The sequence below is a fragment of the Burkholderia sp. AU19243 genome, assembly GCF_018148075.1.
Lineage (GTDB): Bacteria > Pseudomonadota > Gammaproteobacteria > Burkholderiales > Burkholderiaceae > Burkholderia > Burkholderia latens_A.
This window is the reverse complement of record NZ_JAGSTV010000016.1, coordinates 56,441-114,111: the sequence shown is the minus strand read 5'-3', so window position 1 is coordinate 114,111 and position 57,671 is coordinate 56,441. Positions and strand designations below refer to the sequence as shown.

The window sequence follows — 57,671 nt, the reverse complement described above, 5'->3', positions numbered from 1 at the left end:
CCATATTGGAGTACCTGTATTGCCCGATCAAACGATTTAATCTGAGCGATCGTGTGATTAAAATTCACGCGAACAACGAATGGCCCGACGACTTCCCCCGCTTAATTCGCTGCGCGCGTTCGAAGCCGCGGCGCGGCTCGGCAGTTTCACGCTCGCCGCCGACGAGCTGTGTGTGACCCATGGAGCGATCAGCCGGCATGTGCAGCAACTCGAGGCCTGGCTTGGCCGACCGCTGTTCGAACGGCACAACCGGCGCGTCGACCTGACCGATGCCGGCCGCGCGTACCTTGCCGAGGTCGGCGCTTCGTTCGACCGCATCGCGCTGGCCACCGCGCAGCATTTCGGTCAGGGGCAGCAGCGGGTGCTGCGGGTGAGCGCCCCCGCGACGTTTTCGCTGCGCTGGCTTGTGCCGAAGCTATCGTCGTTCCAGGTCGCGCATCCGGCCATCGAGGTCCGTCTGTCGACGTCCAACGAGCCGATCGACAAGCTGCGCGACAAGGTTGATTTGATCGTGCGTGGCGGCCCGCTGGCCATCGACGGATATGTTGCGGAAGAATTCCTGTCCGAGGTCCGGCTGCCCGTGTGCTCGCCGAAACTGCTCGAGGGTCGACCGTTACATACGCCAGCCGATCTTGCGGATTTCACGCTGTTGCACGCGGCAACCTATCCCGGCATGTGGCCGGAATGGCTAGCGGCAGCCGGATACTCGAACCTGGTGCCGCGCCACTCGCTCACGCTGGAACACTTCTATCTGACACTGCAGGGCGCGCTCGATGGCCTCGGCGTGGCAATGGGGCCGATTGCGCTCGTCGCGGACGACATTGCCGAGGGCCGCCTGATGCAGCCGTTCAGCGAACCGGCATTGCCGCCGTGGCGCTATTTCACTTATGTGGCAGCCGCTCGCGCCGGCGATGAAGCGGTGCGGGCATTCAAGGACTGGCTGAAAGCGACAGGGAATGCAGGGGGAACGAACGGGCGGCGTTGACCATGTCGGCAGCCGCGAGAACGTTTGGGGCGGTTGGGCGCGGCCACGTTCGCGCTGATTGCGCATGTTTCGCGGCGGATCACCAGCGCAGTGTCACCGCGCTCTTTTGCACTCCATAGCAATAGCGCGAGGAGATCCGCATAGGCCGGACTTCAATTTTGCCTACCGAGAACGGGCCGGTTTCATCGCATTTCGCTCGTGCCGTGCAACTGCCCAGTTGAACGCATGACGCGAATGCGCTCGGCAGTCGCCGACCGAATCGACATGTCGTCCAGGAGCATGATGATTGAGGAATGAAAACCGAGCGGCACTGAGGGGAAACGTCGGCGAAGACATGCGCACATGCTTTTGCCGCACAAATGACAAACCCCGGCACAAGGCCGGGGCTTGTCAAACCACGGGCGAGCTTATTGGCTTGCGCCAGCGGCTTCGCCCGCCTTCTTCTCAGCGTTCTGCAGGTTCTGCGGATAGTTCGGGTCATTGGCCGACGGTTTGTAGCCAGCGTCTTCGAGCTTCTTCAGTTCGGCGTTGTTTTTCGCACGCGCTGCCTTGTGTTCGGCCTTGCGTTTTGCCCGTGCTGCCTTGCGTGCTTCACGCTTCGCGGCTTTCGCATCCTGGGCAGCCGGTGCGCTGGCATCGGTCTGCGCGAACACAGGAGCCGCCGAGCCGAAGAGGAAAGCAGCTGCCGTAGCAGCCAGCGTGAGTTTTCTGATCTGGATTCGCATTGCTGAACTCTCTTGTCTGATTGATCACGGAGTGAAAGGACATCGAGATACCGCCCCTGCTCCCAATCGCTCCTCATGTCGCGATTAGAGCCTTTGCATCATAACCGCGTTGCAAAAAATGTGGGGTCATCGTGCAAACATTCGCGGGAATACGCACACCGGGACCACTCGGCATTGACGTCCGACCCGCGCGGCGCAATCTCACTTCTCGCGATGGAACACGATGAGACAGCTTGCGCATCGACACTCCGACACATCGGTCGCAGCAACCGTTCGGCGAACGCGATCGTTCCGGACGGCGGACGCGCGTCCTGCATGACGATGAGATTCGTTTCGGTGCTTCTGCACCGAAATGACGCCAGTGGATGCGTCGTTTTGAGCGCCGCTCGAGCAGCGCCACCGTCGTTCGATGAGCCGGTGAGCAAGCGGAATATCAAACGTGTCTGAAATGTCGTCCGGCGCTCCTGCTCGAACCGCCGCGTTTCCCATAAACGACCACGATTGCCGTCGTGCCGCAGGCGGCTCGATCACACATACACCTTGAGCGGGCACCGCGCCAAGGACGGGGTAACCAGACGCCATACGCGAGGCTACCTGTTCGGCACTTTTCTTCGAACGTCCGCGCGTCGACGACTTCTTGGAAAGGTGAACGCTTCAGCAGCCGGCCGTCACGGATGCACGGTCGCGCCGGCGCATCACCAATCGCGCCGAATCGAACGACGAGTTCGCGCCGTGCATCACAGTCCGGCGTTTTGACGCGCTTTGACACAGGGCCCGGGCCGGGTCGGGCCCGCCCGCTACGCGTAGCGCTCACAGTTTTTCATGTCGTGCTCACGGACGTTTGACTGTGACCTACAAGAGCTGTGCGTCACCTCGTCGGTGAGGATTTACAGGACACGTCGACGACCTGGTGGTGAGAGTGTTCGGGAGCCCGGTATGGGCCGACCATGTGCGGGGCTCACAATGGGGCCCGGCTCACGGTCGGGGCGATGCTGAATTTGTCGAAGTCACCTCAGCAGACACAGCCGATGGATTACAACGCGGCGTCGGCTCACCAAAGGTAGAAGAATGTGTGGTCCGATCGAGAGGTAGAGAGGAGGCAGCTGTCGCTCTACGTCTCCGCACTGATGAGAAACCCCGCAAGGGGGCTATTCGCGATAACGGAAGACTTATCTCCAGATACGTCGCGATCGGCGCGCAAGGGACTGCCGCCCGCTGAATTTCAGCGATTTCTTGCTGTTGAGGTCGACGCCTGCAAAAACCGCCTGCCAGATTGGGCGTGTCGCTTGGCGCGGAGAGCGTCCACCCGGTACGTCGTTCCTGCCGTTTTGCGATCCCATAGATGGGAACCTAACTGCTGGAACTGGCGATTTCGTCCCATAAGTTTCTACGTTTGGTCCCTTGTGAGTGGGTACTTACCCCCAGGGAAAGCCTTGCCAGGCTTGAAACGGCGATTGTTTCGCCCACATGGGGGGTGACCTGTGGGCCTGAAGCCATCAGAGCTGCAAGTCCAGCCCACGTGCGGACGGCTTGGGTAGCGGTTTATGGGGGAGTTTTTCTGCGCAAGCACACGTGTGTTTACATCTTTGGTAAACCACGTTTACTTCTTTAACTACTTTTAGACGGCTCGAAGCCTTGTCAGGCAAGGCTTTGACGGGCGTTCGGTACCCATTTATGGTGGCACAGGCGGAAGAGTATGGGGCTTCAGGTCTGTGGATTTGGGGAATCGGGTACCGCGTTGTGGGAAACAGGGGTTGTGGATATGGGGCACGCGTAGCCTGTTATGGGATTTCCGCTTCAACATGGTTCAGGTAGCCGTTTGTGGGACCCGTTATTGGTAGCCATTTATGGGGCCGCGCCACTGCGTCTCCTGCTGCTTTGCTGCTTCACAGGCTATGTGAGGTAGCTGGTTATGGGGGCGCTTTGAGGTAGCCGTTTATGGTAGTCCAATGTGGGCTGGGCACCACCCTTTACATGGCCGGATGAACGCACTCTCCCATAAACAGGAACGATGAGGCGGAAAGGTTACCTTCTATGGGGATTTCTGACGGTAGCCGTTCATGGGAGCCGTTTTACCTGCCCTGCAGGATGTGCCGACAAAACGCGCGGCCAGCGGATTCCACAGGTATCCATCCATGGGAAACATGCAAGGTACCCCGTTATGGGAGAAATGCAGATCGTGTTGCACGGCACCACCGGAGTGTGCAGCGCATGCGAATCCCGACGGATTTCGCCCCATGGATGGGTACCTAAGGGCCGGCAAATGTCATGCCGGGTTTGGCTGTCGCAGGGGGAAAGGTACCAGGATTTGGGAGCGTTTTTTCGTGGAAAGGTATATGCGTATGGGGCGTCCTGTGGGTCGAAAAATTGGAACTTTCCTTTTCGCAACATGGTGTTAGAAACGATAGTGCAAGTAATACTGGAGAACAACACGTTGCTCGTCCGCCGGAAAAGGTATAAAGTCCGCCATCAATAAGGTCACCTTCTCCGGACAACACGATGCCGCGCAAGCCCGCAATCAAAGGCTCCGACAAGCAGGTTTCGCTGTTTCAGACACCCGAGCCTCCCGATCTGCTGCGCAAGGCGGTCCAGGCCATTCATATCGCTCCGAAGTCCGGAAAGATTGGTCTGCAGCAGCGCAAGATGTTCAGCTCGCTGATCAAGAACGCTCTTCGTCAAGAAGCGTTCGAGCCCGGCCGCACGAGTTTCTCGATTTCGATCGCCGCGCTATCGCACGAGAGCGGGTTGAACAGCAACAACACAAAGTACGTGAAGGACACGGTCAACTCGCTGATCAGTACCGTCGTCAATTGGGACTACCTGGCCGCCGATCGCTCGACGGTGTGGAAGGCGTCCGGCCTGCTCGCCGGCGCCGAGCTCGAGCAATCGGTGCTGAAATACAGCTTCTCCGACCAGATTCGCAGCGAGCTGCTCAATCCGGAGATCTACGCGCTGATCGATATGCGGATCGCGCGCGAGTTCCGCCGTTCGCACTCGCTGGCGTTGTGGGAAAACACCGTGCGCTACGAGGGAATCGGTATCACCGCGAAGATCCCGCTGCCGAAATTTCGAGACCTGATTCTTGGTCAGGACAAGGCATCGCAGTCGTACAAGGAATACAAGCTCTTCAAGAGCAAGGTTCTCGTGCCGTGCATTCAAGAGGTGAACGAAGTTTCCGACCACACGCTCGAGCTGATTGAACACAAGTCAGGTCGCAGCGTGGAGGCCGTCCAGTTCAAGGTGACACGCAAGCAGAGCGCGGATACGGTCGAGGAAGGCGACGTCAAGAATGAAGCGCTGATCGACGAAGTTGCCAAGTTCGGGATTCCGCGCTCGGAAGCCCGCCGGCTGATCACGCAGTACGGCGTGCAGCGCATCAAGGCTGCGATCGCTTATACGCTGAATCGGACTACGAAGAAGAATGCAGCGCCAGTCGACAACGTGGCCGCGTATTTCCGCAAGGCGTTGACGCACGGCTACACGCTGGCCGATGGGCAGGGAACCGACACGGCCGCGCCGGCGAAGGAATCGGCACAGAGCAAGCAGGAGCAGATTCGCGACAAATACCTGGCCGCGAAGGTCGACGAAGCGGGGGCGTACTTCCGAGAGCTGGAGATCGACGACCAGACCAAGCTGATCGAGCGCTACAACGAGACGGTGGCCGGGTCGAAGGACCTGACGCTGTCGCCGAAGAAGAAGGCAAGCAAGCTCGCGCAAACCAGCTTCTTCCGATGGCTGGCGCTCGACACCTGGGGCGAGCCGACTTCGGACGACTTGCTGGAATTCCTGCTGAAAAGCAGCCTCGCGACGAGCTGATCGGATCGGTCAAGGCCTCGGTGCCTTGCATGCACCGTGCAACCGAATGCATCTGGTTGCACGATGCCATGCTGGTGCGAGGCCTTTGCCTTGGGCCGTTACTTTTGCGCGACGGCCGCCAGTTCCGCCACGTACGCGTCGATCACGGCCTTGAGCCGGTCGGCGAGTGCCTCCTGCTGGGACGCGTCCACGCCCTTCAGCTGAAGATCCAGACGCCCGTCCGGATAGGTTTTCAATTGACCGATCGCGCGCGATTCCAGCGCAAAATCATGACGAACGCTGTAACGCGTGCGCCCCGACTTTTTGCTGCCGTCGCTCTGCGCGCGCAGGAAGTTCTCAAGGTCGCGCACCGACTTTTTCCGATCGATCACTGCCGTGAGCAGCCGGTCGGCAGCCGGCTCGCCCATGCGTTCGAAGATGAGCTTCAGAAAGTATGCAGCCTGCAGGCCGACCACGTCGTTCGCGCTGGCCATTCGTTCGAGCAGCGTGTTCGGCAGCGCGTTCAGCGACAGCGTCTTGCTGATCGATGCCTTGTCCTTGCCGATCTTTTCCGCAAGCGTGTTCTGGTCGGGAAAGACCTTTTCGTCGAGAAGGCGCTTCCACGCGACCGCATCGTCGAAGATGGTCTGGCGTTCGTGGTCGTGGTTCGCGCGATAGGCGATCGTATAGAGCTGCTCGGGCGTATGGTCAGTACGAAACGTTGCGTTGATCGTCTCGTCGCCGTTGATGCTGGTCGCACGAAGGCGGCGCTGTCCGTCGATCACGACGAGCTTGCCCGGAAATTCAGGGAGCCGCGTCACCTTGATCGGCTCGATCTGCCCTTCCCGCTTCAGTGTCAGCGCGAGCTCGTGCAGGCTCGATTCCGAGTAGAACACGCGCGGATTGAACGGATTCGGGATGCAGTCCTTCACCGCGACTTTTTGCGGTGCGCCAAGCTCCAGCGCGTCGGCGGACGTGGTCGCGGCGACGGGTGCCGTGGCTTCGACGGCGGCGGGCGATGCCGGCGCCGGATCGGGCAGGCGCGTTTCCAGTGCCGCGTTTTCCTGCGCGAGCCCACGCAGCAGGCCGGCTGCAAGATGCAGGTTGCCGGTGGGCTTCTTCTCTTTCGATGTGTCTTTAGCCATGTGCGGCTCCGGTAGCGCGTGTCGACGCGATGTATTGGGCCATTTCGGTGACCAGCCTCTCGATCTCCGCGCGCGCTTCCTTCAATCCCTTCAGGTAGCGGTTGTGGTGATGGATTGTGGTGCCGAGGGCGAACGTCTGGCGGTAGACCTCGCGTTGTGCGATCTGACTGTCGAGCAGATGCTCCCCTATTTCTTCAGCTTTTAGAATTTTTAAAATTTCTTCACGCATTTTAGTTTTTCCATTGACGCTGTTCAGCATCAGTGCGGAAGACAAATTGGGGTTACGGACCGCGCGCATCGACTCGATCATCCGGATCATCGCGACGGTGCTGTACAGGTCGGCCGGCGACGGTGACAGCGGTACGAGGCAGAAATCTGCGACTTCGAGCACGGACGCGATGCGCGGGTCTTCGAGGTTGCCCGGACAATCGACGACGATTACGTCGAAGTTCGCATCCTGTTTCTTGATTTCGCCGCCGATCCCCCGCCCGGCGGGGGCGAGCGACAGGACAGTCATCGGGAGCGTATTTTCTCCGCTCGTGACCCATCTCACCGAAGTGCCTTGAGGGTCGGCATCGATCAATGCGACTTTGTTGCCGCCTGCCTCGAACGCAGCGGCGATATTGACGGAGATGGTCGTCTTTCCCGTGCCACCTTTTTGATTGCTCACCGCGATCTTGAAAGCCATTAAGTTCTCCACGGAGTTTTACGTAATATATGTAGTTATTGTCAAAAAGTCCAGATAAGCGTTATAGAAAAATTGGAATTTCCCCTAGATGTCGTTGTCACGTGACAAGTCGGCCGGATAGGAGAGTGGCCAGAATAGGGAAAGTGAAAACAATAAATTGACTGGAGAAATTATTTGAACGAGGCGATTATGGGCTTGGGGCTTTCACATGGACGCAACAGATGAGAGCACCGCCGCCTGACTCAACTATCCAACTACTTCGCCCGTCCAGGACTAACAAAGCGCCGGCTTGCAAACGTGGTGTTGTCACGTGACAAACGTAATGGCCACCCATCCGGGTTGCCAATCTATGGCTGGAGCGTTCGGATTCGACTGCCGCGAGGGGCCTTGAGCGATCTCTAGATCATCGACACGACGCCAGCGTTCTCCATATGCCCGTACGCTGGCTTTCGTACTCCTCGAGCGCGACGGCACCGGTTGTCACGTAACAACCCGCCCGTTGGCTTTGCTGCTGTACCGGAGCAACTACGCGGTGGGCCCGTCGAGTGACCGGGAGTAATTGGTGTTAGGCGAGTCGTGGGAGCGCGCACGGGTTGTCACGTGACAACTCATGAGGTTCATATAGGAATACTGAATCCCATACACGGATTCGGGGAGGCAAGGGAGCGGCTGCGTATCAATGGCAGGGTTGGAGGAGGAGCGATCTTGCGGCGACTTCTGGCTCCCTGGTCAACGACGATTAGCGGGCAACCGAGCACGGCATGCAGGGTCGCATATAGCATTTTGATATGGCCCTAATATATCACGGCGCGGCCTCAATGGAGGTGACGAGCAACGGAGAGGGTGCGCTACACCGGGAGGTTCCTACTTCAAAGGGTCGTTCGGCCACCTGTTTTGTATGCTGTTTGCAACCGGAGTCGGATAGTCGCTTTTAATAACTACTCGGAACGCTGGACCGACGGCGCCAAGATGATCGCGGGGTCGTGAAACATTTCTCTAAAAGCACTCCGATTCGTAAACCCTTGTCACGCAAGCGGTTGCGCGATTTTGTTCATGTTGTTTCACGAAAAATCGGCGTGGTCAGTGCGCGAAATGGGGGCGAATGGACCTTGAGCGACCGCGCGCGCTGCATGGCCCAAGGCCGTCACATTTACGTATCAAACAAAACGTAATACGTAGTTTTAAATACATATCGCCACGGCGACGCTCTAATTGATATGTTTGCCGGCGTTACTTCCCTTCGTAAGAAGGTTCGATCAGCGCCGTGATATGAAGCGCCTCGACCCTCGGTTGTCACGTGACAACAAGGCTAACGGCGCTTAGCCGTGCGCTCGCTTGAAACGAAGCGCGAAGAATCGAACCCGGCGTACAACGGAACAAGGACTACTGGGCTGGAGCGGCAGCCGCTGAGAATCCGGGCTGAGCGTTCACCGATGGGCTGACGAGTCCGGGATGCGCATAGCGCGCGTAGAACAATGAAGCGCCCGCATGCCATCGCGGTCAGATCCGTATCCTCACCAAGGCCGGTTGTCACTGGCCAATGCCGGGCAGCCAATGCATTCCGATTACCTCACGGCGTCCTCTGCGGCACGAGGTTCTGGGACGAAGAACCAAATCCTCCGCGCCGCAACTTCTCAATCGAAAATCGCGGCGCATACAAACCGATCACTCCACCTTACTGGCTGGTGCCCGTCGCACAAAGTCGCCACCGTCGCGCTTTCGCCGCTAGCGCCTTCGTTTGTGCGTCTGCCTTTCGCCACCACCGCTCCCCGCGGTGCGGCGCATTCAAATCGAGCTGTTCTCCCATCCTCGGCGTGGACAATGCGATGCCACGTGCCATCGCCAACGCCGTCACACGTTCGAATGGCTCTTCCCAGCGATGCATCGCGAGATCGAACGTGCCGTTGTGAATCGGCACCAGTGTGCGGCCGCGCAGATCGACATGTGCCTGAACTGTTTCCTCCGGCTGCATGTGCACGTACGGCCATTGCGGGTCATATGCGCCTGTTTCGATCAGCGTCACATCGAATGGCCCCAGACGCTCGCCGATTGTCTTGAAGCCGTCGAAGTAACCTGTGTCCCCGCTGAAGAAAATGCGCAGGGCGTCATCCGCGATCACCCACGAGGCCCACAACGTGCTGTTTCCGTCAAACAAGCTGCGCCCCGAGAAGTGCTGCGCGGGCGTTGCAGTCAGCAGGAGCCCGTCGACGTCAATGTTTTGCCACCAGTCGAGCTGGCGAACCTTCTTCCCGTCGATGCCCCATTCGATCAGTCGGTCGCCGACCCCGAGCGGCGTGATGAAGAGCTCCGTGGTGGCTGCCAATGCCACGACCGTGTCGCGATCGAGATGATCGTAGTGGTCGTGCGACAGGATCACCGCGCGTAACGGCGGCAGATTCTCGAGCGAAATCGGCGGTGCGTGAAAACGTTTGGGGCCGATGTGCCGAAATGGCGACGCGCGTTCGGCAAATACGGGATCGGTCAGCCAGAACGCGCCGCGCAGTTTCATCAGCAACGTCGAATGACCGAGCCGGTAAAGACTGCGATCGGGGGCCGCGTCGAGTTGCGCGCGGCTCATCGAATCGATCGGTAGTGGCCCCGTCGGAACCGTGTCGCGCGGCTTGTTAACCAGCATGTTCCAGGCGATGCCAAGCGTCTTGCCAAGCCCTTCGGCCGGCTGCGGGGCGACGTTGCTGAAACGCTCGCCGTTGTGCTGCTGCGACGTGCCGGACAGCGCGCGACCGCGCCTCGCAGCAGCGAACCCAAGCATGCGGTGAAGGAAAACGAGAGGCGAAGCCATGGGGACCCATCCGAAAGTAAAAGTACACCGACCAGTGTAGTAGTTTATCCGTGGGAAATGTAAACTCATCGGTGTAAAATTTTCGAATGAACACCAGTACCACTCCGGCGCGTTTGACCGATCGAAAGCGCGCGGCAATTATCGATGCGGCGATCGAGGAATTTCTCGCTGCCGGTTACGACGCAACCAGCATGGATCGAATTGCCGCGCGGGCACGCGTGTCGAAACGCACGGTCTACAACCATTTCCCGGGCAAGGAAGCGCTATTCGCGGCGATCCTGCATCAGCTGTGGGACGCAACCTTCACCGCCGGCGCACCGGGTTACCAGGCCGACATGCCGTTGCGCGATCAATTACTGGCATTGCTGGGCCGGAAATTACGCCTGCTGAGCGATGAAGCGTTCGTCGCGCTCGCCCGAGTCGCGATCGGCGCGGCCATCCACTCGCCGGAACGCGCGCGCGATATGGTCGAACGCATGGGCGAGCGCGAAGAAGACGTGACGGTCTGGATTCGCGCGGCCGCGGCGGCTGGCAGGCTGACCGCGCCTGATCCCGTGTTCGCCGCGCATCAACTGCACGGCATGGTGAAGGCCTTCGCGTTCTGGCCGCAGGTGACGATGGGCCAGCCGCCGCTCGGTTCACAGGAACAGCGGAAGGTCGCGGAAGCGGCCGCCGACATGTTTCTTGCGTATTACGCGCAGCGCGACGATGTCGATGCGTCGGGTGAGGAACGCAACTGAGCGTGCCAGCCGAATTGGAAGCGGCTCCGCTTCGCTCCGCGCCTCGTCCGTCACATCGAGCAAAATGCCACTCGGCGACAGGCAAATCCTCGCCACTCGCGGACGGTCGGCGTAGCGTATCCGGCCGAGCGGAGGTGCGTGGTGGCCGACCATGAAACGAAAAGCGAGCGAACACCGATGAAAACGCTGTTGATCGTCTATCACACGATGACCGGCGGTACGCAGCAAATGGCCGAGGCAGCGGCAATTGCGGCGCGTGAGCAACCTGGCATCGACGTCAGATTGCAGCGTGCGGATGCGACGAACGCCGACGACGTGCTCGCCGCGGACGGGTACCTGTTCGCGACGCCGGAGAATCTGGCCGCGATGTCGGGGATCATGAAGGATTTTTTCGATCGCTGTTACTACGCGGCGCTCGATCGCGTGAACGGCAGGCCGTATGCGGCGATGATCTGCGCGGGCAGCGATGGGCAGAACGCGTTGCGTCAGATCGATCGGATCGCGGCGGGCTGGCGGCTCAGGAACGTCGCGCGGGGATTGATCGTCTGCACGCATGCGCAGACGCCGGAACGCATCCTCGCATCGAAGACGATCGACAGCGGCGATCTCGCGCGCTGCGCGGAAATCGGCGCCGGTCTTGCAGCGGGCCTAGTGCTTGGCGTGTTCTGATTTTCGGCGACCGAGTCGGTAGCAGCGAAGAGGCAGCCGGCCTTAGCGGTCGCTGCGCAAGGCCGTAAATCGAATGCCGATACATAGGCGCCCCTGCCCGACACGGTTGCGCGATGCTATCCCGGGGCATGGCGATTGCACGAGGCCGCGCGGAGCGCCATATGCATGCAACTACCGATCACGTTTCCATTGTCATCGTGGCAGTTCAAGCGACGACGGACCGCTGCGATGCAGGTATTCGCTCCATTTGGTGTAACCGGGATCGCTCCTCACTCGATGCCAAGCACGTTGATCAGGTGGCGCGTAGCGAGATCGCCCACACCTAAGTGTTGTCTACACTGATCGGGGCTACTATGCACTTTCCCCAGCCGCCGTACAGCTCTCGATCGATGCGGACGCAACTAATTCGATGAAGGCCCCGATGGGCGAAAGTCGACGCGCCGCGCGCAACAAATGCGCAAGCCGGCCACCCGGAGCGCATGCCACGACGTCTTCAGGTGCCATCCTGCGCGCCCTTTCGCCGTGTGAAGAGGGCCCCGAGCAATGGCGATCCGTCCCCGCAAACCAGGCGTCGCCGTACGACACTACGTAACGCACGGGTCGATGCCGGCCCCAAACGCCGCCATAATGCGCAACACGACCGCGCTGTCGCATGAGCAGGCTCACGGTTCCGACAAATGCGCACCGGTGAGGCAGCCGATGGCCGCGCGTACCGGTATACTTCCACTCCTGCCTTTGTCCGGCATCGTGGCCGGGTGCCTGAAACAGTGGTGGTAGCGATGCGGCCCCGCAATGTTCCGCATCGGTGGCAGACGAGCCGCAGGCGATGCGGCGAAACGCCGATGTGCTGAACGACTGCACGAACCACACCTTATATTCCTGGTGGATTGAATTTATGGGTTTTGAACAACTTGCCGAATTGCGGGCGCAGCTCGCAGCCAAGGCCAAGCAGGAGCGCAACGCGAAGCGACCGGCTACGCAACCGGACGCAGGCGAAAAGCCGAAGTCCGGAGACCGGGCTGCTCGCGGGGCAAAATCGGGCGCCGCGAACAAAGCGCCGTCGGGCGCCAAGCCCGCTTCGGCGAAGCCGTCGGCCCCCGTCGATCCGGTGATCGTCGCGATCGGCAAACTGCAGCGGCGGTTCCCGCGCGCGTTCCCGAAGAATCCGGCCCCGAAAGTTCCGCTGAAAGTTGGCATCTGGGACGACCTGGCTCGCGAAGCGCAGGCGCTCGGCCTGAGCGAAGCCGAATTGCGCGACGCGATGTCCACGTGGTGCCGCGGCAATCGCTACTGGTCGTGTCTCGTCGAAGGCGCGGTGCGGGTTGACCTGCAAGGTAACGAAGCCGGTCGGGTGACACACGACGACGCGGCACGTGCGCGGCGGCTGAAGTCGCGCCGTCCGGGCAACAAGGGCGGTGCGCAAGCGGCAAAGGGTGCACCGCAGCAGCCGAAGGCCGATGCGCAGGCGGCCGCCGCCGAACCGCAGCCGACGGCCCCGGAAGCATCGGCAGACGCAATACCGCAAGCCGAGCAACAAACGACCGCGAGCGAGTAACTCGCGATGCGTCGCCGTGCGGTCGCGCGGCGACGGCCTGCACCAACGTGCAGGCCATCACCTCAAGGGCCGATCTGTTCCACGGGGCGGGTCGGCGCTTTCCCCCGGCAGTACCAGCATCTCGTCTTACCCGTTCAGTATCGAATTGTCCATCGACTAGACGACGAAACGCGACGGCGGCCTTGGCTCGTCCAACGCATCGGTCGTGTCACGCGAGCATGACGGCCCCAGTAGCAAAAAAACGGCTTATGCGACGACGCCACTCGCGAGTGATCAAATGAGTCGTGATCCATATTAATGATCGGCTACGCTGGCCATTTATTTGGATTGCGAATGAAGCAATGCCCATGTGAGTCGGCGAGCCGAGACACGAACGCAATAATAGAGCGACCGGGACCGAGGAGTCGGTACACGTTGCGCGAGCCGGTCCGCGTCGTTCATTAAAATACGGCGTGGCGCGCGCTGCGCGAATTCAACGGCTGCGGCAACCCGCACGACCGATGCCATTGCACGAAGGCCTTGGTCGGATACGCACTGACACTCACCGAAAAACCAGCCTCATGAACCCCAGACAATCCGCGATTCTGGTAGCGCTCACCGCCGCTGCGTTGTTCGGCGCCGCGACGCCGCTCGCCAAGGCATTGATCGGTGCGATGTCGCCGTTCATGGTTGCCGGGCTGTTCTATCTCGGCAGCGGAATCGGTCTGGGGACCGGGATCCTGCTGCGCCGATTGTCCAGCCGCGGGGGCGTCGCGGAAAACGCCGCGCCGCTGCGACGGGCCGATTTGCCGTGGCTCGCCGGTGCGATTGCGGCCGGCGGCATCGCGGGGCCGGCGTTGCTAATGCTCGGCCTGTCCACGACGCCGGCCGCGACGAGCGCGCTGCTGCTCAATCTCGAAGGGGTGCTGACCGCCGTCATCGCATGGGTCGTGTTCCGCGAGAACGTCGACGTCCAGGTGCTTCTCGGCATGCTGGCAATCGTCGCCGGCGGCACGCTGCTGTCGTGGTCGCCGGGTCACGCAAGCGTGACCGCCGGCGCGTTGCTGATCGCCGGCGCATGCCTGTGCTGGGCGATCGACAACAACCTGACCCGCAAGGTCGCTGCGAACGATGCGATGATAATCGCGTGCGTGAAAGGGCTCGTCGCCGGACCTGTCAATATCGGCATCGCGCTCGCAGGCGGCGCGACGCTGCCCGCCGTTCCCGTCGCGGCCGCCGCGATGCTGACGGGCCTCGGCGGCTACGGGATCAGCCTCGTGCTGTTCGTGGTCGCGCTGCGTCATCTGGGCAGTGCGCGCACGGGCGCTTATTTTTCCGTCGCGCCGCTGTTCGGCGTCGTGCTGTCGCTGCTGATCTGGCCGGTGCTCCCGTCCTTTGCGTTCTGGATCGCTGCCGCATTGATGGCGCTCGGCATCTGGCTTCATGTACGCGAACGGCACGAACACGAGCACACGCATGAACCGCTTGCGCATACGCACCGACATCGGCACGACGAGCATCATCAGCACACGCACGACTTCCCGTACGACGATGACGAACCGCACACGCATCCGCACGTACATCTGCCGATCACGCACAGTCACGCGCATTTCCCCGACATTCACCACCGCCACAGACACTGATCTCGCGGCGCAGGCAGACGCTGCATGCGCGCGTGCGTTGCGTCGCGCAAGGTGACCGTTTATGGGAGTCGGTTCGAGCCCGCAGCGCCGCCGGCAATCGGCTTGCGCTTTTAGTCCTCAGCCTGAATCAGGCGTATCAACGAACCATCGGGGTCGATCAGCGCGCCGACGATGCCGCCCCATGGTTCGCGTGTCGGTCGATGCACGCGCGGCCAGCCGGTCGATTGTTGCGGAAGGCCTGCCGCGAGCAACTCATCGAAAAATGCGCCGACGTCGGCGAGCCGGAAGCAGCAGCTGAACGCGCTCGTGGCCGGGTCGAGATCCGGGTGGCGGAAGAACTCCAGCAGCAGATCCCCGCGTCTCAGGATCATCCAGTCATCGTCGCGCCACGTTTCGGCAAAGCCGAGCTTCGCGTAGAAAAGCGACGTCGCTTCGAAATCACGGGACGGCAGATTGGGGGTGGCGATGTCGGGCAAGGCTGGCTCCTGTGGACGATGCAATCGGACGAACCGGCGAATAAAAGACGTATGCACATGGCGCGGCCGGTGGTGAAACGCTGCGCGCAACAAGTCGCGCGAATTGATGCCGGGATTATTGTTTGCGCGGAAAGCAGAACCCGAAATCGTCGCAGCCCGGACATCCTGGGGCTGGCCCCGCCACTTGCCCGAGGGAAGCCGCCACTTCCTGTGCGAGGAATTTCTTCCAGCGCAGCTGTGCGACATTGCGCGCAGCGAGCGCGGGGAAATAGCGGTCGAACATGGCGGAAACCGCGTCGCGACCGTCGAGGCCGAGATCGCGCCAGAGGTGATCGGGGCGCAGACACGCATGCGCGACGATCACGGCGATGCACTCGGCATCGTCGCGTGCGATGGCGGGATGCGCATCCTGCATCAGCAAGGCGAGCAGTGTTGCGACGAAATGCGCGTGCGCGGCCGCCAGGGGCGCGCACGCATCAGATGGCAGAAGCGTGGCCGCATCGGCCGGCCCGAGATGCGGAAAGTGGCGGGCAACCAGGCCGTTCCACTGCACGGACGGCAGGCCGAGCAGCGCGAGCTCGTCGCGGCATGCGCGGGCCGCGACGAGTACGGCGAACAGACGTGTATCCGCGGACGCCGCGTCGGCAGCCGCGGATAGCAGCGCTTGCAACACGCGCTCCCGTGCGTGCTCGCGCGCGGACGTCATCGCGTCCGTCCGCATGCCGCCAGAGCGCAGCGCGATGCTTGCGACGAACGAGTAGACGTCATTGCAAGCGACGGGCCGATCATTCGACGCCGACGATCACGCTCGATGCCTTGAAGATCGCGGCGGCGGCCTTGCCGCTCGCGAGACCGAGACGGTCGACGCTGTCGTTGGTCACGATCGCGACGATCTCGGAACCGCCTGCTGCCTTGATCACGACTTCCGAATTCACCGCACCTTTCGCGATCGACGACACGGTGCCCGCGACGCAATTGCGGGCCGACACCTTGCTACGGTCGACGTCGACCATCACGATCACCGACGACGCCTTGACGAGCGCGAATGCGTTCATGCCGGCTGCGAGACCGAGCGATGCCGCGCTGCCATGCGTGATGATCGCGACGATGTCGAGGCCGTCACGGGTGCGCAGCGTGATCTCGTCGTTGACGGCGCCGGGCGTGACGGTATCGATCTGGCCGACGAATTGATTACGGGCGCTGGTTCGCATGAGGGTTCTCCGGAAAGGGGCCGCGCGGCGGGCGGCGCGCGGACGACGAAATTGCGCACGAGTGTACCGGTAACGCGGCGGACGCGCGACGTTCGCATCCACATGCCGGACATGCGAAACCGCGCACGACGCTGCGGGCAACGCGTGCGCCGCGCGGGTTCGCGTGCGCTTATTTGCGTGCGGTGGACGCCGCGGCCGGTGCGTCGGCCGCCACATCGGCTTCCCATCCGCCACCGAGCGCGAGGAACAACCTCACCTGATCGGCTGCGACCTGGCCTTCGGCCGCCGCGACCTGCGCGCGCACACTCGTCAGCGTGCGTGTTGCATCGAGATCGGAAATGAACGACTCGCGCCCCGCCGCAAAGAGCCGGTGCGTTTCGTCCGCGGAATTGCGCGCCGATTCGTAGGCCGTGCGCAGCGCGTCGGTGCGCTGCACGTCGGCCGCATACGTCGCGAGGCTCGACTGCGTTTCGCGCAATGCGTTCAGCACGACGCCGTCGAAGTGCGCGAGCGCGCCGCCGGTCGCGGCTTCGGCTTCACGCACGCGCGCGCGCTGGCCGTTGACCGGGAACGTCCAGCTGATCAGCGGTCCGAACGACCAGCGATTCGTGGTGGACGAGAACAGGTCGGCAGCCACGCCGACCGAACCGGCCGACGCGCCGATGCTGATCGACGGATACAGCGCGGCAGTCGCGACGCCGATCCGCGCGGTCGCGGCGGCGAGCTGGCGCTCGGCCTCGCGCACGTCGGGGCGCCGCCGCAGTAGCGCGGCGCCGTCGCCGATCGGGATCGGCTGACGGAGTTTCGGCAGCCGTTCGCATTCGACGACCGCCTTCGGCAAGTCGGCCGGCGAGCGCGCGAGCAGTGCGGCGAGCTGGTATTGCGCGACCTTGCGGCGGCCTTCGAAACGCGGTATGTCGGCGGACAGCGTGCGCACCTGCGTGACGCCGCGCGTCACGTCGGTCTGGTTGCCGCGCCCGACATCGCGCAGCCGTTGCGACAGCTTCACGCGCTGCTGCTGCAATGCGAGCGACTGTTTCGCGATCGCCAGCTCGTCGCCGGCGGAGCACGATTCGACGTATGCGCGCACGACATCGGCGACGACGGTGATGCGCGCCAGGTCGGCCGCCGCCTGCACGGCTTCGCTGTCCGCGCGCGCAGCTTCGACGCCGCGACGCAGCTTGCCGAACAGATCGAGTTCGTACGACACGTTGATGCCGACCGCGCCTTCGTTTACGACCGGCAGCTTGTTTTCGAGCAGATACTGCTCGGCCGATTCCTGCGCGCGCTGCACGCCGGCTTCCGCGCGGCCGGAAAAGCCGCCCTGTTCGTTCGCGACTTCGAGCGCCGCGCGCGAACGCGCGAGATTGGCCGCGGCGACGCGCAGGTCGGTGTTCGATTTCAGCGCGCTGCGCACGAGTTCGTCGAGCACCGGATCGTCATACAGCTGCCACCAGTTGCCGGGCACCGCGTCGCGCGACACGAGCGCGCCGTTCGCGTCATCGAGCGCATGATTCGCGAGCGGCGCATTCACGTATGCTTGCTGCGGCAGCGTGTAATCGGGACCGACTGACTTGCACGCACCGAGTGCAAGCGCGAGCGGCGCGAGGGCTGCGGCGACGCGCAGGCGGTGCCGGTTCATTGCGATGCTCCGGTCGTGCCGACGGCCGCGGGTGCGGATGCAGAGGCCGCCGCTGACGCGCCGGCGGCCCGCTTCGCGGTGTCCTCGCGGCGCGCATCGGCCGAGCGTATCGCGACGGTCGCCGTACGGCCCGCGATCATCCGGAAGTCGTCGGGCACCTCGTCGAGCACGACGCGCACCGGCACACGTTGCGCGAGCCGCACCCAGCTGAATGCCGGGTTCACGTTCGGCAGCAGGTTCGCGCCTTGCGTGCGGTCGCGATCTTCGATCGCCGCGACGATGCTTTGCACGTGGCCGCGCAGCGGACGCGGCTCGCCCATTACGACGATATCGACGGGCTGGCTGATATGGATGCCACGCAGCTTGGTTTCCTCGAAGTAGCCGTCGACGCGGAACGAATTGCGGTCGACGACGGACAGCACCGCGCGGCCGGCCGGCACGTATTCGCCGACGCGCGGCGCGCGATCGTTCAGGTAGCCGTCTATGGGGCTGACGATGGTCGTACGCTGCAGGTTCAGCTTCGCGGTGTCGAGCGACACCTGCGCATCGGCGACGGCGGCTTCGCCCTGCTCGACGCGCGTGCGGCTTTCCTCGACCTGCTCGCTCGCGACCAGGTTGCCGAGCTGCATGTTGCGTGCATATTCGCGCTTCGCCTGGGCGAGCGTCGCCCGGCGCTGCGCGAGCGTCGCTTCGGCGAGCCGCTCCGCGAGCGTGTAGCGTGCCTGGTCGATTACGAACAGCACCTGGCCGCGTCTGACTTCCTGGTTGTCGGCGACCTGCACCGAAGTGATGAGGCCCGACACGTCGGGCGCGACCTGGATCACGTCGGCGCGCACGTGCCCGTCGCGCGTCCACGGCGAGAACATGTAGTAATTGATGATCCGCCACAGCACGAGGGCGGCGACGACGACGACGATCAGGGTGAGCAGGATCTGCCCTGCCGAAAGCCAGGTTTTTTTCACGATTAGCTAGCCACGAGATGGTGGGACACGATGACGACGGCGGCAAACACGAACACGTAGATGCCGAGGTCGAAGATCGAACGGTGCCAGACGAGGCGGTAAAAGCCGACGCGCTCGAGCAGCGCGCGCACGAGGATGTTGACCAGATAAGCGATCAGCATCAGCACGAGAGGGGCCGGCACGAATACGCCGAAGATGTCGATTTCGCCGATCATGGTCGCGGTCGGAAAGACAGGTTGGGAAGCGGGATCATGTGCGTACTCCGTCGGCCGCGGCTTGCGGCGGCTGTGCGGCCGCGGCCGGATACAGCGACAGCCGCAGGCCTACGAGCGCGTGCAGCGTGTCGCGCAGGCGGCGGTGCATCGCAGCCGCGGCCGGCGCCGTTGTGCCATCCGCCGGCGCCGCCGACGGGCCCGGCAGATGGCGGAGGGCTACGCGCCGCAGTGCGTCGTCGATCGATGCGAGCAGTGCCGCCGGCGCTGGCTGGCGCGCGTTCGCGGCCGCACAGCGCGCGTAGTGATCGGTGACGCCGGCGAGCACCCGATCGATCGCGTCGGGCACGTCGCCGGCCAGCCTGCGGCGCGAGCGGCGCAGGTCGAGCGCGTTCAGTGCGATGCGCAGGTCGCGGAAGCTCTCGATCGACGGATGGCGGTGGTCGTCCGATGCGCCGAGCCGCGGCAGCAGTTGCGTGACCCGATCGAGCATGCGGGACGCGTGGTTGCGCTGATCGTCGAGCGGCTGCGTCGATGCTGAACGTGCGACGTCTTCCCAGCCGGAGCGCAACAGGCGCCGTACCGCGAGCTCGGCGCCGAACGGACGCGTCGCGCGGGTCCAAACGTACGCGAACAACAGCCCGGCGACGCCCGCGAGGTTGCTGTTCAGGAACACGAAGAAATCGGCGTCGTAAGCGCTTTGGATGCTGATGAAGGTCGCCGTGTTGACCGCGACGAGCATCGTCACCATGTTGAATTGCGGGCGCGGCAGCAGCGTGCCGATCAGGATGAACGGGCCGGCGAACATCAGCACGAGCATCGGGAAGTCATGCACGTGGGGCAGCACGGCAAACAGGTAAAGGCCCGCGAACACGACGCTCGCGGCTGTGGCCAGGAAAAACTTGAACACGAGCGGTGCGGGCTCGTCGAGCGCCGCGAAGAAGCTGCACGCGACGGCGACCAGCGTGACCGCGCCGGCACCGTCGTGCCAGCCGGACGCGATCCAAAGCCAGCACGCAAGCACGATTGCGCCTGCGACGGTCAGCGTCGAGAACAGCATCATTCCGCGATCGAAGAAGCGCTCGGTGCCGCCGAGTCGCCAATGCCGGTAGCGCGGTTGCCACGCGCCGGTTTCGTTTGCAATCAGCGCGCGCAGCGTGCGGCAATCCTGCCAGATGTCGATGACCTGGCGCAGTCGCCACAGCGCGTTCGACAGCAGCGCGCCATCCCAGCTCGCGAGTGCGCTGTCCGGCGGCTGCAGCGACGCGATGCGCTCGCGCAGGTCGTCCGCGACGGGATCATGGGCCGTCTCGCCGTCGGTGCCGGCCTTCAGCGACGGCAGCGGTGCGTCGAACCACTTCGCGGCATCGGCGAGCAGCGCATCGAGAGCCGGCGGGCGCACATGCAGCTCGCGCATCAGCGCGATCAGCGGATCGGCGAGCGACGACATCAGCGGCAAGAACAGCTGCATCCGGCCGGCGAGCGCCTGCGCCCGCGCAAGCACGCGCGGGTGCGCATGGTCGTAGCTCAGCTGGCTCAACAGGAATTCGAGGCCGGTGATGGTCGCGGCGAGGCGCTGCCGGCACGCGGACAGTGCCTTGCCTGCGAGGTGGCCGGACAACGTCTCGCGGCCATAGAACGCGGCATCCTTGAACCACGCATCGGTGCGCTCGATCAGCGTCGGCGCGAGCCGGTTCGGAAACACCGTGCTGCCGACCACGCTGGCGCACACAATGCCGAGCACGATTTCCTCGGTGCGCGCGATCGCGACATCGAAGATCGTCGACGGATCGGTCACCGTCGGCAGCGCGACCAGCGGCATCGTGTAGCCGGCAAGCATGAACACGTAGCTGCGCGCGGTTCGGTCGGACATTGCGAGGTACAGCAGCGTGCCGCACCATGTCGCGACAATGACACTGAACAGCAACGGCGTCTCCACGAACGGCGGGACGAACAGGATCGCGGCGGCGGCGCCGAGCGCGGTGCCGAGTGCACGATACAGCGCCTTCGAGCGTGTCGCGCCGACGAACGGGTTCGACACGATGTAGACGCTCGCCATCGCCCAGTACGGGCGTGGCAGCTGGAAATACAGGCCGAGGTACAACGCCAGCATCGATGCGGCGAACGTCTTGCCGGAAAACAGCCAGTCGCGAAGGCTCGGATAGGTCATCGCGCGGAATCGGAGGAGTGGGATTGGCGCGGCGCCGGATGCTGTGCATCGGCCGCGCTGAACGCGTTCAGCACGCGCAGCGTCGCTTCGAGATCGGCGCGCGTGACGCCTTTGAGCACTTGCGCGCGCAGCACGCGCAAGTCTTCCTCCATCTTCGCGGTGACCGCGCGGCCGGCGGCCGTGAGCGAGATCGTTTTCGCACGGCGGTCGTGTGGATCCTCGTCGCGGCGGGCGAGGCCGGCCGCGCACAGCTGGTCGAGCAGGCGCACAAGCGACGGCCCTTCGATGCCGACGTGCTCCGCGAGCGTGCCCTGGCGCACGCCTTCGCCGAGCCGGCCGGCGATCAGCAGCGGCGTCGCGCAGGCTTCGGACACGTTGTATGCGGTCAGCACGGCGTCGCTCGTGCGGCGCCACTTGCGCGCAGTGAGCACCAGGAGGCTGCTGACGGCGAGGCGAAGATCGTGCAGATTAGTCATGGGCGAGATGATAGGGGCAAAAATATTCGATAGCAAACTATCGTTTTTGTTGCCCGGATATCGTCGTGCATGCCGGGAACGCCGATCTTCAACAAGCAATTTAGGCGCGCGGCTCCCGGATGGTCAAGCTGTAAGGTTGTGAGCGGTGAGGGCTCGCTACAGCGCTGCGCGGCGGGCGTCTGACCGGACCATACCGGTCCTACCGGGTTGTCGGCAGCGCCCGCAGGGCTGCCGATACAGCAGACTTTCGGCGGTTTCGACCGATGCGCTCCGCTCGATCGTCGGCGGCCGCGACCGGGCAACCCCATTCAACACATTCACATGCTGGCCCTATTGTCCGGCTTCCGCACACGATTGCACTAGGACAATATTTTTCAGGTGTCTTTCTGAGCGACCATGCGGTAGCGACAACGGAGACATCGAGATGGGACGGACCGAGGTATCGGCGCGCTGGCTGGACGCGATCGGCGCGGTGCACGGCGTCGAGTCGAAATACAAGCGGCTCGTGAAGGCGATCGCTGCCGACATCGAAAGCGGCGCGCTGGCTCCCGGCGCGCGGCTCGCGCCGCAGCGCGATGTCGCGTCGAGCCTCGGCGTCAGCGTGCAGACCGTCACCAACGCGTACAAGGAACTCGAAAGGCAGGGCCTGATCCGCTGCGAAGTGGGGCGCGGCAGCTTCGTGGCCGCGCGCGTGACCGAGTCGATGTCGAACTACATCCTCGATACGGCCGAGCGCGAGCTTGTCGACTTCTCGATCGCGCGCATCGTTCATACACCCGAGCACGATGCCGCGTGGCGCGCCGTCTGCGCAGCGCTGGCCGACGCCGACGACCAGCCGTGGATCCGCTCGTTCAGGCCAATCGCGGGGCTCGACGGGCATCGGGAAGCCGGCGCCGCGTGGCTTGCGGCGCTGAACATGCCCGTGCATCCGGAATCGCTGCTGATCACGAACGGCGCCGCGCACGGAATCTTTCTCGCGCTCGCATCGATCGTCGGACCCGGCGACACCGTGTTGTGCGAAAGCCTGACTGACCACGGCGTAATCGGTTCGGCGAACGTGCTCGGGTTTACGCTGAAGGGCCTCGAAATGGACGAACACGGAATCCGCCCGGAACATTTCGAGGAAATGTGCGACAGCGAAAAGATCAGCGCGCTCGTGTGCACGCCGACCCTCAACAACCCGACGGTGTCGATGATGTCCGATTCGCGCCGCAAGGCGATCGCGCGGATCGCGTCGCGCTACGGCGTGTACGTGATCGAGGACGACGTGTACGGCCCGCTGCCCCCAAAGACGGCGACTCCGATCGCGAGCCTGATTCCGGAGCTGGGCTTTTACTGCACGAGCATGACCAAGTCCGTGCTGACAGGCTTGCGCACCGGCTACCTCGCGATGCCGCGGCGGCTCGCGCTGCGCGTCGAGAGCGTGCTGCGCGTGAGCAGCTGGATGGCGACGTCGCCGATCGCCGAGATCGCGACGCGCTGGATCGCGGACGGCACCGCGCGGCGCCTCGTCGAACTGCAGCGGCAGCGGCTGGCGGTGCGCCAGGAGATGGTCAAGGCCGCGCTCGGCCCATACGTGCTCGGCGCGCATCCGAACGCGTTGTCGGCGTGGCTGCGCGTGCCCGATTACTGGCAGGCCGACCGGCTCGTGCGCGAATTGCGTACGCGCAAGATCGCGGTGACGTCGCCTGATCCATTCCTCGTCGGCAATACCGAGCGGCCGAATGCGGTGCGCGTGTGCATCGGCGCGGAGACGACGGATGCCGCGTGCAGCGCCGCGCTCGAGACGGTCGCGCGGGTATTCGAGCAGTATCCGCACGTGCACGATTTTCATTGAAGCAACGTCGGCCGCATGCGCGACGCACAATGTATCAGGACATTCGAAAGCGCAATTTGGAACATTAGACTGGATCGCACCACATCAATGAGGCGTGCGTTCCATGTCCTTCCTGTCGCTGTCCGACGTCTATCGCGCGCGCCGCCGCATCGCCGGGCACGCGAGCGTCACGCCGCTCGTCGCGTCCGCCGCGCTGTCCGAGCGCGCCGGTGCGCCCGTTTACCTGAAACTCGAAACGCTGCAGCCGACCGGCAGCTTCAAGCTGCGCGGCGCGGCCAATGCGCTCGCCGAACTCGCAGCGCAGCGCGTGACGCGTGTCGTCACCGCGTCGACCGGTAATCACGGCCGCGCGGTAGCGCATGCGGCGCGCGCGCTCGGTATCGACGCCGCGGTCTGCATGTCGTCGCTCGTGCCGGCGAACAAGGTCGACGCGGTCGCGGCGCTCGGCGCGCGGGTCGTGATCGCGGGCGACAGCCAGGACGACGCACAGGCCGAGGCACGGCGGCTTGTGCGCGACGAAGGCTATGCATACGTGCCGCCGTTCGACGATCCGCGGATCATCGCCGGTCAGGCGACGATCGGCATCGAGATTCTGGAAGCGCTGCCCGATGCGGGCGCGCTCGTCGTGCCGCTGTCGGGCGGCGGCCTGTTCAGCGGCGTCGCGTTCGCCGCGAAGTCGATCCGGCCGACCATCGACGCGGTCGGCGTGACGATGACACGCGGCGCCGCGATGCATGCAAGCCTCGCGGCCGGGCGCCCGGTCGACGTCGGCGAGCAGCCGACGCTCGCCGATTCGCTCGGCGGCGGCATCGGCCTCGACAACCGCTACACGTTCGACATGACGCGTGCGCTGGCGGACGACGTCGTGCTGCTCGACGAGCCCGCGATCGCGCGCGGCATCGCGCATGCGTATCGCGAAGAACGTCTCGTCGCGGAGGGTGCGGGCGCGATCGGCATCGCCGCGCTGCTCGAAGAGCGGATCGCGCGTCGCGATCGCGGTGGCCCGATAGTCGTGGTGGTGAGCGGCGCGAACATCGACATGACCGCGCATCGGCGGATCGTTTCCGAAAACTGACATGAACCATTCCGTCACGCTGCTCGGTCACGCGCAACTGCGCGCACTGGTGCCCCTCGATCTGGCCGCGATCGACCAGGTCGAGGCCGCGTTTGCTTCGCTCGCGACCGACGAGGTCGTTATGCCGCCGATCCTCAACCTGGCGTTGCCCGCGCGTCACGGTGAGGTCGACGTGAAGACCGCATATCTGCCGCGCTTCGACAGCTTCGCGATCAAGGTGAGTCCCGGCTTCTTCGACAACCCGTCGCTCGGGCTGCCTAGCCTGAACGGATTGATGCTCGTGCTGTCCGCGCACACGGGCCTGACCGAGGCCGTGCTGCTCGACAACGGCTACCTGACGGCCGTACGCACCGCCGCGGCCGGTGCGGTGGCGGCGCGCCGGCTTGCGCGCGCCGATGCGCGCCGCGCGGCGATCATCGGCGCCGGCGAACAGGCGCGGCTGCAGCTCGATGCACTGAAGCTCGTGCGCGACATCACGCACGTGACAGTCTGGGCGCGCGATGCCGGGCGCGCCGCGCGGTTCGCGGCCGACGTGCGTGCTGCGCATGGAATCGACGCGGTCGTCGCGCGCTCCGTGCATGCCGCGCTTGCCGATGCGGACGTCGCGGTGACGACCACGCCGAGCCGCGAGCCGCTCGTTCACGCCGAGGATCTGCATCCGGGGCTGCATGTGACGGCAATGGGCGCCGATGCCGACTACAAGACCGAGCTTGCACCGTCGGTATTCGGCGTCGCGCGCTACTTCTGCGACCGGCTGCAGCAGACTCGCGTTGCCGGCGACCTCGCCCATGCGATCGCGGCCGGTGCGACGAGGGCCGACGCGGTGTTCCCCGAACTCGGCCAGGTGATCGCCGGGCAGCACGAAGGCCGCACGCGTCGCGAGGACATCACGATCTGCGACCTGACAGGCACGGGCGCGCAGGACACCGCCATTGCCGTGCTCGCGCTGCAGCGCGCGCGCGCGGCACAGGCAGGCACGATTTTTCACAACGACGTCACGATTTGAGAGGAGACAGATGGCCGCAGTCATCGAAACCCACGAAGCCGTGCCGCGCCTCGCGTTCGAGCGCAGCGAATACGCTGCACGCATCGCGAAGACGCGCACGGCGATGCAACGGGCCGGCATCGATCTGCTGATCGTCACCGACCCGACCAACATGGCGTGGCTCACCGGCTACGACGGCTGGTCGTTCTACGTGCACCAGTGCGTGCTGTTGCCGATGGACGGCGAGCCCGTCTGGTACGGCCGCGGGCAGGACGCGAATGGCGCAAAGCGCACCGTGTTCATGGCGCACGACAACATCGTAGGCTACCCCGATCATTACGTGCAGTCGACGGCGCGTCACCCGATGGACTACCTGTCGACCGAAGTGATCGCGGCGCGGGGCTGGAGCTCGCTGCGCATCGGTGTCGAGCTCGACAACTACTACTTCAGCGCGGCAGCGTACGGGTCGCTTCGCAAGCATTTGCCTGCGGCGCGCTGGGTCGACGCGACGGCGCTCGTGAACTGGCAGCGCGCGGTGAAATCGCCGCGCGAAATCGAATACATGCGCGTCGCCGCGCGGATCGTCGAGCGCATGCACGCGCACATCGTCGATACGATCGAGCCGGGCATGAGGAAGAGCGACCTGGTTGCGCAGATCTACGCGACCGGGATCGGCGGCGCGGACGGCTGCGGCGGCGACTATCCGGCGATCGTCCCGCTGCTGCCGACCGGCGCGGACGCGGCCGCGCCGCATTTGACTTGGGACGACTCGGTGTTCGCGCGCGGCGCGGGCACGTTCTTCGAGATCGCCGGCTGCTACCGCCGCTATCACTGCCCGCTGTCGCGAACCGTCTATCTCGGCAAGCCGCCCGCGCACTTCATCGAAGGCGAGCGCGCGGTGGTCGACGGGATCGACGCGGGGCTCGCGGCCGCGAAGCCCGGCAACGTGTGCGAAGACATCGCGAATGCATTCTTCGCGGTGCTGCGCCGCGCCGGCATCGACAAGGACAGCCGCTGCGGCTACCCGATCGGCGCGAGCTATCCGCCCGACTGGGGCGAACGCACGATGAGCCTGCGTCCGGGCGACCGCACGGTGCTCGAGCCCGGCATGACGTTTCACTTCATGCCCGGGCTGTGGCTCGACGACTGGGGGCTGGAGATCACGGAAAGCATCCTGATTACCGAGACCGGCGTCGAGACGTTCTGCAACGTGCCGCGCAAGCTGTTCGTGAAGGAGTAGGGCGATGCGAGCCTCCCCGATCACGCCGACCGTCGATTTCGACGCGGACGGCGAACAGCATGGCTTCCTGAAGCTGCCTTACTCGCGCGACGACTCCGCGTGGGGTGCGATCATGATTCCGGTGACCGTCGTCAAGCGCGGCGACGGGCCGACGGTGTTGCTGACCGGCGGCAATCACGGCGACGAATACGAAGGGCCGGTCGCGCTGTCCAAGCTCGCCGGTTCGTTGAAGGCGGCCGACGTGACCGGCCGCGTGATCGTCGTGCCGTTCATGAACTACCCGGCATTTCGCGCCGGCTGCCGCACGTCGCCGATCGACGCCGGCAATCTGAACCGCAGTTTTCCCGGGCGGCCCGATGGCACCGTCACCGAGAAAATCGCCGATTATTTCCAGCGGCATTTGCTGCCGCTTGCGACGCATGTGCTCGACATTCACGCCGGCGGCCGAACGCTCGACTTCGTGCCGTTCGCGGCGATCCACGTGTTGACGGACCGCGACCAGGAAGTACGCTGCGAGCGCGCGATGCGCGCGTTCGGCGCACCGTACTCGATGCGCATGCTCGAACTCGACAACGTGGGTCTCTTCGACACCGCGGCGGAGGAAGCCGGCAAGGTGTTCGTATCGACCGAGCTCGGCGGCGGCGGCTCGTCGACCGCCGCGAGCGTCGCGATCGCCGAACGTGGCGTGTACGGATTTCTCGCGCATGCCGGCGTGATCGCGAAGGACGTGATCGATCGCAACGCGCCGCGCACGACGACGCTGCTCGACATGCCGGACGGTTCCTGCTTCACGACGAGCGAGCACCACGGGCTGCTCGAAATGTGCCGCGATCTCGGCAGCGACGTGAACGCCGGCGACGTGCTGGCGCGCGTGCACGACATCGACCGCACGGGCGTTGCGCCAGTCGAATACGTCGCACGGCGGCGCGGGCTGCTCGCGGCTCGACACTTTCCTGGCATCGTGCAGGCCGGCGACACGATCGCGGTGGTCGCCGACATCGTCGAGCGCAACATTCCGGTGTCCGCATGAGGACGCGCTGGCCGTGATCAAGCTTGACCGATACGACCTCGCGATCCTGCGCATTCTCGAGCGCGACGGACGCATCACGAAGTCGAAGCTCGCGGAGGCGGTGAACCTGTCGATCTCGCCCGCGTGGGAGCGCGTGCGCAAGCTCGAGGAAAGCGGCGTGATCCGCGGCTATCGCGCGGACGTCGACTGGATCGGCACGTTTTCCGGCAGCCGCATCGTCGTCGAGGTGACGCTGTCGCGTCATACCGCGCCCGACATGCGGCGCTTCGAGGCGCGCGTCGGCGCGGCACCCGAAGTCGCGCAGTGCTATGCGACCGGCGGCGGCGTCGACTACGTGCTGCACGTTGTCGCGCGCGACATCGACCACTACCAGCGCTTCATCGACGCGTTGCTGATGGACGATCTCGGCATCGAGCGCTATTTCACGTACATCGTGACGAAGGTCGTGAAGTGCGAATCCGGCGGCGCGCCGGACTGGCTCTGAAACTTCGCGCGAACACGCGGCAATACGGAAAAAAGCACAAGCGGCGGGCGCCGAAACGGAAATTTCCGCACCCGCCGGCACGACAGAATGAAGCTCGTGCCTACCCCAACGAGGAGACGCAGGATGTTGCCCGGACACCCCATTCTGTTCAAGTCGACGTGCTATGTCGACGGTCGCTGGATCCACAGCGACAATGCCGCGACGGTCGCCGTCGTGAACCCGGCCGACCAAGCCGTGATCGGCCACGTGCCGATGCTTGAGCGCGCGCAGATCGTCGGCGCCGTCGATGCCGCTCAGCGCGCGTTCGATACGTGGCGCTGGACGCCGCAGACGGTGCGCAGTGCCGCGCTGTTGCGCTGGCATGCGCTGATCCTGCGGCATCTCGACGATCTCGCCGCGCTGCTGTCGCTCGAACAGGGCAAGCCGCTTGCCGAATCGCGCGGCGAAATCCGCTACGCGGCCAGCTTCGTCGAATGGTTCGCGAACGACGCGAAACGCATCGCAGGTCGCACGATCCCGACGCATATCGACGGCGCGCACCTCGGCACGGTGATGGAACCGGTCGGCGTCGCGGCGCTGATCACGCCGTGGAATTTCCCGGCCGCCATGATCACGCGCAAGGCGGCAGCCGCGATCGCGGCCGGCTGCACGGTGGTCGTGAAGCCGGCGCACGAAACGCCGTTCTCGGCGCTCGCGCTCGCGCAGTTGGCCGACGAGGCCGGCGTGCCGGCCGGCGTGTTCAACGTCGTGCTCGGCGAACCGCAGATGGCGATGGAAACGCTCGTCGGCGATGCGCGCGTGCGCGCGGTGAGCTTCACCGGTTCGACCCGCGTCGGGCGGCTCGTCACCGAAACGGCCGCGAAGGCCGGCATTCGCAAGATCGCGCTCGAACTGGGCGGCAACGCGCCGTTCATCGTCACCGAGGATGCGGATCTCGATCAGGCGGTGCGGATCGCCGTCGGTGCAAAGTTCCAGACGTCCGGGCAGGACTGCTGCGCGGCGAACCGGATCTTCGTCGCCCGCGCGCTATACGAAACATTCGTCAGCCGCTATGCGAACGCGGTACGTGAACTGAAGACGGGCCCCGCGTTCGAGCCGGACGTCGACGTCGGGCCGTTGATGCACCAGGCCGCGTTCGACGCGACGGTCGCGCGCGTCGACGACGCACGCGCTCGCGGCGCACGGATTGTCGCGGGCGGACGGCCGCATGCGCTCGGCGGCTGGTTCTACGAACCGACCGTGATCGCGGACGCCGCGGCGGGCATGCGTGTGTACGACGAGGAAAATTTCGCGCCGATTTCGGCGGTGTGCGCGTTCGACACGCTGGACGAAGTCGTCGAAAAGGCCAACGACACCGAGTACGGACTCGCCGCGTACGTATGCGCGGCGCGCATCGACACGATCTTTCAGCTCGTACGGCGGCTCGACTGCGCGATGGTGTCGGTCAACGGCGTGAAGTTCACCGGGGCACCGATCCCGTTCGGCGGGATGAAGGCGTCCGGCCTCGGGCGCGAAGGCGGCAGCGAAGGGTTCGAGCCGTTCACCGAAACCAAATACTTTTGCCTCGGCAATCTCGGCCTGCCCGTCGCGGCATCGGCCTGACTCAATCAAAGGAGCACATCATGAAGCAATCGATCGACGCACTGCTGCGCGAGGACCGCGCGCACTTCATGCACCCGTCGACGCACGCGTACGACCACGAGAGCGGCGCGCTCCCGGGCAAGATCGTACGGGGCGCCGAAGGCATCCGCATCGAGGATCACCAGGGCAAGCGCTATATCGACGCATTCGCGGGCCTCTACTGCGTCAACATCGGCTACGGCCGCACGGAAGTGGCCGATGCGATGCACGAGCAGGCGAAGCGGCTCGCGTATTACCACACTTATGTCGGTCACTCGTCGGACGCGATCATCGAGCTGTCGTCGCGCATCATCGACTGGGCGCCGGCCGGGATGAAGAAGGTGTACTACGGGATGTCGGGTTCCGACGCGAACGAGACGCAGGTCAAGATCGTCTGGTACTACAACAACGTGCTCGGCCGGCCGAACAAGAAGAAGATCATTTCGCGCGAGCGCGGCTATCACGGTTCGGGCATCGTGACGGGCAGCCTCACGGGCCTGCCGAGCTTCCATCAGCACTTCGACCTGCCGATCGACCGCGTGAAGCATACGGTATGTCCGCACTGGTATCGCAAGGCGCCGGTCGGCATGAGCGAAACGCAGTTCGTCACATACTGCGTCGACGAACTCGAGAAGCTGATCGCATGCGAAGGCGCGGACACGATCGCCGCGTTCATCGCGGAGCCGGTGATGGGCACGGGCGGGATCATCGAGCCGCCGGCCGGCTACTGGCCGGCGATCCAGGCCGTGCTGCGCAAGCACGACATCCTGTTGATCTCCGACGAAGTGGTGTGCGGGTTCGGGCGCCTCGGCTCGAAGATGGGCGCGCAGCATTTCGGCATCCAGCCCGATCTGATCACGGTCGCAAAAGGCCTGACGAGCGCGTATGCGCCGCTGTCGGGCGTGATCGTCGGCGAGAGGGTGTGGGACGTGATCGCGCGCGGTTCGCGGGAACACGGACCGATGGGGCATGGCTGGACGTATTCGGGCCACCCGGTGTGCGCGGCCGCCGCGCTCGCGAACCTCGCGATTCTCGAGCGCGAGAACCTGGTCGGCAACGCGGCCGAGGTGGGCGCGTATTTCGGTGCGAAGCTGCGTGACGCGTTCGGCGCGCATCCGCTCGTCGGCGAGGTGCGCAGCGTCGGGATGCTGGCGGCGCTCGAATTCATGGCGGACAGGGATGCCCGCACGCCGTTCGATCCGGCGCTGAAGGTGGGCGCTCAGGTATCGGCCGCGGCGCTGCAGCGTGGCGTGATTGCACGCGCGATGCCGCATGGCGACATCCTCGGCTTTGCGCCGCCGCTCGTGATGACGCGGGCGGAAGCCGACGAAATCGTCGGAATCGTGAAGGAAGCCGTGGACGAGGTGGCGGAGCGCAATCTTTCGAGCGTCGCGTGAGTTTTCTGCGGGGTCCGATGCGCGCGCAAGCGCGCGAAGTGACGCCGTCGCACGGGAGTGCGGCGGCGCTTTTTGCTTCACGGGGGACCTTTCGCGACAGCGGTGCTACCTGCCACGACGTATCAACATCGCTACAAGAACGACGGCGATCGCTCGAACATCGTCAAAATACGGCTCGCGCGCCGCCCGCTGCGTGCCCCGCATCGATCAGTAATCCCACACGACTGGAACGAAGCGGAAGCCGTCGCCGTTCCGCGCCACGTGTCCTATCGAAGGGAACGCGACATGCGCCGCGGCCAGCAGCGCGCCGGTGTCGGCGGCTTCGCTGAACAGTGCGATCCGGACGTCGGTGGCCGCTTGCGGATCGTGCTCGAAGCCGTTTTGCCAGTCGGGATGGTCGAAGTTCACTTCGAAAATCGCGTCGCCCGCAAACGTCAGTTTTTCGCCTTGCGATGCGATATCGACGACGCAGTGTCCCGGGGTGTGGCCGCCGGTCACGCGCGCGGATACGCCGGCCGCAACTTCCGCGATGCGGTCGAACGGCACGATGTGCTCGCGATACAGGTCCACGAATCGGGCCGCCGCCTTGCGCAGTGCGGGCGGAACGGCTTCCGGCATCACCGTCTTGCTGAAGTCCGGGTTCTTCCAGAACGCCAGCTCCGCGGCCGACACGTGAATGCGCACGTCCGGACTCAGCCGGGCCTTGACGCCGTCGACATTCAGCCCGCCGACGTGATCCATGTGCAGGTGAGTGATCACGATGTCGGTGATCGCGGCGAGATCGATCCCCACGGATTCCAGACGCATCACTGCACGCCCTGCGCGCGTGAAGTATTCGAAGCCGTCGCCTACGCCGGAGTCGATCAGGATCAGGCGATCGCCGGCGCGAACAAGCGCGATATTGAGCGCCCAGTCGAACATGTCGCGTTGCAGGAATCGTCCGTCGAACCATTCGTTGCGGTCCGCTTCGCTCACGTTGGTGGACATCGTGGAAGTCGGCAGTGGCAGAACGCCGTCGCTGATCAGCACGACGTCGACGTCGCCGATGCGCACTGCATAGCGGGATGGACGAGTTCGCCAGCCCGTTCATTGCCCAGGCGGGTCGTGACCGGCCGCACGTTGCGGGTTGTTTCGTTCATGTTCGGTTTTCCTCTTCATCGAGTGGGGGCTTCCGCGCTGCGCTGCAGCGCGGGTCGCGAGCGCGATGGCGCAACGCGTGTCGCGCGCATGCCGATCGAGCATGTCGGCGATTGTAGGGACGCTCGACGCACGCCTGAAGCGCTGCGCTTGCGAACATCGTGTTGCCCTCGCGACACCAATCCGCCGGCGGGTAGGCATCCACATGCACATCGCCCGCGGATCCGTTGCCGGACCGCGGGCGACGCAGGGGATGCCATTTATGGGACCGCAGGCGCAGTCCCGTTGCGTGTCAGCCCGGCTGTCCCGGGAGCGTCTCGCCGCGCAGCGAGCACCCGCGCGTTTCGATTACCGCCGACAGCGCGACCAGCCCGACCGCACACGCCGCCATCATGTAATACGCGGGAATCATCGTGTTGCCGGTCTTCCCGATCAACCAGTCATTGACGATCGGCGCGGTGCCGCCGAACAGCGACGTCGACACGTTGTACGCGATCGCCATGCCCGCATACCGCACGTGCGTCGGGAACATCGCGGGAAACATCGCCGAAATGGTCGCGAGCTGCGGCACGTAGAGCAGCCCGAGCACAGCGAAGCCGACGAAGGCGCCGAGCACGCCGTGCGTCATCAGCGTGAACATCGGCACGGCCGCGACGAACAGCCCGACGAGCGAGACCCACCACATCGCCTTGCGGCCGACGCGATCCGACAGCCAGCCGGCGAACGGCAGCAGGATCATCATCGCGAGCATGCCGATCAGCGGAATCAGCAGCGACATGTTCTCGCTGACGCCGAGTTCCTTGTGCATGTAGGTCGGCATGTACGCGAGCAGCACGTAATTGACGACGTTCAACGCGACGACGAGCCCGCCGAGCAGTACCAGCGGCCGTGCGTAGCGGACCAGCAGCTGACCGATCGGCAGCACGGTCGGCGCGGCCTGTTCGCGGCGGTGTGCTTCTTCCTCGAGTTCGCGGAACACCGGCGTTTCCTCGAGTCGCGAGCGCAGGTAGCAACCGATTAGCCCGAGCGGGGCCGCGACGAGGAACGGCAGGCGCCAGCCCCATGCATGCATTGCCGAATCGCCGAGCAGCAGCGCGAAGCCGAGCATCAGCAGCGCGCCGAGCGAGAAGCCGGCGAGTGTCGCGAATTCTAGGAAGCTGCCGCACAGGCCGCGCCGCGAATCCGGTGCGTATTCGGCGATGAAAGTCGCCGCGCCGCCGTACTCGCCGCCGGTCGAGAAGCCCTGGATCATCCGGAGCACGATCAATGCCGCGGGCGCGAGCCAGCCGGCGCTCGCGTAGGTGGGCAGCAAGCCGACGAGCAGCGTTGCGCCGGACATCGTGAGGACGGTCAGCGCGAGCACGCGCTTGCGGCCGAAGCGGTCGCCGAGCGGGCCCCAGAACAACCCGCCGAGCGGGCGGATCAGGAACGAGATCGCGAAGGTGCCGAGCGCGAACAGCGTCGCGCTGGCCGTGTTGCCGGGAAACAGCGCGGCGGAAATGTCTGCCAGTCCGTACGCGTAAATCCCGTAATCGAACCATTCTGTCGCGTTGCCGAGCGCAGCGGCCGCGATTGCGACGCGCGGGAGGCTGTGCGGCTCGTCGCCGCGGGAAGCCGTCTCGTCCGGAACGGACGCGGCGGCGGAAACGGAAGTCCACGATGGCACGTATCGCATGGGGGTCCTCGTTATCAGCATGCGCCCGGGCGGGCGCCGACGAGGATCAAAGTAATCCCGCCAATTAGCGACGCCCGATGTCATAGGACGATGTGGAGATCGGGGTTTTCCCGTGCCGTCGAGGGGCGGTCCGCACGCGGGCGTTACCGTTGAATTGACGGTCGAATTGGACGAGTGCTGAACGTTGTCTGCCTGCCGTGGCGAACACGCTGGCGGTCGGTACGTACGTACAAATCGGTCAGTTGCCGCCGCCTAGGAAACGCTGCACGGGACGCTTCAGGCATTCTTGCGCCACGGCAAGGCACAGGCCCTGAAATGCCTTCCATCCAACCGTATGTAGCCGATAGTCTCTGCCAAAAACGAACTCCAACATGTTCCACGAACTGGGATCCGATGTTACCGCTTGGAACCTTATCAGAACGCCGCCTTGCCCACCGATGCGCCACCGTCGACGAACAAGGTCTGTCCAGTGATAAAGCCTGCATCCTCTGACAAAAGGAACGCCGCGGCCGCCGCCAGCTCCTCAGGCTTGCCGAATCGCTTCATCGGAACAAGCGACAGAAAGCGCTGTTCCGCTTCGCTGCCGACGGGCGTGTTCTGCCGGAACAACTCGGTCTCGGTAGGCCCGGGCGCAACGGCATTGACCGTAATGCCGGTCTGCGCGAGTTCCAGCGCCCAGGTGCGCGTAAAGCTCATCATCGCGGCTTTAGCCGCCGCGTAGGCCGTGCGATTGGCGACGCCGAGCACGACGAGACTGGAGAGATTGACGACTCGCCCCCATCCGCGGTTCCGCATACCGGGTAGCAGCGCTTGCACGGTCTGCACGGCTGAGGTGAGATTGTGGCGGAAAGACGCTTCGAGATCGTCGAGATCAACCGCTTCAACGGCGGCCAGACGGACAAACCCTGCGTTGTTTACGACGCCGTCGAACGTATAACGTCCGACCAGCCGCTCCAACGTGCGTGTCGTAGCATCGCGATCGGTCAGATCGACGGAAACCAGTGTGCCAGGGAAGCTTGGGTCGTCGGCTCCGCGTGCGAGACCGATGACATGGTGTCCGTCGGCAGCAAGCCGGTGTGACAACGCGCGCCCGATACCCTTGCTGGCGCCCGTGACCAAAAACGTACGTTTGAGCATTACGAGAATCCTATAGATTTGGGACTGTACTCGTGGGAGAGGCCGGTCAGCCCCACCGGGAATTCAGAATGATGCTGCACAGGTTCGCGCGCTCGAAGCTAGGGTCCTTGTGCGCCAGAAAATCGTCGTTGAATGTGCCAAAGGTGGTGCCCGGTCGATGCTTCATGCCGTCGTAGAACGCGTCGATTATCTTTCCGGCGAAATCGGTGCCGCGAGGATAAGCCGCGACCACCGCCGCGCGCTGTTCCTCGGTAAACGCATCGAAGTCCCGTCCTGCCACGTCCATTCCAGCTCCAGCTTGCACCAGCGCGATCTCGCCGTGCATGTGCTCGGGAATGCCCGGCGTCGTATGGAGCGCCACAGCGGTCCATACCTTTGCCACGTCAGCCTCGTCAACATGATGGCTGCGCAGAAAATCACGCGCGGCGTTGGCGCCGTCTACTTCGAAACGAAGTTCACTTTCGCGATAGGACGAAGTCAAACCGATATCGTGGAACATGGACGCAACGTAGAGCAGTTCCGGGTCGAAGGCGACGCCATTTCGTTTTCCTAGCAGTGCGCCCCAGAGGTAGACGCGCGTCGAGTGATTGAACAGTAATTCGCTTTCCGTGTCGCGAATGAGCTGCGCGACCTCGCGCGCGAGCTGGCTGTCGGGAATGACGACGCCGAGCATGTCGCTCGCCGGCGCTGTTTTATTCTGCTTCATCGGGTGACCTCAGCTGTCAAGAGCGTGCGCTTCCCGCGCTACGCTTGGCTTGCCGACCGCCTCATGTGGGCGGTCGGTTCCGCGCCGAAACTGACCGGCGGCGTTACACCGAGGAAGTTACGCTTCGCGTGGGTTATGAAACAGGCCCAAGATCGAGCAATCCGAATGTACTATCGCCCCCATGACAACGCTCTCCATTGGCCTCGATCGCGCCGGCCGCACCTCGCTATCGGCACAAATTTACGGATCGATCCGGGACGCGATCGAATCGGGGCAGCTTGCCGCTGGCGCGAGGCTGCCGTCTTGGTCGGATCTCGCCACGCAGCTCGGCGTGTCACGGGGCACTGTGCGGGCCGCGTATGAACGGCTGATCGACGAGCAGTTCGCGATCGGCCTTGGGGCGGCCGGCACCCGGGTAACCGCGCGGCCTTTGGCGGCAGCGACCGGATGGTCGCCGGAGGCGCCGCCGCTGCCGGATCTTTTCTACGACTTCAGCGCGGCGCCTTTGGCCTTTCAAATGGGCGTGCCTTCCCAAGACGCCTTTCCGTTTAAGCTCTGGTCGCGCATTCAGGCGCGCGCGGCACGCCGGGCGGCAGCGGCTCCTGTCTGCTACCCCGATCCGCGCGGCGATCCGGAGTTGCGACAGGAGATCGCGGCGTATCTTGGCGTCTCCCGTGGACTTAGATGCAGTCCCTCCCAGGTCTTTGTCGCGGCAGGTTTCTCCGGATCGCTCAATCTGGCGATTCGGGGCCTGCGCCTAGAAGGTCGACAAGCCTGGATGGAAGATCCGGGCTTTCCGCTCACGCGCACGGCGCTCGAGCTGGCCGGCATGACCGTGGCAGGGGTCCCTGTGGACGCGGACGGGTTCGATATCCACGCAGGCATCCGGTTCGCGCCCAAAGCGGCACTGGCGGTAGTAACGCCCGGCCAGCAGGCTCCGCTCGGTATGACGATGTCGCTCGCCCGACGGATTTCGCTCTTAGGCTGGGCCAAACAACACGACGCCTGGATTGTCGAGGACGATTATCTCGGCGAGCTGCAGTTGAAAGGACGCGCCGCCCCGGCGCTTGCCTCGCTCGATCAGGACGGGCGAGTGCTGCACATCGGCACCTTTAGCAAGACGATCAGTCCAGCACTGCGCCTTGGATTTCTCGTAGTCCCGCCGGATATGGTGCGCCGCTTTGGCGACGTCGCAGCGTGTCTGGCGCCTGCCCCGGCCGCATCCGAGCAGCACGCCGTGACCGAGTTCATGCATGACGGGCACTACCTTCGCCATCTGCGGCGAATGAAGCGTCTTTACGCCGCCCGACAGCAAGCGCTGGTTCGTTGTCTGAAGGACCTGGGCTCGGATTCGATGAAAGTGCAGGCCGCCGCAGGAATGACTGTCGTGGTCGCACTTCCCCCGTCCGTATCGGATCTCGATGTCGCCGCGCGAGCCCGAGCTTTCGGGTTGGCCCCAGTTCCTCTCTCACCCTGGTACACGAGCAAGTCGGCGCAGCAGGGGCTGCTACTCGGTGTGACCAACCTGGATGAGAGAACCCTGGCGGCCAATTGTTCGCGCCTGCTGGAGCTCATTCTCGGACGCCACTAACGGACAAACGGCGCCAGCTCTCCCGTCGCCTCTTGGTACATTGAAAATGTTCATTCCTGGTGCTTTTGGGTACCCGCATGTCGCTCGACAATGCAGAGACACAAAGGAGCCTGATACCCATGAACATTCAATCGATTGTAGGAACAGCATGCGCGGTCGTGGCCTTCGGGATAGCCGTGCCGGCCGTTGCGCATGGCACGGCAGAAACTGTCACACCAAACTTTCAGCACTCCATTCCCAACATCGCGGGCAAGTCCTTGACCGCTGTCGTCGTTGACTATGCACCTGGTGCGGCGTCGCCCGTGCACAGGCACGCGGGCTCGGCTTTCGTCTATGCCTACGTGGTCGCGGGCGAGATCGAGTCACAGGTCGATGGCGATCCAACCCGTATCTACCATGCCGGCGAGAGCTTTTTCGAGGAGCCCGGCGCGGTTCATCGCATCAGCCGCAACGCGAGCAAAACAAGGCCCGCAAAGTTGCTTGCCGTTTTCGTTGCGGACAGCACTGACAAACGCCTGACCAGTCCCATCCAGTAAACCACCGCCTCAAGGAGCTACCTCATGAGCAAGCGTCTCGATTACACGCAGATTGCGCCCGCGGGCGTCAAAGCCCTGGGTCACGTCTATGGCTACGTCATGCAAAGCGACCTGCCGCCGGTCCTCGTCGACCTTGTCTACCTGCGCGTCTCGCAGATTAACAACTGCGCCTATTGCCTCGACATGCATACGCGCGACCTGCTGAAAAAGGGCGTGCAGGTTGAAAAGCTGGCGCTCGTGCAGGCATGGAGGGAAGCAGGCCATCTGTTCGACGAGCGCGAACGTGCGGCACTCGCCTGGGCCGAATCGGTCACGCTGGTCGCGCAAACCGGCGTGCCGAACGCGTCCTACGAGGCTGCACGCGCCGCGTTCAACGAACGCGAACTGGTTGACCTGACCATCGCAGTGGGTCTGATGAATACCTATAACCGGATGGCGATCAGCTTCCGAAACACACCTCAAGCCGTGATGGAGCAGTAAAGCGCCTGATGTGTGTGTATACCGTAAAAATTTGCTCGTTTTGGCATAAGCTGCGCCCAATGATCCAAAGCAATGCTCCGGGCTCTATGGATAGGCGCAGCACGAGTCTGTATCTTCCGAGTTATCGATATGACGATCCTTGCCGGCATCAAGATTTCCGACAGCGCGATGGCGCGGTTTCGAGCGAACTCACTCGAGACACGCAGTCAGATCTGCTTTTCCGTCGCTCTACCCTGGTGTTTCTTTTTGGCGCTTTGACGGGAGAGCGACTGCAGTTGAAATAGGACCCGGAACTTCTCTACATCGGTGCGATGTTCCATGACCCCGGACTTACAGAGCAGCTATGCACGTCCCGGAACCGGTTCGAGGTCGATAGCGCGAACGCCGCTCGACGTTTCCTTAAGAATCATCGCATTCCTGACGACGAGAATGGTCTGGTATGGGACGCGATTGAGATACCCGGAGTCGAGCCGAAAAGTATCCATTCTTTCAAAATACTGCGGCGTGTCCGGTGTGTTCGTCCGTTGCGTGGACGAGCCGATTGCCGCCGAGCGATTTTGCTCGATACAGCGCCTGGTCGGCAACCGAGAGCAGGTGGGTAAGCGAAGCCGTCTCACGATCCGACTCGGCCAGACCAATGCTTACGGTAGCGCGGAAGCGATTGCCGTCAGCGCCATGCGATATCGCCGCGAACCGGTTTGCGACGGTCTCTGCCACCGTTCTTGCGCGGTGGGTGTCGTAACTTGGCAGCAGCGCAGCGAATTCTTCTCCGCCGATGCGCGCAAGAACCCCGCTCGTCTCTGCGTCGACAACGGATCGAACCGTATCCGCGAATGACTTCAATACCTCGTCGCCGGTTTTGTGCCCGAAGCGATCGTTGATTCTCTTGAATTGATCAAGATCAAATGCAAGGAGCGTGACAGGTAGCCGACGCATCCCGTGCTCGTGGATAACCCGCTCTCCCTCTTCGAAAAAAAGCCGGCGATTACCCAGGCGAGTCAAGTAATCGGTACGGGACTCCTGCAAGAGCTCGCCATGAATTTCTTCCCGTGTCAGGCGGAGCAACGTCATCGGCAAAATAACGGAATAAAGGACTCCCTCGTACATGGTGATTTTGCTGGCAATTGATTGTGCGCCCGCGCCAAAAACCGAGATCAGCCATGGCAGGGCGAACGCTCTGGTGGCATAGAACAATGCGTGGATTCCCGTCACGACCACCGCGACGCGTCGGGATTGAACCGCTGGAATGCCATCGCATCGGGTGAGCTCGAGGGCCGTCATGGCGGAGACGAGCGCGATCGGGATTGCGCTGACATAGAGCCAAATGGCCGTCTGAGAGGATGCTGTAGAGGCCGTCCATGTCAGCCCCATCAAGAGAAGCAAACCCGTTGAGCTTCTGACATACCGTCGGCCGTTGAACATGGCGACGGCATGTAGAACGAGCAAATAGCCACCCAGAATCACGAGGTTGCTCACGGCGGCGCCAGCGGCACCCAGCAGTTCGCGCCGAAATGTCGCGAGCGCGCAGCCGCCTCCGAGTGCCGCATATCCGATCGCCAGCATTCGCAGTTCGTTGCCGCGCTTGGGATGTGAAATATGTTCCCAGTACGTCATGGCGGAACTGGCAAGCAAGGTTCCGATCGCCAGCAGGTAGAGGGTAGCTAGATCGACTGTCATTGCCGACGCCAAGGCGAGTCCCCGCCATGACGAGGAGAGGTTGAGGGAATACCGAGATAACGGCAGACGAGTCGAATTCTTGAAAAAAGTCCGGACTTGACCGCATGCGCCGTAAACCCCCGGGTCTGACGGGGCCGTCCAGGCGCCGTGAGCGGCGATGAGGGGCAAGCTCGGTTGTTGCTCGGTTCGCTGGAACCCCTTGCAGCGGAACCGGCGGGTTTTGTGAAACCGTCTCTCCGCCCGCCCTTGCGTCGCGAGCAGGACCAGCGGCACGGCCCACGCCAGTCCCTAACGAAACGCCCGCATCTGCCCCGTCATCATCTGCAGCATCTTATTGGCGGCCACCGACAGCTTGCGACCCACGCGCGTGACCATGTGCGCCTCGGCGTTCTCTAGGATCGGATGCGCGATCTCGATCGCGAACAGCTCCTTGGCCTGCAGTTCGGCAGCCACCGCGAAGGCCGGCATCACCGAGATGCCGAGTCCCGATTTCACGAACTCCTTCAGGATCGCGAAGGAATTGGTGGTGATGATCGGCGCTAGACGCACGCGCTCGGCATATTCCACGGCCTCCATCATCTGCCGCGTGCCGTACGACGGGTGAGTCGCCGCCAGCGGGTAGGTCGCGAGTTGCTGCACCGTCAGCACCTTGTGGCTGCGGCGAGGGAAATCGGGGCCGACGATTGCCATCATCGGCTGCCGCTTCGACGCGCGCGACACGAGCTTGGGTTCGGCGGGCGGGTTGTAGACGAGGCCGATCTCGCCCTCGTCGTTAGAGATTTTGCGGATCACGTCGTTGGTGCTGCCCACGTCGAGGTTGACGCGGATCCCGGGGAACTGCCGGCAGAACTGCTGCATCGGCCCGGCCAACAGATCCGAGACGAACCCCTCGCCGAGCACGAGGCTGACCTGCCCGGTCTTGAGCCCGCGCAACTCTTGCAGGCGCGAGATCAGGTCGTCGCGGTGCGCGAGCTGCTCGCGGAAATACTCGATCACGCAGCGTCCTGCGTCGGTGGGCGTCACGCCGCGCGCGTGGCGCTCCACCAGCGTGGCGTCGAGTTCTTTCTCCAGCAACCCGATCTGGCGGCTCACGGCCGAGGGCGCCACGTCCAGCCAGTCGGCCGCGGCGCGGATCGTGCCGCAGCGCACGGCCTCGTAGAAATAGACGATCCGGCTGTCGGTAAGGGTGTCGCTCATGATCGTGGCGTTCTAAAAAATAGAACAATCTCAATATTGGCGTTGATTGATTATACGGTTCGCCGGCCCGAAGATCGTTGTCATGCAAGGCGGGCGCAAGTTGACGCGCCGCCCTCGAACCAACAGCTATCGGGAGTCGTCGGATGAAAACGGTGGGCGTGATCGGTCTGGGCAACATGGGGCGCGGCATGGCGGGTTCGCTGCGGCGCGGCGGCTACACGGTGCTGGGCTACGACGCGGCGCCGGGCGTGGCGCGCGGGCTGGCCGAACAGGAGGTCCTGTCGGCGCGCGATTCGGTGGCCGAGGTCGCCCGCGATGCCGACGTGCTGCTGCTGTCGCTGCCGACTTCAGCGGTGGTCGAGGCGGTGGTGGTCGGTGCGGGCGGCGTACTCGAGAACGCGAGGCCGGGCAGCATCGTGATCGACACCACCACGGCCGATCCGGACAGCACGCGGCGCGTGGCGGCGGCGCTGGCCGCGCGCGGCATCGGCTTCGTCGACGGGCCGGTGAGCGGCGGCCCGAAGGGCGCGGCCACTGCCACCATGACCATGGTGCTGGGCGGCTCGGACAGCGATATCGCGGCCGTCGAGCCGGTCCTCTCGGTGATCAGCGCCAAGCGCGTGCACGTGGGCCCGGTGGGCGCCGGCCACGTCACCAAGCTGCTCAACAATCTGCTGACCGGCGTGCACCTGCTCGTCGCCAGCGAGGCAGTGCGCACCGCGCGCGCGGCCGGTGTCGATCCGGAAAAGCTGGTCGAAGCGCTCAACGGCGGCTCCGGGCGCAACAGCGCGACGCTGACCAACTACCCGACCTGGATCTTCAATGGCAAGTTCGACTCCGGTTTCACCATGAAACTGATGCGCAAGGACGTGCGGCTCGCGCTGGGGCTGCTCGACCAGTTCGACAGCGTCGCGCCGGTGGCGCGCGAGGCGGCGCGCGTGTGGGCTGCCAGCGAGTTATCCGTCGCCGACGGCGAGGACTTCAACCGCATCGTCGACTTCCTCGACCCCGCTTGAGGGCGGGCAGCCCGCGCCACGATCCCGTTCGACCCACCCATACGGAAACCCAACATGACCCAGCACGCAGACCAGTTGCTCGCCGCCTTCGCGCAGTTCTTTCCCGGTGCCTCCGCGATCGGCTCGTATATCGACGGCGAGCTCGTCGCCGGCCAGGGCGATACGATCCAGCTTTACGATGCGGCGACGGGCGAAGCCACGCTCGCCTACCGCGACGCCGGCGCAGCCGTGATCGACCATGCCGCCGAAAGTGCGCGCCGCGCGCAGCGCGAATGGTGGGCGCTGACGCATGCCGCGCGCGGTCGCGTGATGCAGGAAGTGGCGCGCGCGGTCCGCGCCGAGGCCGAGGCGATCGCGCGGCTGGAGGCGCTCGGCTCGGGCAAGCCGATTCGCGACTGCCGCGGCGAGGTAGGCAAGGTCGCCGAGATGTTTGAGTACTACGCGGGTTGGACCGACAAGTTCTACGGCAGCGTGATCCCGGTGCCGACCTCGCACCTCAACTACACGCGCCGCGAGCCGGCCGGCGTGGTGCTGCAGATCACGCCCTGGAACGCGCCGGTGTTCACCTGCGGCTGGCAGGTGGCGCCCGCGGTGGCGATGGGCAACGGCGTGCTGCTCAAGCCCTCGGAGCTGACACCCTTCACGTCGCTGGCGGTCGCCCGGCTCGGCGAGCGGGCCGGGCTGCCGCGTGGCCTGGTCAACGTGCTGGCTGGCTTCGGCCATACCGCGGGGCAGGCCGCGATCGCGCATCGCGTGGTCAGCAAGGTGGTGTTCGTCGGTTCGCCGGCGACCGGTGCGCGCATCGCCGAGGCCGCCGCGCGCCGCGTACTGCCGTGCGTGCTGGAGCTGGGCGGCAAGTCGGCCAATATCGTGTTCGCGGATGCCGATCTCAAGCGCGCCGCGCTGACCGCCCAGGCCGCGATCTTCGCCGGCGCGGGCCAGAGTTGCGTGGCCGGCTCGCGTCTGCTGGTGCAGCGCGCCGTCTACGACGAATTCGTCGCGATGGTGGCGGCCGGCGCGAAGAAGATCCGTGTCGGCGCACCGCTCGACGAGGCGACCGAGGTAGGCCCGATCAACAATCGCAAACAGTATGACCACGTGATGTCGATGATCGAGAGCGGCGTGGCGGCTGGCGCCACGCTCGCATGCGGCTCGGCCGAGCGCGTCGGGGAAGGCCGCGGCGGCTACTTCGTCGCGCCGACCGTGTTGACCGGCGTGTCTAACTCGATGGAGGTTGCGCGCACCGAGATCTTCGGGCCGGTGGCGGCCGCCATCCCGTTCGACACCGAGGAGGAGGCGATCGCGATCGCCAACGACACCGACTTCGGCCTGGCCGGTGCGGCCTGGACGACCGACGTGGCGCGTGCGCATCGTGTGGCCGCGCAGGTGAATGCCGGCACCTTCTGGGTCAACGGCTACAAGACCATCAACGTGGCTTCCCCGTTCGGCGGCTACGGCATGAGCGGCTACGGCCGCTCGAGCGGGGTCGAGGCACTGTACGAATACACGCAGACCAAGAGCGTATGGGTCGAGACGGCCGAAGCGCCGGCCACCGCATTCGGTTATCTGTAACCACCGGCCCACATTCGACGGCAGCCGGGCTTCAAGGGGAGACTCGTCATGGAACACGCACTGGGTATCGAGCGCCGCGAGCTTGGCGGCGCGGCCACCGCCAAGGTCCTGCTTTACGCGGCCGGCATCCTTCTGGTCGCCGAATGGATCGGCTCGTTCACGTTCAAGCTCGGGCCCGGCAAGGTCGTGCTGCTGCCGATGATCTGGGCGCTGCTGCTCGGCGCCGCGGTGGGGCTGGCCAGCGCGCGCTGGAACAGCAGCGCGCGCCTGAGCGTACCCGACCAGTTCTTCGCGGCCGCGATCCTGCAGCCGGCGCTGCTGCTGTTTGTCTCCAAGCTCGGGCTGATGGTGGGCAGCGCGCTGCCGAAGCTGGCGTCGGCCGGCTGGGCGCTGGCCTTCCAGGAATTCGGCCACTTCGTCGGCACCATCCTGCTCGGCCTGCCGCTCGCGTTGCTGCTCGGCATCAAGCGCGAGGCGATCGGCGCGACGTTTTCGGTGGGCCGCGAGCCGAGCCTGGCGATCATCGGCGAGAAGTACGGCATGGATTCGGCCGAGGGGCGCGGCGTGCTGGCCGAGTATCTGACCGGCACCGTGTTCGGTGCGGTGTTCATTGCCGTGTTCGCGGGTTTCGTGAGCAGCCTCGGCATCTTCGATCCGCTCGCGCTGGCGATGGGCTCGGGTGTCGGTTCGGGCAGCATGATGGCGGCCGCCTCGGGCGCGATCGCCGCGCAGCAGGACCCGGAGACGGCGAAATCGGTGCTCGCGTTCGCCGCGGCCAGCAACCTGATTACCACCACCATCGGCACCTACTTCACGCTGTTCATCTCGCTGCCGCTCGCAGTCTGGGGCTATCGCGTGCTGGAGCCGCTGATCGGCCGCACCACGAAGGCATCGGCGCAGCCCGAGGCGGCCAGCCCGTCGCTGGGTGACGTGCGGACCGAGGCGCCCGCGCTCGGCTACGGCGGCAAGCTGCTGGCCTGGATCGTGACGGCCGCGATGGCGCTGGTGTGCGACTGGATCGCCCATGGCACCACGCCGCTGGCGGGACTGCCGGGAATCGCGATCATGGTGTGCGCGACGATCGTCGGCGATGCGTTGGCGAGCGTGACGGGGCGGCGGATTCCGGCGGTCTGCTGGGTATCGGTCGTGGCGATGTTCCTGACCTCGCCGTGGTCGCCGTGGGCTTCGCAGATCGCCGCGCTCAGCTCGCACAACGATTTCCTCGGGGTGACGACGCCGATGCTGGTGTTCGCGGGGCTGTCGATCGCCAAGGACATCCCGGCCTTCCGCAGGCTCGGCTGGCGCATCGTGCTGGTGTCCTTCGTGGCCAATGCCGGCACGTTCATCGGCGCGACTCTGGTGGCGCAACTGTTCCATATCTGATGCCTCGCGGCACGGCGGCGGGCGGCATGGACGGGCCCGCCGCCGTGCCGCGACGACCGACAAAGCGTTCCCATCCGCATGAAACTGATCGATTCCATCGTCGCGCACGCCGACGAACTGACGGCAATACGCCGCGATATCCATGCCCATCCCGAGGTCGGCTACGACGTGTTCCGCACTGCAGAGCTCGTCGCCGCGTGGCTCGAGCAATGGGGCTATGCCGTCACGCGTGGCGTCGGCCGTACCGGCGTGGTCGGCACCTTGAAGCGCGGCAGCAGCCCGCGCGCCATCGGCTTGCGCGCCGACATGGACGCGCTGCCCGTGCAGGAGGCCAACACCTTCGCGCATCGCTCGACGGTGCCCGGCGCGATGCATGCCTGCGGCCACGACGGGCACACGGCCATGCTGCTCGGGGCCGCGCGTCATCTGGCGCGGCATGGCGAGTTCGACGGCACCGTGCAGCTGTTCTTCCAGCCGGCCGAGGAGGCGGGCGGCGGCGCGCGCGCGATGATCGAGGATGGCCTGTTCGAGCGTTTCCCCGTGGACGCGGTGTTCGGGCTGCACAACTGGCCCGGTATCGCGGCCGGCGATTTCGCTGTGCGGCCGGGGCCGCTGATGGCCTCGACCAGCCTGTTCCGGATCAACTTGCGCGGGGCCGGCTGCCACGCGGCCATGCCGCATCTGGGCCGCGATCCGGTGTTCGCGGCGGGGCAGGTGCTGAGCGCGCTGCAGGGGATCGTCACGCGCAACCGGAATCCGGTCGACGGCGCGGTGCTGTCGGTTACGCAGGTGCATGCGGGCGAGGCGATGAACGTGGTGCCGACCGATGCCTGGCTCGGTGGCACGGTGCGGACCTTCTCCGATGCGACGCTCGATCTGATCGAGACGCGCATGCGTGCCGTGGTGGCCGCAACGGCCATGGCCTTCGATTGCGAGAGCGACGTGGATTTCCAGCGCCAGTATCCGGCTACCGTGAACGACGCCGAGCAGACGGCGGTGGCGGTGGCGGTGATGCGCGAGCTGGTGGGCGACGCGCACGTAAACGCCGCAGTCGATCCGACCATGGCGGCGGAGGATTTCTCGTTCATGCTGCGCGAGAAGCCGGGGTGTTATGCGTTCCTCGGAAATGGGGCGGGCGATCATCGCGTGCATGGGCATGGCGGCGGGCCTTGCCTGCTGCATAACGCGAGTTACGACTTCAACGATGCGTTGCTGCCCGTGGGCGCGAGCTATTTCGTGAGGCTGGTGGAGCGGGTTTTGGGGCGGTAGGGAGGCTGTGCTCGCATACTCGGACGCGTTCCCACCAATCATGCGAGGGCATACGCGCGATGCGCATCGATTAGCCGGCCTTTCTGGGTTCGCTCTTTCTGGCGCGTCTTGCAGACCAGATGCTGCTATTTCTGGTACCGCTCGTCGTCTTTCAGGACACCCAGAAAGCAACGTGGTCCGGGCTCGCTTTTTTCATCGAAACGCTCCCGCGATTCATTGCTTTCCCGATCTGCGGTGCACTGACCGACCGCGGATCCCCTCGCGTGCTGCGAATGAGCCAGGCCAGCCGGGCTGTCGCTTGCCTGATTGGCATCGTCGGCTATGTCGCCTGGAGCGGAATCAGCTGGCTGATCGCGCTGTCCGCCGTATGCGGTGCGCTCACGAGCCCGGGTCTCGTCGCTCGAGAGGTGCTGCTGCCGCAGATTCTTCCGCAGCAGCGCGTCGAGGAAGTGCTGGCCCATTCGCAGCTCGCCGATCAGTTGGGCGTCGTGCTCGGGCCCATCGTCGCGGCGGCGCGGCCGGGATTGTGCACCTGGGAATGGGGCGTCGCGTGCGAGGCGTTACTGTTTGTCGCGGCGGATATGTCGGCGCTTGTATGGCAACGGACCAGCACGGCGCGCATCGCGCGTCCCGAGCGCGTGGCGGGGCCATGGTATGCGCCGTTCGGCGTGGCGCTGACGCATGTCCTCACGCTGCCGGGGCTCTCGCTGCCGATCATGCTTGCGGCGGCGGAAAACCTCGTGATCGGTACGACACTGGCAACGTCGGCTGCCATGGTCACCCGCATGTTCCGGCAGTCAGGCGGGTTCTACGCCGCGCTGCAGGTCGTGGGTGCCGTCGCGACGGTCGTGATCCTGCTGTTCGTCGCGCGTATCGAGGTATCGCGCGTGCGGCTCGGTGTCGTTGCATTCGTTGCGATCGCGGCCTGCGGCTTGGTGATGAGGCTGTCGGGTTCGATCGCGATGTACGTCGCCGGTTTCGAAAAGATGTCCAACGTATACATCCGCAGCGCGCGGTAGGCGATCATCCCCCCGCGGGACTAAGGCAAGACGACGGGCGTCATCGTCCTGCTGAACAACGCGACGCAGCCGCTTGCCGGGTTGCTCGTCGGACTCTCCTGCGGGCATGGGCGCGTGGCACCCGCCGTGATGCTTACGTCGATCGGCATGGCGATACAGGGTGGCGCGACCATTGCCCTCGCCCCAGCGCGGACGCGATCGGCCGCGCGCGTTTCGGACTGACCCCAAGCCGGCGACGCATCGGCAGAATCGGCCTACGCAGCGGGCGCCACCGACGCGCCGGCGATCTTGTGCCGCGCGAGAGCCTCGGCGACGAACCCGGATGCCTTTGCTTCCTCGACGAATGCCCGCAACGTCTCGGCTGCCGCCGCACCGCGGCTCTTCGGCAAACCCATCGCCTGACGGATCACCATGAATCGCTCGTCGAGCAAGCGCAGGCCAGGTGCCTGACGGGCGTCCGCCACGAGCTGTTGCTTGACGCCGGCGGCGACTTCCAGGCCCTCATCGAGGAACGTTCGGACAACGGTAGGAGATGACGGTGCCCGCACGATCCGCGCATGCTTCAACTCGCGAGTGAGGAACAAATCGTAGGCGCTTCCCTCGCCAACTGCCACGCGGATCGACGGCTGGTCGACATCGTCGTTGGTGCGAATCGGCGACGCAGCGCGCACCATGTAATAGCCTTCGATCAGCACGTAAGGATCCGTAAACGCGATGGTTTCTCCTCGCCGTGGATCGATGGCGAAGAAGCCGACGTCTGCTCGTTCGTCGCTGACCGCCTGAACGGACTTGCCCGCCGTATCGAAGACCACCAGTTCGAGCGCGACACCGAGCGTTGCGGCAAAGGCGCGCGCCAGGTCGACCGAAACACCGGTCGGGGCACCCGATGCGTCCTTGCCCGCGAGAATGGGGTTCCCGAGATTGATCGATGCCCGCAGCTTGCCGGCAGGGGTGAATGCGTGAATGACGGATGGATCGGGTTTCATGTTGATGGTGTGAAGAACTGACATTCAAGGGTGGGAGCGGGGCCTTCAGCTACAGACCCGCGCATCGCTCGACGCGCGTTGCGCCGGCGCTCGGGGCCTCAGCAGTATCGCCACGGCAAGTACGCTGGCCAGCGCGATACCGCCCGCGAGAAGGAACGCGCTGAGGAACGTATGGCTTTCCTGCACGAGAAAGCCGGTTGCAGCCGGGCCGACGATGCCTGCGCAGTTCGCGATCGCATGTACGCATCCACCGACACTGCCGAGTTTCGGGCCGGGGATCGTGTCCTGGATCAGCGCCCAATAGGCGCTGCCGCTCAGATAAAGGGCAAACACCGCAATGGCCATCAGCAGCAGCGCACCGAGCGTCGTGGTCACGGCGCCGGCCAGCGTGACGCACAGGCCTGCCGTGCCGAGACAGGCGATCAATACCCGCTTGCGCGCAAGCAGCGCATTGCCCGTCCGGCGAAAGATCAGATCGGACAGCACGCCGCTCAGTCCGTAGCCGACGAACCCGAGCAGCCAGGGCAGCACCGTCGCGAGACTCATGCTTTTGAGGCTCAGGTGACGGTCCATCGTCAGAAAGGTGGGGAACCACGTGAGAAAGAAAAACAGGATGTAGCTGTAACCGAAGTACGAAATCATCGCCGCGAGAATTGCAGGCTGCCTGAGGTAGAAGCCGATGGACCGCAGGTCGGAAGGGCTTTCGGCGACGCTTCGATCGGATTCGATCAGCCGGCGTTCTTCAGCGGAGACGCGTGCATGCTGGTGCGGCTTGTCCGTCGCCATGAACACCCAGAACACCAGCCAGAGCAAGCCGAAACACGCGATTCCGGCGAATGCGACGCGCCAGCCGTAAGCGGCAGTCAACAGGCCGACTACCGGCCCCGCCACCGCGCCGCCCAGCGGCAGGCCGCAATTCGCGAAGCCGAACGCGGTCGCCGATTCCTTGTGCGGGAACCAGTTGTTCACGATCTTGTTGATCGTCGTCGCGAGCGGACCTTCGGCCATGCCGAACAGGGTGCGCACTGCCAGCAGCGATCCGAAGCCGCTGGCAAGGCCGGTCGCGCCGCATAGCAACGACCAGGTCAGGACGGCTCCCGAGAAAACCCGCTTGCCGCCCCAGCGGTCCGCCGCCCATCCGCCAATGAAATTGAATACCGCATAGCCGATGAAGAACGTCGAAAACAGCAGCCCGAGGCTGCTCGGCGACATATGCAGTTCCCGCATGACGGCGGGCGCCGCGACGGACAGCGCCGCACGGTCGAGATAGTTGATGAAGCCTGCGATGAACAGCAGCAGGACGATGCGCCATCGAATGTTTGTCACCTGTCGCTCCTTGGAGCTTGTTATGTGCTTGACGGCCGGGCGCTCGTACGCGCCATCCGGTCCGCCGCTTGGTCGGTTCGCCGCCGCGCCGCGCGTTCGGAACCGCGCGAGCGTGGCGGGCCACGCTCGCGAACGAGGCGTTCAGCGCCGCGGATGCGCGATCCCTTCCAGCATGGCGAGCTGGGCCGCGCCGATATCGATGCCCTCCGCCATCTGGCGCTCCAGGCGGCCGAGTTCGATCTCGCCGGGCACGATCACGGGCACGTCCGGATCGGCGGGTTTGGAGCCGTGCAAGATCGCCGCATAGTCGGCCATATGCTTGGCGAGCCATTCGGTGCTGCCGAGCTTGGTCGTATCGATGAGGATGAAGAAGTGGCCAAGGTTCTGCGGTTGTTCGGGATCGTCTTCCCACGACTTGACGTGCGTGAGATAGGCGGCGCCGGAAAGCAGTCCCGCGAACAGATCGACCACCAGCGCGAGGCCGTAGCCCTTGTGGCCGCCGATCGGCAGCAGGAAGCCATCGAGCGCGGCTTTCGGATCGGTGGTCGGTTTGCCCTGTGCATCGGTTGCCCAATCGCCGGGAATCGGTTCGCCGCGCTTGAGCGCGTTGCGAATCTTCGCCCGGGCCGCGACGCTGATCGCCATGTCGAGCATGAACGGACGGCCATTCGGGTCGGGGACGCCAAAGCCGACGGGACTGTTGCCCAGGCGAGCGTCGGTGCCGCCCCACGGCGCGATCGTCGTCGTTGCGTTACTGCCGATGATGCTGGCGAAGCCCTGCATCGCGGCCAGGTACGAATACGGTGACACGGGGCCGAAGTGGTTGCTGCCGCGCACGAACACACAGGCGATGCCATGTTCGCGTGCAGCGGTCATCGCCAGCTCGAGTGCGCGATAGCCGACGAGCGGGCCGATGCCGTTGTCGCCGTCGAGGCGGTGAAGCGCCGGCGCCACCTGTTCGGCGGTGATCGAAGGCGCGGGATTGATGCCGCCGATGCGCAGGCGCGCGGCGTACGACTCGATGCGGCTCGTGCCGTGCGTGCGCAAACCGAACAGATCGGCAAGTACGAGGATCGTGGCGGTGTCCGTCGCGTCGGTGCGCGTCAGGCCGAGCGAGCAGAGGGCCTCGATCGTCAGCTCGGTCAGATGTGCCTTGCTGACGATGCCGTGGGTTGGAGTGGGCTGGGTCATGGAATGCGTTGTCTCCTTCGATTTGAACGCTGTGCGGTTCAAGCGGCTGCGCACGGCACGACGCTTGCGTTTCGCACATGATCGTGCAGGAGCGGTTCACGCAACAAACGCATATTTTCGATTGATTGGTGCGTGGTGCGCACGAATCGAACCCGACCACCGGATGCGCACGAACGCCTTGCCTTGCCGCCTGAAGTCCGGGCGGCGGCACTCGCTTATGCAGTAGAGCTGGCAGGCGGCAGATCGGGCGCACGCATTTCCGTCAACAACTGAAGGAAGAAGCGGCCCGCCGAGGACAAACCGCGGCCGCGACGCTGGAGTACCCCCAGCGTTCGCCGGATGGGCGGATCGACGAGCGCGACACTGGTCAGGGCTTTGTGCGGGCCGCGGGGCATCGCGAGCCGCGGCACGACACCGACACCCAAGCCGGCTTCGATCAGACTCACGAGAGCGGGCACGTGGCGTACCTCGCAGAACCATTTGGGCCGGTCGGCGACGCCCGCCAGCGCTTCGTCTATGACCGCGCGATTGCCGCTGCCTTGTGCGATGGCCAAGTATTCGAGGTTCGCGAGTTCCGCCCACGCGACGGATTTGCGTTTTGCGAGCGGATGACTGCGCGGGCAGGCGAGCACGAAAGGGTCGTCGAGCAGCGGTGTGAATTCGATGTCCGGCTCTTCAGTGCCGACGTAAGTCAGGCCAAAATCGGCTTCCCCACGCGCGACGGCGAGAAAGACCGTCGACGACGGTTCGTCGATGAGACGAAGGCGAATGCCCGGGTAACGCTGATGATAGGTCGCAATGGCTTCCGGAAGGAAATAGCGCACCGCCGACGGCACGCATGCGACAGTGAGTTCGCCGGTCATTTTGCGCGCAAGATCGTCGAACTCGAGCATCGAGTTGTCGACCTCGTTGAGGATGCGGTGAGCGCGCTCGAGAAACCCGCGACCTACGATCGTCAGGTCCATCTTCCGTGTCGTTCGCTCGAACAGTCTGACGCCCAGCACTTCCTCCAGTTTTTCTATCCGACGCGATAGCGCGGACGCCGATAGATGCAATGTGTCGGCCGCGGCGCGAAAGCTGCCCAGGTCGGCCGTCGCGACGAAGGCCCGCAAGTCCGATATCTCGAAGTTCATTCCGATGACCGCAGCGATGGAAAGGGATGCTCAGTTTCGGGTGCACCGATTGGCACTGTCAATCCGTGCGCGCGGCGCATGAATTCGCTGGTGCCAGGCTGCTGCGGAGGCGATATGCCGCGCGGGTATGAGTTGTCAGGGCGCAGAGTTCTGCCTCTTGGTAAGGCGGAATCATACCGACGAGGCTCGCTGCCTGTCGGTGATGGTTCGTGGGTGCATGTCGCCCCGCTATCGCCGGAAGCCGGGAGAGTAGTCAACTAGCGTTCACCGGTAGCGGCGCGACGCCGTTCGCGATCGGCGACCGGCCAAGATGGCATCGGGTGGATGCGGGCATCACGTATCGGGTGCCTAAGCGCACCGACTTGCATATGTCGATGGTTTATCAGCGTCGGGCCGGCGATGCGAGCGCCGTTGCGATCAACTTCTTCGGACCGTCAGGCGCGGGGCCGGGCAGAGCAGTCAAATCGCCGTGCTGGCAGTCCACCAGCATTCGCTAACGGCAGCTTTACCGTTCATTGCGGCAATGATCACAGCTAAATCGCTGCGGGCGGTCGTGTCGCACGTGACGCTACCCTCCAATGTCGGCGCACGCTCGGTTCGCTTGCGGCTGTTTCCGTGATCGTGGCGGCAACACTCCCGTTTCCGCCGCGGCGGGCGCTCGGTGCGTTCGTCCGACTATTCTCGAAACGAGAACGATCAATTCTCCGCAGCGGGGATTCTGTCGCGACCGCCGAGTTTCTAGACTTGCCCCAAGCGATGAGACCTGCTCGTCGCACCTTCCACAGGGAAACAGTCATGAAGCTCTACGTTCACCCGCTTTCCGGTCATTCGCACCGCGCCCGCCTGCTCATCTCGCTGCTCGGCATCGAGCACGAACTGATCGAAGTCGACCTCGCCGCCGGCGCGCACAAGTCGCCTGAATTTCTGGCGCTGAACCGCTTCGGCCAGGTGCCGGTGCTGGTCCACGGGGACACCGTGATCGCCGATTCGAATGCCATCCTCGTGTATCTCGCGCGCACCTCGGGCAACAGCGACTACCTCCCGCAATCGCCCGTGCAGGAAGCCGCCGTGCAGCGCTGGTTGTCCGTCGCGGCCGGCGAGATCGCATTCGGCCCGGCCGCCGCGCGGCTCATCACGGTCTTCGGTGCGAAGTTCAACGCCGACGAAGTGATTGCCCGTGCGCATCGCATCCTCGCGCTCATCGACGCCGAACTCGCGGGGCGCGACTTCATCGTCGGGCCGAAGCCGACCATCGCCGACGTCGCGTTGTATGGCTACGTTGCACGCGCGCCCGAAGGCAATGTGGACCTGTCCGGCTATACGAACGTCGCGGCGTGGCTGCGCCGCATCGAAGCGTTGCCGGGCTTCGTCGAGTTCGTGAAGACGCCGGTCGGGCTCGCGGCCGCTGCGTGACCGAGGTCGGCGCGTTGCCCTCGCGGTGACGGAGGGCGACGCCGACGCGTCACGGCGCGCCGAATGCGTCATGTGCGGAATCCGTCGAGGAGACACATCGTGAGCACGGTATCGAATGAAGCGAACTCGCCCTGGCATCGGGGCGAACTCGAGCTGCAGGAAAAGACAGGCGTGATGCAGAAGATGGACAGTGTGGGACGACGCTTCGTCAGGAACCACATGCCCGACCAACATCGCGCGTTCTTCGCGCAGTTACCTTTCGTCGTCGTCGGTGCGGTGGCCGACGACGGCGATGCGTGGGCGACGTTCGCATTCGGGCAGCCCGGCTTCATGCAGTCACCGAACGACAAACGCCTGCGCATCGACACCGTATTCGATCCGAACGATCCGGCTGCCGGCGGCACGCACGACGGCGCGGCGATCGGCCTGCTCGGCATCGAACTGCATACGCGGCGTCGCAATCGCCTGAACGGCATGATCCGTCGCGGCGAGACGCGCGCATTCGATCTCGACGTCGTGCAGAGCTTCGGCAACTGCCCGCAATACATCCAGTTGCGCGATTTCGCGTTCGTACGCGAACCCGATACGTTCTCCGCGATCGCACCGGAGGAAAGCGATCGTCTCGACGATCGCGCCGGCGCGGTCATCGCGGCTGCCGACACGCTGTTCGTGGCGTCCTACGTCGGCGACGGCGCCGAGCGTCAGGTCGACGTTTCGCATCGCGGCGGCAAGGCGGGGTTCGTGCGCATCGGCGACGACGGCGTGCTGACGATTCCGGATTTCGCCGGCAACCTGTTTTTCGCGACGCTCGGTAACTTCCTGGTCAATCCGCGCGCGGGCATCGTGTTCGCCGACTTCGAAACGGGCGACGTGTTGCAGATGACCGGCGAAGCCGAAGTCGACCTCGATTCGCCGGAGATCGCCGCTTTTCAGGGCGCGGAGCGACTGTGGCGCTTCAAGCCGCGCCGCGTCGTTTATCGTGCCGGCGCAATGCCGTTGCGCTGGACGTTCCGGGCGGAAGGCTGGTCGCCCAACTCGCTGATGACAGGGAGCTGGGACGAGGCCGCGAGTCGCTTGAGCGCGGCCGAACTGGCACGGGCGTGGCGTCCGTTCAGGGTCGCAAAAATCACCGACGAGAGCACGCTGATTCGCTCGTTCCAGCTCGAACCCGAGGACGGCGCCGGGCTGGTGCCGCACCTGGCGGGTCAGCACGTGCCGATTCGCGTGCACCTGCCGGAAGGCGGCGATCCGCTCATCCGCACCTATACGTTGTCGAGCGCGCCGTCGGACCGCGTGTATCGCATCAGCGTCAAGCGGGAAGGGCGCGTGTCGTCGCATCTGCATGACGGGGTGCGGGTCGGCGACCGCATCGACGTCCGGGCGCCCGCCGGGCAATTCACGATCGATGCACTCGAGCGCCGGCCTGCCGTGTTGCTGGCGGCCGGTGTCGGGGTGACGCCGATGCTGGCGATGTTGCGTCACATTGTCTACGAAGGCGCGCGCAAGCGCGGCACGCGCAAGACCTGGTTCTTTCACGCCGCACGCTCCCTGAAGGAGCGTGCGTTCGGCGACGAGATCGGCCAGCTCGAGTTGGCCGCGAACGGTGCGGTGAACGTGGTGCGCGTCCTGTCGGACGCGACCGGCGCGCGCGAAGGCGACGAGTTCGACGTCGCGGGCCGCATCGATGCGAACCTGCTGCGTGCCACGCTGCCGTTCGACGACTACGACTTCTATCTGTGCGGACCGTCGGGCTTCATGCAAGCGGTCTATGACGGGCTTCGCGACCTGAACGTGGCGGACCACCGAATCCACGCGGAGTCGTTCGGCCCTTCCGGGCTCAGGCGTCGAGCCGATGCGGGCGCGAGTACCCCGCTGCGTGCGCCGGCGGATATGCCGACACCTGTCGCGTTCGTCAAGTCGGGCAAGGAAGCGCGCTGGCAACCGGGCAGCGGCTCGCTGCTGGACCTGGCCGAGGCGCGCGGCCTGACGCCCGAATACGGGTGCCGCGGAGGCAGTTGCGGCACGTGCCGCACCCGGATCGTCGAAGGCGCGGTGACGTATACGGTCGCGCCGGAATTCAAGGTAGCGGACGACGAAGCGCTGATCTGCTGCGCGGTGCCTGCGCATCGCGAATCGGGCGGCGGCGACCGTCTGCTGATCGACGTGTAATTCAAAACCCTCGTCGCCCGGCGACGATTCCCCACGAAGGGAGTGTGATCATGAAAGACCTCAACTTAGTTCGCCCGCCGCTTCCGCCGTTTTCGCTGGAGACGGCAATCGAAAAAGTGCGGCGCGCCGAAGACGGGTGGAACACGCGCAATCCGGAGCTGGTTTCGCGCGCGTACAGCGTCGACAGCGTGTGGCGCAACCGCGCCGAATTCGCAACCGGCCGCCCGGCGATCGTCGCGCTGCTCACACGCAAGTGGCAGCGCGAACTCGACTACCGGCTCATCAAGGAGTTGTGGGCATACGGCGGCAACCGGATCGCCGTGCGCTTCGCCTACGAGTGGCGCGACGACGCGCAGAACTGGTATCGGTCGTACGGCAACGAGAACTGGGAATTCGGTGACGATGGCCTCATGCATCACCGCCATGCGTGCATCAACGATCTGCCGATCGCCGAGGCCGACCGGAAGTTCTTCTGGCCGCTCGGGCGCAGGCCCGACGATCATCCCGGCCTGGGCGATCTCGGCCTGTAGGGGCTGCTTGCCTGCCTACCGAACGCGATGCCTGATACGCGTGCCGGTCGGGACGGTTCCGCCGCGCGCGCACCGCGCCGACTCGCCGGTGCCTGCTATGCAGACCACATCGGCGCCTGGGCTCTCAGCTTTTCGACGCAGAGATCGATGAACGCGCGCGCTTTCCGGTTAGCGTACCTGCCCTCGCGATGCACGACGTGGACCGGAAGCGGGGCAAGTTCGTGCTCGGCCAGGAGCACGCGCAGCGCGCCTTGCGCGAGTTCGTCGACCACCTGATAGGACAGCAGGCGCACGATGCCGAGACCGGCCGTTGCCGCGGCGATCGCGGAATCGTTCGTCGTGGTCAGCAGGCGTGGCTGGATAGGGACGGCGAGCGCCTTGTCCCGCACGCGGAAGCGCCATTCGGGGGCCGGCGTGATGCCCGTCGCCTGAATCGTGACGTGAGCCGCGAGATCATCCGGATGCTGCGGCGTGCCGTGCGCGTCCAGATAAGCGGGAGACGCGCACAGCACGCGGCGTACCTTGCCGACTGAGATCGCCTGCAGCGACGAGTTCGGCAGCTCGCCGATGCGCACGGCCACGTCGGCGCCCTCATCGACGAGATTCACGACACGGTCCAGAAACCAGCAGTTGAGATTGACGAAAGGATGCTGCTCCAGATACTCGAGCGCGATCGGCGTCACGTAGCTCTTGCCGAACAGCACGGGCGCCGTGACGGTGAGCTGGCCGCGTGGCGCATTGCCGGTGCCGGTGGCGGAAAGCTCGGCCGCGTCGATGTCCGCCAGAATGCGCCGGCAGTCTTCGTAAAACGACGCGCCCGCATCGGTGATGCGGACCACGCGCGTCGTCCGCGTCAACAGCCGCACGCCGAGATATTCCTCGAGTTCCGTCATCACGCGGCTAATCACCGACGGCGATACGTTCAGCTTGCGCGCCGCCGATGCGAACCCTTCCGTCTCGACCACCGTGACGAAGGTGGTCATGGCC

The 57,671-nt window shown here is 64.6% G+C and carries 46 protein-coding genes and 3 pseudogenes (1 of these 49 cut by a window edge); 26 read left to right on the top strand and 23 right to left on the bottom strand.

The features are described from left to right. Positions 1–79 precede the first annotated feature (79 nt). On the top strand, positions 80–985 hold the full coding sequence (gene gcvA / locus KDW55_RS24900; RefSeq protein WP_212161325.1) for a transcriptional regulator GcvA: 906 nt from the start codon (positions 80–82) through the stop codon (positions 983–985). 407 nt (positions 986–1,392) lie between these two features. On the opposite strand, the gene KDW55_RS24895 is transcribed toward gcvA, so the two are convergent. Then, positions 1,393–1,710 carry a hypothetical protein gene (locus tag KDW55_RS24895; RefSeq protein WP_038571111.1) on the bottom strand — a complete coding sequence of 106 codons (318 nt, stop codon included), beginning with the start codon at positions 1,708–1,710 and terminating at the stop codon, positions 1,393–1,395. 2,499 nt (positions 1,711–4,209) lie between these two features. On the opposite strand from KDW55_RS24895, the gene KDW55_RS24890 reads away from it, so the two are divergent. Further along, positions 4,210–5,526 (top strand): replication initiation protein, encoded by a 1,317-nt coding sequence (locus tag KDW55_RS24890; RefSeq protein WP_059545018.1) that lies wholly within the window; start codon positions 4,210–4,212, stop codon positions 5,524–5,526. 98 nt (positions 5,527–5,624) lie between these two features. Here KDW55_RS24890 and KDW55_RS24885 read toward each other — a convergent pair whose 3' ends face one another. From KDW55_RS24885 to KDW55_RS24875, 3 genes are all read right to left on the bottom strand, one after another. Continuing rightward, a complete protein-coding gene (locus tag KDW55_RS24885; RefSeq protein ID WP_069242267.1) occupies positions 5,625–6,650 on the bottom strand; it encodes a ParB/RepB/Spo0J family partition protein in 1,026 nt (341 codons plus the stop codon). Further along, a complete protein-coding gene (locus KDW55_RS24880; RefSeq protein ID WP_011879640.1) occupies positions 6,643–7,338 on the bottom strand; it encodes a ParA family protein in 696 nt (231 codons plus the stop codon). Before KDW55_RS24880 ends, KDW55_RS24885 begins: the two co-directional genes overlap by 8 nt. Positions 7,339–9,013: 1,675 nt before the next feature. After that, positions 9,014–10,138 (bottom strand): MBL fold metallo-hydrolase, encoded by a 1,125-nt coding sequence (locus KDW55_RS24875; RefSeq protein WP_212161324.1) that lies wholly within the window; start codon positions 10,136–10,138, stop codon positions 9,014–9,016. An 86-nt stretch (positions 10,139–10,224) separates the two neighbouring features. Here KDW55_RS24875 and KDW55_RS24870 point away from each other — a divergent pair, with 86 nt between their 5' ends. The 4 genes from KDW55_RS24870 to KDW55_RS24855 all read left to right on the top strand — a co-directional run bounded on the left by KDW55_RS24870 (position 10,225) and on the right by KDW55_RS24855 (position 14,724). Next, positions 10,225–10,878, top strand: coding sequence for a TetR/AcrR family transcriptional regulator (locus KDW55_RS24870; protein WP_212149666.1), 654 nt, complete (start codon positions 10,225–10,227; stop codon positions 10,876–10,878). A gap of 177 nt (positions 10,879–11,055) precedes the next feature. Further along, the gene (locus KDW55_RS24865) at positions 11,056–11,547 is read left to right on the top strand and encodes an NAD(P)H-dependent oxidoreductase (protein WP_212161322.1); all 492 of its coding nucleotides are present in this window, start codon (positions 11,056–11,058) and stop codon (positions 11,545–11,547) included. 895 nt (positions 11,548–12,442) lie between these two features. After that, positions 12,443–13,102 (top strand): ProQ/FinO family protein, encoded by a 660-nt coding sequence (locus KDW55_RS24860; protein WP_038571136.1) that lies wholly within the window; start codon positions 12,443–12,445, stop codon positions 13,100–13,102. A 560-nt stretch (positions 13,103–13,662) separates the two neighbouring features. After that, the gene (locus KDW55_RS24855; RefSeq protein WP_209825857.1) at positions 13,663–14,724 is read left to right on the top strand and encodes a DMT family transporter; all 1,062 of its coding nucleotides are present in this window, start codon (positions 13,663–13,665) and stop codon (positions 14,722–14,724) included. A 110-nt stretch (positions 14,725–14,834) separates the two neighbouring features. On the opposite strand, the gene KDW55_RS24850 is transcribed toward KDW55_RS24855, so the two are convergent. The 8 genes from KDW55_RS24850 to KDW55_RS24815 all read right to left on the bottom strand — a co-directional run bounded on the left by KDW55_RS24850 (position 14,835) and on the right by KDW55_RS24815 (position 21,873). Further along, positions 14,835–15,200 carry a bleomycin resistance protein gene (locus KDW55_RS24850; RefSeq protein ID WP_038571142.1) on the bottom strand — a complete coding sequence of 122 codons (366 nt, stop codon included), beginning with the start codon at positions 15,198–15,200 and terminating at the stop codon, positions 14,835–14,837. 115 nt (positions 15,201–15,315) lie between these two features. Next, positions 15,316–15,906, bottom strand: a complete 591-nt coding sequence (locus KDW55_RS24845; RefSeq protein ID WP_212198070.1) for a nitrogen fixation protein NifQ — start codon at positions 15,904–15,906, stop codon at positions 15,316–15,318. Between the two features lie 79 nt (positions 15,907–15,985). Then, complete coding sequence (locus tag KDW55_RS24840) at positions 15,986–16,411, bottom strand: TOBE domain-containing protein (protein ID WP_212198069.1); 426 nt, start codon at positions 16,409–16,411, stop codon at positions 15,986–15,988. Positions 16,412–16,580: 169 nt separating this feature from the next. After that, positions 16,581–18,053, bottom strand: coding sequence for an efflux transporter outer membrane subunit (locus KDW55_RS24835; protein WP_059545012.1), 1,473 nt, complete (start codon positions 18,051–18,053; stop codon positions 16,581–16,583). Continuing rightward, the gene (locus tag KDW55_RS24830; protein ID WP_212198068.1) at positions 18,050–19,015 is read right to left on the bottom strand and encodes an HlyD family secretion protein; all 966 of its coding nucleotides are present in this window, start codon (positions 19,013–19,015) and stop codon (positions 18,050–18,052) included. Before KDW55_RS24830 ends, KDW55_RS24835 begins: the two co-directional genes overlap by 4 nt. A gap of 2 nt (positions 19,016–19,017) precedes the next feature. Beyond that, a complete protein-coding gene (locus tag KDW55_RS24825) occupies positions 19,018–19,230 on the bottom strand; it encodes a DUF1656 domain-containing protein (protein WP_212161317.1) in 213 nt (70 codons plus the stop codon). A 34-nt stretch (positions 19,231–19,264) separates the two neighbouring features. Then, positions 19,265–21,397 carry an FUSC family protein gene (locus KDW55_RS24820; RefSeq protein WP_038571156.1) on the bottom strand — a complete coding sequence of 711 codons (2,133 nt, stop codon included), beginning with the start codon at positions 21,395–21,397 and terminating at the stop codon, positions 19,265–19,267. Then, a complete protein-coding gene (locus KDW55_RS24815; RefSeq protein ID WP_038571159.1) occupies positions 21,394–21,873 on the bottom strand; it encodes a MarR family transcriptional regulator in 480 nt (159 codons plus the stop codon). Before KDW55_RS24815 ends, KDW55_RS24820 begins: the two co-directional genes overlap by 4 nt. Positions 21,874–22,297: 424 nt before the next feature. Between KDW55_RS24815 and KDW55_RS24810 the strand changes: the two genes are divergently transcribed. The 8 genes from KDW55_RS24810 to KDW55_RS24775 all read left to right on the top strand — a co-directional run bounded on the left by KDW55_RS24810 (position 22,298) and on the right by KDW55_RS24775 (position 31,541). Further along, positions 22,298–23,710: a PLP-dependent aminotransferase family protein gene (locus KDW55_RS24810; protein WP_212198067.1), complete on the top strand. Its 1,413-nt coding sequence runs from the start codon at positions 22,298–22,300 to the stop codon at positions 23,708–23,710. A 103-nt stretch (positions 23,711–23,813) separates the two neighbouring features. Beyond that, the gene (eutB, locus tag KDW55_RS24805) at positions 23,814–24,785 is read left to right on the top strand and encodes a hydroxyectoine utilization dehydratase EutB (protein WP_212198066.1); all 972 of its coding nucleotides are present in this window, start codon (positions 23,814–23,816) and stop codon (positions 24,783–24,785) included. A gap of 1 nt (position 24,786) precedes the next feature. Then, entirely contained in the window at positions 24,787–25,791 is a 1,005-nt protein-coding gene (locus KDW55_RS24800; protein WP_212198065.1) for a cyclodeaminase, read from the top strand. 10 nt (positions 25,792–25,801) lie between these two features. Next, entirely contained in the window at positions 25,802–27,010 is a 1,209-nt protein-coding gene (gene doeA / locus KDW55_RS24795) for an ectoine hydrolase DoeA (RefSeq protein ID WP_212198064.1), read from the top strand. Positions 27,011–27,014: 4 nt separating this feature from the next. After that, entirely contained in the window at positions 27,015–28,040 is a 1,026-nt protein-coding gene (gene doeB / locus KDW55_RS24790) for a N(2)-acetyl-L-2,4-diaminobutanoate deacetylase DoeB (RefSeq protein WP_069242278.1), read from the top strand. 13 nt (positions 28,041–28,053) lie between these two features. Next, complete coding sequence (locus KDW55_RS24785) at positions 28,054–28,524, top strand: Lrp/AsnC family transcriptional regulator (RefSeq protein WP_038571176.1); 471 nt, start codon at positions 28,054–28,056, stop codon at positions 28,522–28,524. A 123-nt stretch (positions 28,525–28,647) separates the two neighbouring features. Continuing rightward, entirely contained in the window at positions 28,648–30,126 is a 1,479-nt protein-coding gene (locus KDW55_RS24780; RefSeq protein ID WP_212198063.1) for an NAD-dependent succinate-semialdehyde dehydrogenase, read from the top strand. A gap of 20 nt (positions 30,127–30,146) precedes the next feature. After that, positions 30,147–31,541, top strand: a complete 1,395-nt coding sequence (locus KDW55_RS24775; RefSeq protein WP_069242280.1) for an aspartate aminotransferase family protein — start codon at positions 30,147–30,149, stop codon at positions 31,539–31,541. A gap of 207 nt (positions 31,542–31,748) precedes the next feature. Here the strand turns inward: KDW55_RS24775 and KDW55_RS24770 are convergent. From KDW55_RS24770 to KDW55_RS24755, 4 genes and pseudogenes are all read right to left on the bottom strand, one after another. Next, positions 31,749–32,680 (bottom strand): annotated as a pseudogene (locus KDW55_RS24770) (MBL fold metallo-hydrolase). 290 nt (positions 32,681–32,970) lie between these two features. Further along, positions 32,971–34,353, bottom strand: a complete 1,383-nt coding sequence (locus KDW55_RS24765) for an MFS transporter (protein WP_212198062.1) — start codon at positions 34,351–34,353, stop codon at positions 32,971–32,973. Between the two features lie 414 nt (positions 34,354–34,767). Further along, positions 34,768–35,490, bottom strand: a complete 723-nt coding sequence (locus KDW55_RS24760) for an SDR family oxidoreductase (RefSeq protein WP_069242282.1) — start codon at positions 35,488–35,490, stop codon at positions 34,768–34,770. A 46-nt stretch (positions 35,491–35,536) separates the two neighbouring features. Beyond that, positions 35,537–36,196: an HD domain-containing protein gene (locus KDW55_RS24755; protein WP_083253040.1), complete on the bottom strand. Its 660-nt coding sequence runs from the start codon at positions 36,194–36,196 to the stop codon at positions 35,537–35,539. Between the two features lie 181 nt (positions 36,197–36,377). Here KDW55_RS24755 and KDW55_RS24750 point away from each other — a divergent pair, with 181 nt between their 5' ends. From KDW55_RS24750 to KDW55_RS29520, 4 genes and pseudogenes are all read left to right on the top strand, one after another. Then, positions 36,378–37,787: a PLP-dependent aminotransferase family protein gene (locus tag KDW55_RS24750; RefSeq protein ID WP_212161313.1), complete on the top strand. Its 1,410-nt coding sequence runs from the start codon at positions 36,378–36,380 to the stop codon at positions 37,785–37,787. 119 nt (positions 37,788–37,906) lie between these two features. After that, positions 37,907–38,323, top strand: a complete 417-nt coding sequence (locus tag KDW55_RS24745) for a cupin domain-containing protein (protein ID WP_069242463.1) — start codon at positions 37,907–37,909, stop codon at positions 38,321–38,323. Positions 38,324–38,347: 24 nt separating this feature from the next. Next, positions 38,348–38,803 carry a carboxymuconolactone decarboxylase family protein gene (locus KDW55_RS24740; RefSeq protein WP_212161312.1) on the top strand — a complete coding sequence of 152 codons (456 nt, stop codon included), beginning with the start codon at positions 38,348–38,350 and terminating at the stop codon, positions 38,801–38,803. A gap of 129 nt (positions 38,804–38,932) precedes the next feature. Continuing rightward, a pseudogene (locus KDW55_RS29520) lies at positions 38,933–39,276 on the top strand (phosphohydrolase); the annotation flags it as partial. A gap of 16 nt (positions 39,277–39,292) precedes the next feature. On the opposite strand, the gene KDW55_RS24735 reads toward KDW55_RS29520, so the two are convergent. After that, a complete protein-coding gene (locus KDW55_RS24735; RefSeq protein ID WP_212161311.1) occupies positions 39,293–40,480 on the bottom strand; it encodes a GGDEF domain-containing protein in 1,188 nt (395 codons plus the stop codon). A 288-nt stretch (positions 40,481–40,768) separates the two neighbouring features. Then, entirely contained in the window at positions 40,769–41,677 is a 909-nt protein-coding gene (locus tag KDW55_RS24730) for a LysR family transcriptional regulator (protein WP_006753468.1), read from the bottom strand. 143 nt (positions 41,678–41,820) lie between these two features. On the opposite strand from KDW55_RS24730, the gene KDW55_RS24725 reads away from it, so the two are divergent. The 5 genes and pseudogenes from KDW55_RS24725 (at position 41,821) to KDW55_RS24705 (ending at position 48,158) form a co-directional block, all read left to right on the top strand. Beyond that, entirely contained in the window at positions 41,821–42,693 is an 873-nt protein-coding gene (locus KDW55_RS24725; protein WP_069242285.1) for an NAD(P)-dependent oxidoreductase, read from the top strand. Between the two features lie 54 nt (positions 42,694–42,747). Then, the gene (locus tag KDW55_RS24720; protein WP_059545002.1) at positions 42,748–44,265 is read left to right on the top strand and encodes an aldehyde dehydrogenase family protein; all 1,518 of its coding nucleotides are present in this window, start codon (positions 42,748–42,750) and stop codon (positions 44,263–44,265) included. Between the two features lie 48 nt (positions 44,266–44,313). Next, positions 44,314–45,648, top strand: coding sequence for a DUF3100 domain-containing protein (locus KDW55_RS24715; protein WP_038571391.1), 1,335 nt, complete (start codon positions 44,314–44,316; stop codon positions 45,646–45,648). 78 nt (positions 45,649–45,726) lie between these two features. Continuing rightward, positions 45,727–46,917, top strand: coding sequence for a M20 aminoacylase family protein (locus KDW55_RS24710; RefSeq protein ID WP_038571392.1), 1,191 nt, complete (start codon positions 45,727–45,729; stop codon positions 46,915–46,917). 83 nt (positions 46,918–47,000) lie between these two features. Further along, positions 47,001–48,158 (top strand): annotated as a pseudogene (locus KDW55_RS24705) (MFS transporter). A gap of 32 nt (positions 48,159–48,190) precedes the next feature. Here KDW55_RS24705 and KDW55_RS24700 read toward each other — a convergent pair. The 4 genes from KDW55_RS24700 to KDW55_RS24685 all read right to left on the bottom strand — a co-directional run bounded on the left by KDW55_RS24700 (position 48,191) and on the right by KDW55_RS24685 (position 52,572). After that, entirely contained in the window at positions 48,191–48,922 is a 732-nt protein-coding gene (locus tag KDW55_RS24700) for an ABC transporter substrate-binding protein (protein WP_038571394.1), read from the bottom strand. Positions 48,923–48,967: 45 nt separating this feature from the next. After that, complete coding sequence (locus tag KDW55_RS24695; RefSeq protein WP_059545001.1) at positions 48,968–50,248, bottom strand: MFS transporter; 1,281 nt, start codon at positions 50,246–50,248, stop codon at positions 48,968–48,970. A 141-nt stretch (positions 50,249–50,389) separates the two neighbouring features. After that, the gene (locus KDW55_RS24690; protein WP_212161340.1) at positions 50,390–51,439 is read right to left on the bottom strand and encodes an Ldh family oxidoreductase; all 1,050 of its coding nucleotides are present in this window, start codon (positions 51,437–51,439) and stop codon (positions 50,390–50,392) included. Between the two features lie 215 nt (positions 51,440–51,654). Next, positions 51,655–52,572: a LysR family transcriptional regulator gene (locus KDW55_RS24685; protein ID WP_212161310.1), complete on the bottom strand. Its 918-nt coding sequence runs from the start codon at positions 52,570–52,572 to the stop codon at positions 51,655–51,657. Positions 52,573–53,367: 795 nt separating this feature from the next. On the opposite strand from KDW55_RS24685, the gene KDW55_RS24680 reads away from it, so the two are divergent. The 3 genes from KDW55_RS24680 to KDW55_RS24670 all read left to right on the top strand — a co-directional run bounded on the left by KDW55_RS24680 (position 53,368) and on the right by KDW55_RS24670 (position 56,684). After that, on the top strand, positions 53,368–53,985 hold the full coding sequence (locus KDW55_RS24680; RefSeq protein ID WP_069242287.1) for a glutathione S-transferase: 618 nt from the start codon (positions 53,368–53,370) through the stop codon (positions 53,983–53,985). Between the two features lie 99 nt (positions 53,986–54,084). Continuing rightward, a complete protein-coding gene (locus KDW55_RS24675; protein WP_212161309.1) occupies positions 54,085–56,154 on the top strand; it encodes a pyridoxamine 5'-phosphate oxidase family protein in 2,070 nt (689 codons plus the stop codon). 50 nt (positions 56,155–56,204) lie between these two features. Beyond that, entirely contained in the window at positions 56,205–56,684 is a 480-nt protein-coding gene (locus tag KDW55_RS24670; RefSeq protein WP_212161307.1) for a nuclear transport factor 2 family protein, read from the top strand. Between the two features lie 95 nt (positions 56,685–56,779). Here the strand turns inward: KDW55_RS24670 and KDW55_RS24665 are convergent, their stop codons facing one another. Further along, positions 56,780–57,671: the 3' portion of a LysR family transcriptional regulator gene (locus KDW55_RS24665; RefSeq protein WP_069242289.1), read on the bottom strand. 14 nt of this gene lie beyond the right edge of the window; 892 of the gene's 906 nt are visible here — the last part of the coding sequence; the start codon falls outside the window, past its right edge; the stop codon is at positions 56,780–56,782.

Excerpts from the sequence above, each read along its gene's own strand:
- gcvA (WP_212161325.1), top strand. The coding sequence starts at position 80 with ATGGCCCGACGACTTCCCCCGCTTAATTCGCTGCGCGCGTTCGAAGCC.
- KDW55_RS24895 (WP_038571111.1), bottom strand. The coding sequence starts at position 1,710 with ATGCGAATCCAGATCAGAAAACTCACGCTGGCTGCTACGGCAGCTGCT.
- KDW55_RS24890 (WP_059545018.1), top strand. The coding sequence starts at position 4,210 with ATGCCGCGCAAGCCCGCAATCAAAGGCTCCGACAAGCAGGTTTCGCTG.
- KDW55_RS24885 (WP_069242267.1), bottom strand. The coding sequence starts at position 6,650 with ATGGCTAAAGACACATCGAAAGAGAAGAAGCCCACCGGCAACCTGCAT.
- KDW55_RS24880 (WP_011879640.1), bottom strand. The coding sequence starts at position 7,338 with ATGGCTTTCAAGATCGCGGTGAGCAATCAAAAAGGTGGCACGGGAAAG.
- KDW55_RS24875 (WP_212161324.1), bottom strand. The coding sequence starts at position 10,138 with ATGGCTTCGCCTCTCGTTTTCCTTCACCGCATGCTTGGGTTCGCTGCT.
- KDW55_RS24870 (WP_212149666.1), top strand. The coding sequence starts at position 10,225 with ATGAACACCAGTACCACTCCGGCGCGTTTGACCGATCGAAAGCGCGCG.
- KDW55_RS24865 (WP_212161322.1), top strand. The coding sequence starts at position 11,056 with ATGAAAACGCTGTTGATCGTCTATCACACGATGACCGGCGGTACGCAG.
- KDW55_RS24860 (WP_038571136.1), top strand. The coding sequence starts at position 12,443 with ATGGGTTTTGAACAACTTGCCGAATTGCGGGCGCAGCTCGCAGCCAAG.
- KDW55_RS24855 (WP_209825857.1), top strand. The coding sequence starts at position 13,663 with ATGAACCCCAGACAATCCGCGATTCTGGTAGCGCTCACCGCCGCTGCG.
- KDW55_RS24845 (WP_212198070.1), bottom strand. The coding sequence starts at position 15,906 with ATGACGTCCGCGCGCGAGCACGCACGGGAGCGCGTGTTGCAAGCGCTG.
- KDW55_RS24840 (WP_212198069.1), bottom strand. The coding sequence starts at position 16,411 with ATGCGAACCAGCGCCCGTAATCAATTCGTCGGCCAGATCGATACCGTC.
- KDW55_RS24835 (WP_059545012.1), bottom strand. The coding sequence starts at position 18,053 with ATGAACCGGCACCGCCTGCGCGTCGCCGCAGCCCTCGCGCCGCTCGCG.
- KDW55_RS24825 (WP_212161317.1), bottom strand. The coding sequence starts at position 19,230 with ATGATCGGCGAAATCGACATCTTCGGCGTATTCGTGCCGGCCCCTCTC.
- KDW55_RS24820 (WP_038571156.1), bottom strand. The coding sequence starts at position 21,397 with ATGACCTATCCGAGCCTTCGCGACTGGCTGTTTTCCGGCAAGACGTTC.
- KDW55_RS24815 (WP_038571159.1), bottom strand. The coding sequence starts at position 21,873 with ATGACTAATCTGCACGATCTTCGCCTCGCCGTCAGCAGCCTCCTGGTG.
- KDW55_RS24810 (WP_212198067.1), top strand. The coding sequence starts at position 22,298 with ATGGGACGGACCGAGGTATCGGCGCGCTGGCTGGACGCGATCGGCGCG.
- eutB (WP_212198066.1), top strand. The coding sequence starts at position 23,814 with ATGTCCTTCCTGTCGCTGTCCGACGTCTATCGCGCGCGCCGCCGCATC.
- KDW55_RS24800 (WP_212198065.1), top strand. The coding sequence starts at position 24,787 with ATGAACCATTCCGTCACGCTGCTCGGTCACGCGCAACTGCGCGCACTG.
- doeA (WP_212198064.1), top strand. The coding sequence starts at position 25,802 with ATGGCCGCAGTCATCGAAACCCACGAAGCCGTGCCGCGCCTCGCGTTC.
- doeB (WP_069242278.1), top strand. The coding sequence starts at position 27,015 with ATGCGAGCCTCCCCGATCACGCCGACCGTCGATTTCGACGCGGACGGC.
- KDW55_RS24780 (WP_212198063.1), top strand. The coding sequence starts at position 28,648 with ATGTTGCCCGGACACCCCATTCTGTTCAAGTCGACGTGCTATGTCGAC.
- KDW55_RS24775 (WP_069242280.1), top strand. The coding sequence starts at position 30,147 with ATGAAGCAATCGATCGACGCACTGCTGCGCGAGGACCGCGCGCACTTC.
- KDW55_RS24765 (WP_212198062.1), bottom strand. The coding sequence starts at position 34,353 with ATGCGATACGTGCCATCGTGGACTTCCGTTTCCGCCGCCGCGTCCGTT.
- KDW55_RS24760 (WP_069242282.1), bottom strand. The coding sequence starts at position 35,490 with ATGCTCAAACGTACGTTTTTGGTCACGGGCGCCAGCAAGGGTATCGGG.
- KDW55_RS24755 (WP_083253040.1), bottom strand. The coding sequence starts at position 36,196 with ATGAAGCAGAATAAAACAGCGCCGGCGAGCGACATGCTCGGCGTCGTC.
- KDW55_RS24750 (WP_212161313.1), top strand. The coding sequence starts at position 36,378 with ATGACAACGCTCTCCATTGGCCTCGATCGCGCCGGCCGCACCTCGCTA.
- KDW55_RS24745 (WP_069242463.1), top strand. The coding sequence starts at position 37,907 with ATGAACATTCAATCGATTGTAGGAACAGCATGCGCGGTCGTGGCCTTC.
- KDW55_RS24740 (WP_212161312.1), top strand. The coding sequence starts at position 38,348 with ATGAGCAAGCGTCTCGATTACACGCAGATTGCGCCCGCGGGCGTCAAA.
- KDW55_RS24735 (WP_212161311.1), bottom strand. The coding sequence starts at position 40,480 with ATGACAGTCGATCTAGCTACCCTCTACCTGCTGGCGATCGGAACCTTG.
- KDW55_RS24730 (WP_006753468.1), bottom strand. The coding sequence starts at position 41,677 with ATGAGCGACACCCTTACCGACAGCCGGATCGTCTATTTCTACGAGGCC.
- KDW55_RS24725 (WP_069242285.1), top strand. The coding sequence starts at position 41,821 with ATGAAAACGGTGGGCGTGATCGGTCTGGGCAACATGGGGCGCGGCATG.
- KDW55_RS24720 (WP_059545002.1), top strand. The coding sequence starts at position 42,748 with ATGACCCAGCACGCAGACCAGTTGCTCGCCGCCTTCGCGCAGTTCTTT.
- KDW55_RS24715 (WP_038571391.1), top strand. The coding sequence starts at position 44,314 with ATGGAACACGCACTGGGTATCGAGCGCCGCGAGCTTGGCGGCGCGGCC.
- KDW55_RS24710 (WP_038571392.1), top strand. The coding sequence starts at position 45,727 with ATGAAACTGATCGATTCCATCGTCGCGCACGCCGACGAACTGACGGCA.
- KDW55_RS24700 (WP_038571394.1), bottom strand. The coding sequence starts at position 48,922 with ATGAAACCCGATCCATCCGTCATTCACGCATTCACCCCTGCCGGCAAG.
- KDW55_RS24690 (WP_212161340.1), bottom strand. The coding sequence starts at position 51,439 with ATGACCCAGCCCACTCCAACCCACGGCATCGTCAGCAAGGCACATCTG.
- KDW55_RS24685 (WP_212161310.1), bottom strand. The coding sequence starts at position 52,572 with ATGAACTTCGAGATATCGGACTTGCGGGCCTTCGTCGCGACGGCCGAC.
- KDW55_RS24680 (WP_069242287.1), top strand. The coding sequence starts at position 53,368 with ATGAAGCTCTACGTTCACCCGCTTTCCGGTCATTCGCACCGCGCCCGC.
- KDW55_RS24670 (WP_212161307.1), top strand. The coding sequence starts at position 56,205 with ATGAAAGACCTCAACTTAGTTCGCCCGCCGCTTCCGCCGTTTTCGCTG.